This is a genomic window from Caballeronia grimmiae (assembly GCF_022879615.1).
Classification (GTDB): Bacteria; Pseudomonadota; Gammaproteobacteria; order Burkholderiales; family Burkholderiaceae; genus Caballeronia; species Caballeronia grimmiae.
The window spans coordinates 1-57,458 of sequence record NZ_CP084272.1 but is presented as its reverse complement, the minus strand read 5'-3'; the positions used below and the strand labels follow the sequence as shown (position 1 = coordinate 57,458).

General features: G+C 62.9%; 49 protein-coding genes, 2 pseudogenes and 3 CRISPR repeat arrays (1 of these 54 running past the window's edge). Of the genes and pseudogenes, 11 read left to right on the top strand and 40 right to left on the bottom strand.

Annotated elements, in window-relative coordinates; translation table 11 throughout:
• From LDZ21_RS14010 to LDZ21_RS13965, 10 genes are all read right to left on the bottom strand, one after another.
• A protein-coding gene (locus LDZ21_RS14010) for a glycine betaine ABC transporter substrate-binding protein (protein ID WP_244795456.1) crosses the window boundary here: on the bottom strand, nt 1-639 show its 5' portion. The gene continues 216 nt to the left of window position 1, outside the view; 639 of the gene's 855 nt are visible here — the first part of the coding sequence; the start codon lies at nt 637-639; its stop codon lies off the left edge, out of view.
• A gap of 107 nt (nt 640-746) precedes the next feature.
• Nucleotides 747-1,925 (bottom strand): FAD-binding oxidoreductase, encoded by a 1,179-nt coding sequence (locus LDZ21_RS14005; RefSeq protein WP_244795853.1) that lies wholly within the window; start codon nt 1,923-1,925, stop codon nt 747-749.
• Between the two features lie 23 nt (nt 1,926-1,948).
• Nucleotides 1,949-3,244 carry an aromatic ring-hydroxylating oxygenase subunit alpha gene (locus LDZ21_RS14000; RefSeq protein ID WP_244795455.1) on the bottom strand — a complete coding sequence of 432 codons (1,296 nt, stop codon included), beginning with the start codon at nt 3,242-3,244 and terminating at the stop codon, nt 1,949-1,951.
• A 69-nt stretch (nt 3,245-3,313) separates the two neighbouring features.
• Nucleotides 3,314-4,072, bottom strand: a complete 759-nt coding sequence (locus LDZ21_RS13995) for an electron transfer flavoprotein subunit beta/FixA family protein (RefSeq protein ID WP_244795454.1) — start codon at nt 4,070-4,072, stop codon at nt 3,314-3,316.
• Nucleotides 4,069-5,232: an electron transfer flavoprotein subunit alpha/FixB family protein gene (locus tag LDZ21_RS13990; RefSeq protein WP_244795453.1), complete on the bottom strand. Its 1,164-nt coding sequence runs from the start codon at nt 5,230-5,232 to the stop codon at nt 4,069-4,071. The genes LDZ21_RS13995 and LDZ21_RS13990 overlap by 4 nt, the downstream gene beginning before the upstream one ends.
• 3 nt (nt 5,233-5,235) lie before the next feature.
• Entirely contained in the window at nt 5,236-7,149 is a 1,914-nt protein-coding gene (locus tag LDZ21_RS13985) for a (Fe-S)-binding protein (protein ID WP_244795452.1), read from the bottom strand.
• Nucleotides 7,150-7,161: 12 nt separating this feature from the next.
• Nucleotides 7,162-9,225, bottom strand: coding sequence for an NADH:flavin oxidoreductase (locus LDZ21_RS13980; RefSeq protein WP_244795451.1), 2,064 nt, complete (start codon nt 9,223-9,225; stop codon nt 7,162-7,164).
• Between the two features lie 45 nt (nt 9,226-9,270).
• Nucleotides 9,271-9,813: a DUF5943 domain-containing protein gene (locus LDZ21_RS13975; protein ID WP_244795450.1), complete on the bottom strand. Its 543-nt coding sequence runs from the start codon at nt 9,811-9,813 to the stop codon at nt 9,271-9,273.
• Between the two features lie 22 nt (nt 9,814-9,835).
• On the bottom strand, nt 9,836-10,807 hold the full coding sequence (locus LDZ21_RS13970) for a dipeptidase (protein ID WP_244795449.1): 972 nt from the start codon (nt 10,805-10,807) through the stop codon (nt 9,836-9,838).
• A 19-nt stretch (nt 10,808-10,826) separates the two neighbouring features.
• The gene (locus LDZ21_RS13965) at nt 10,827-12,101 is read right to left on the bottom strand and encodes a serine hydroxymethyltransferase (protein ID WP_244795448.1); all 1,275 of its coding nucleotides are present in this window, start codon (nt 12,099-12,101) and stop codon (nt 10,827-10,829) included.
• Nucleotides 12,102-12,513: 412 nt separating this feature from the next.
• Between LDZ21_RS13965 and LDZ21_RS13960 the strand changes: the two genes are divergently transcribed.
• Entirely contained in the window at nt 12,514-13,509 is a 996-nt protein-coding gene (locus tag LDZ21_RS13960) for a GlxA family transcriptional regulator (RefSeq protein WP_035962800.1), read from the top strand.
• A gap of 54 nt (nt 13,510-13,563) precedes the next feature.
• On the opposite strand, the gene fdhA is transcribed toward LDZ21_RS13960, so the two are convergent.
• From fdhA to LDZ21_RS13880, 16 genes are all read right to left on the bottom strand, one after another.
• Nucleotides 13,564-14,760 carry a formaldehyde dehydrogenase, glutathione-independent gene (fdhA, locus tag LDZ21_RS13955; RefSeq protein ID WP_244795447.1) on the bottom strand — a complete coding sequence of 399 codons (1,197 nt, stop codon included), beginning with the start codon at nt 14,758-14,760 and terminating at the stop codon, nt 13,564-13,566.
• Nucleotides 14,761-15,566: 806 nt separating this feature from the next.
• A complete protein-coding gene (cas2e, locus tag LDZ21_RS13950) occupies nt 15,567-15,866 on the bottom strand; it encodes a type I-E CRISPR-associated endoribonuclease Cas2e (protein ID WP_244795446.1) in 300 nt (99 codons plus the stop codon).
• The gene (locus LDZ21_RS13945) at nt 15,838-16,284 is read right to left on the bottom strand and encodes a CRISPR-associated endonuclease Cas1 (protein ID WP_244795445.1); all 447 of its coding nucleotides are present in this window, start codon (nt 16,282-16,284) and stop codon (nt 15,838-15,840) included. Before LDZ21_RS13945 ends, cas2e begins: the two co-directional genes overlap by 29 nt.
• 110 nt (nt 16,285-16,394) lie before the next feature.
• Nucleotides 16,395-16,658 carry a CRISPR-associated endonuclease Cas1 gene (locus LDZ21_RS13940; protein ID WP_244795444.1) on the bottom strand — a complete coding sequence of 88 codons (264 nt, stop codon included), beginning with the start codon at nt 16,656-16,658 and terminating at the stop codon, nt 16,395-16,397.
• Nucleotides 16,659-16,737: 79 nt separating this feature from the next.
• Nucleotides 16,738-17,526 (bottom strand): type I-E CRISPR-associated protein Cas6/Cse3/CasE, encoded by a 789-nt coding sequence (cas6e, locus tag LDZ21_RS13935; RefSeq protein ID WP_244795443.1) that lies wholly within the window; start codon nt 17,524-17,526, stop codon nt 16,738-16,740.
• Nucleotides 17,513-18,274 (bottom strand): type I-E CRISPR-associated protein Cas5/CasD, encoded by a 762-nt coding sequence (cas5e, locus tag LDZ21_RS13930; RefSeq protein WP_244795442.1) that lies wholly within the window; start codon nt 18,272-18,274, stop codon nt 17,513-17,515. Before cas5e ends, cas6e begins: the two co-directional genes overlap by 14 nt.
• A 1-nt stretch (nt 18,275) precedes the next feature.
• Nucleotides 18,276-19,451, bottom strand: a complete 1,176-nt coding sequence (cas7e, locus tag LDZ21_RS13925) for a type I-E CRISPR-associated protein Cas7/Cse4/CasC (RefSeq protein WP_244795441.1) — start codon at nt 19,449-19,451, stop codon at nt 18,276-18,278.
• A gap of 51 nt (nt 19,452-19,502) precedes the next feature.
• Entirely contained in the window at nt 19,503-20,087 is a 585-nt protein-coding gene (gene casB, locus LDZ21_RS13920) for a type I-E CRISPR-associated protein Cse2/CasB (RefSeq protein WP_244795440.1), read from the bottom strand.
• Nucleotides 20,088-21,305, bottom strand: a complete 1,218-nt coding sequence (locus LDZ21_RS13915) for a type I-E CRISPR-associated protein Cse1/CasA (protein WP_244795439.1) — start codon at nt 21,303-21,305, stop codon at nt 20,088-20,090. It lies immediately after the preceding gene.
• 374 nt (nt 21,306-21,679) lie between these two features.
• On the bottom strand, nt 21,680-24,277 hold the full coding sequence (gene cas3 / locus LDZ21_RS13910) for a CRISPR-associated helicase Cas3' (protein WP_244795438.1): 2,598 nt from the start codon (nt 24,275-24,277) through the stop codon (nt 21,680-21,682).
• 393 nt (nt 24,278-24,670) lie between these two features.
• Nucleotides 24,671-25,674: direct repeats of the CRISPR family, unit length 28 nt; unit sequence GGTTCCTCCGCATGCGCGGAGATAGACC.
• 92 nt (nt 25,675-25,766) lie between these two features.
• A CRISPR array of direct repeats spans nt 25,767-26,344; the repeat unit is 28 nt; unit sequence GGTTCCTCCGCATGCGCGGAGATAGACC.
• Nucleotides 26,345-26,428: 84 nt separating this feature from the next.
• Nucleotides 26,429-27,065: direct repeats of the CRISPR family, unit length 28 nt; unit sequence GGTTCCTCCGCATGCGCGGAGATAGACC.
• Nucleotides 27,066-27,097: 32 nt separating this feature from the next.
• Nucleotides 27,098-27,532: a dihydroneopterin aldolase gene (locus LDZ21_RS13905; protein ID WP_244795437.1), complete on the bottom strand. Its 435-nt coding sequence runs from the start codon at nt 27,530-27,532 to the stop codon at nt 27,098-27,100.
• Nucleotides 27,529-28,182: a sarcosine oxidase subunit gamma gene (locus LDZ21_RS13900; protein WP_035962810.1), complete on the bottom strand. Its 654-nt coding sequence runs from the start codon at nt 28,180-28,182 to the stop codon at nt 27,529-27,531. Before LDZ21_RS13900 ends, LDZ21_RS13905 begins: the two co-directional genes overlap by 4 nt.
• Entirely contained in the window at nt 28,172-31,174 is a 3,003-nt protein-coding gene (locus LDZ21_RS13895; protein WP_244795436.1) for a sarcosine oxidase subunit alpha family protein, read from the bottom strand. Before LDZ21_RS13895 ends, LDZ21_RS13900 begins: the two co-directional genes overlap by 11 nt.
• Nucleotides 31,171-31,470, bottom strand: a complete 300-nt coding sequence (locus LDZ21_RS13890) for a sarcosine oxidase subunit delta (protein ID WP_035962813.1) — start codon at nt 31,468-31,470, stop codon at nt 31,171-31,173. Before LDZ21_RS13890 ends, LDZ21_RS13895 begins: the two co-directional genes overlap by 4 nt.
• 14 nt (nt 31,471-31,484) lie before the next feature.
• Nucleotides 31,485-32,729, bottom strand: a complete 1,245-nt coding sequence (locus LDZ21_RS13885; protein ID WP_035962815.1) for a sarcosine oxidase subunit beta family protein — start codon at nt 32,727-32,729, stop codon at nt 31,485-31,487.
• Nucleotides 32,730-32,757: 28 nt separating this feature from the next.
• Nucleotides 32,758-34,152, bottom strand: a complete 1,395-nt coding sequence (locus LDZ21_RS13880; RefSeq protein ID WP_244795435.1) for an L-serine ammonia-lyase — start codon at nt 34,150-34,152, stop codon at nt 32,758-32,760.
• A 385-nt stretch (nt 34,153-34,537) separates the two neighbouring features.
• On the opposite strand from LDZ21_RS13880, the gene LDZ21_RS13875 reads away from it, so the two are divergent.
• The 3 genes from LDZ21_RS13875 (at nt 34,538) to LDZ21_RS13865 (ending at nt 36,870) form a co-directional block, all read left to right on the top strand.
• Nucleotides 34,538-34,852, top strand: coding sequence for a hypothetical protein (locus LDZ21_RS13875; RefSeq protein WP_244795434.1), 315 nt, complete (start codon nt 34,538-34,540; stop codon nt 34,850-34,852).
• Between the two features lie 117 nt (nt 34,853-34,969).
• Nucleotides 34,970-36,061, top strand: coding sequence for a GlxA family transcriptional regulator (locus LDZ21_RS13870; protein ID WP_244795433.1), 1,092 nt, complete (start codon nt 34,970-34,972; stop codon nt 36,059-36,061).
• A gap of 47 nt (nt 36,062-36,108) precedes the next feature.
• The gene (locus LDZ21_RS13865; RefSeq protein ID WP_244795432.1) at nt 36,109-36,870 is read left to right on the top strand and encodes a class II aldolase/adducin family protein; all 762 of its coding nucleotides are present in this window, start codon (nt 36,109-36,111) and stop codon (nt 36,868-36,870) included.
• A 13-nt stretch (nt 36,871-36,883) separates the two neighbouring features.
• Here the strand turns inward: LDZ21_RS13865 and LDZ21_RS13860 are convergent, their stop codons facing one another.
• From LDZ21_RS13860 to LDZ21_RS13830, 7 genes are all read right to left on the bottom strand, one after another.
• A complete protein-coding gene (locus LDZ21_RS13860) occupies nt 36,884-37,876 on the bottom strand; it encodes a GlxA family transcriptional regulator (RefSeq protein ID WP_244795431.1) in 993 nt (330 codons plus the stop codon).
• 7 nt (nt 37,877-37,883) lie between these two features.
• On the bottom strand, nt 37,884-38,786 hold the full coding sequence (gene choW / locus LDZ21_RS13855) for a choline ABC transporter permease subunit (protein ID WP_244795430.1): 903 nt from the start codon (nt 38,784-38,786) through the stop codon (nt 37,884-37,886).
• Nucleotides 38,779-39,957 carry a quaternary amine ABC transporter ATP-binding protein gene (locus LDZ21_RS13850; RefSeq protein ID WP_244795429.1) on the bottom strand — a complete coding sequence of 393 codons (1,179 nt, stop codon included), beginning with the start codon at nt 39,955-39,957 and terminating at the stop codon, nt 38,779-38,781. Before LDZ21_RS13850 ends, choW begins: the two co-directional genes overlap by 8 nt.
• A 241-nt stretch (nt 39,958-40,198) precedes the next feature.
• A complete protein-coding gene (locus LDZ21_RS13845; protein WP_244795428.1) occupies nt 40,199-40,816 on the bottom strand; it encodes a flavin reductase family protein in 618 nt (205 codons plus the stop codon).
• Nucleotides 40,817-41,069: 253 nt separating this feature from the next.
• A complete protein-coding gene (locus tag LDZ21_RS13840; RefSeq protein WP_167569254.1) occupies nt 41,070-41,222 on the bottom strand; it encodes a hypothetical protein in 153 nt (50 codons plus the stop codon).
• Nucleotides 41,223-41,385: 163 nt separating this feature from the next.
• Entirely contained in the window at nt 41,386-42,081 is a 696-nt protein-coding gene (locus LDZ21_RS13835) for a hypothetical protein (RefSeq protein WP_244795427.1), read from the bottom strand.
• A gap of 134 nt (nt 42,082-42,215) precedes the next feature.
• The gene (locus LDZ21_RS13830) at nt 42,216-42,899 is read right to left on the bottom strand and encodes an MgtC/SapB family protein (RefSeq protein WP_244795426.1); all 684 of its coding nucleotides are present in this window, start codon (nt 42,897-42,899) and stop codon (nt 42,216-42,218) included.
• 103 nt (nt 42,900-43,002) lie between these two features.
• Here LDZ21_RS13830 and LDZ21_RS13825 point away from each other — a divergent pair, with 103 nt between their 5' ends.
• Nucleotides 43,003-44,124: an AGE family epimerase/isomerase gene (locus LDZ21_RS13825; RefSeq protein ID WP_244795424.1), complete on the top strand. Its 1,122-nt coding sequence runs from the start codon at nt 43,003-43,005 to the stop codon at nt 44,122-44,124.
• On the opposite strand, the gene LDZ21_RS13820 is transcribed toward LDZ21_RS13825, so the two are convergent.
• Nucleotides 44,112-45,653, bottom strand: a complete 1,542-nt coding sequence (locus LDZ21_RS13820) for a methyl-accepting chemotaxis protein (protein WP_244795422.1) — start codon at nt 45,651-45,653, stop codon at nt 44,112-44,114. The genes LDZ21_RS13825 and LDZ21_RS13820 overlap by 13 nt on opposite strands.
• Nucleotides 45,654-45,880: 227 nt before the next feature.
• On the opposite strand from LDZ21_RS13820, the gene LDZ21_RS13815 reads away from it, so the two are divergent.
• Complete coding sequence (locus LDZ21_RS13815) at nt 45,881-46,318, top strand: PaaI family thioesterase (protein WP_035962834.1); 438 nt, start codon at nt 45,881-45,883, stop codon at nt 46,316-46,318.
• 69 nt (nt 46,319-46,387) lie between these two features.
• Here LDZ21_RS13815 and LDZ21_RS13810 read toward each other — a convergent pair whose 3' ends face one another.
• The 4 genes from LDZ21_RS13810 to LDZ21_RS13795 are packed head-to-tail and all read right to left on the bottom strand — an operon-like array spanning nt 46,388 to nt 49,982.
• Nucleotides 46,388-47,236: an ureidoglycolate lyase gene (locus tag LDZ21_RS13810; RefSeq protein WP_244795420.1), complete on the bottom strand. Its 849-nt coding sequence runs from the start codon at nt 47,234-47,236 to the stop codon at nt 46,388-46,390.
• Nucleotides 47,237-47,292: 56 nt separating this feature from the next.
• The gene (locus LDZ21_RS13805; protein ID WP_035962836.1) at nt 47,293-48,036 is read right to left on the bottom strand and encodes an SDR family oxidoreductase; all 744 of its coding nucleotides are present in this window, start codon (nt 48,034-48,036) and stop codon (nt 47,293-47,295) included.
• A gap of 51 nt (nt 48,037-48,087) precedes the next feature.
• Nucleotides 48,088-48,936: an amidohydrolase family protein gene (locus LDZ21_RS13800; protein ID WP_244795418.1), complete on the bottom strand. Its 849-nt coding sequence runs from the start codon at nt 48,934-48,936 to the stop codon at nt 48,088-48,090.
• On the bottom strand, nt 48,933-49,982 hold the full coding sequence (locus LDZ21_RS13795; protein WP_244795416.1) for an aldo/keto reductase: 1,050 nt from the start codon (nt 49,980-49,982) through the stop codon (nt 48,933-48,935). The genes LDZ21_RS13800 and LDZ21_RS13795 overlap by 4 nt, the downstream gene beginning before the upstream one ends.
• A gap of 213 nt (nt 49,983-50,195) precedes the next feature.
• Here LDZ21_RS13795 and LDZ21_RS13790 point away from each other — a divergent pair, with 213 nt between their 5' ends.
• Nucleotides 50,196-50,996, top strand: coding sequence for an IclR family transcriptional regulator (locus tag LDZ21_RS13790; RefSeq protein ID WP_244795414.1), 801 nt, complete (start codon nt 50,196-50,198; stop codon nt 50,994-50,996).
• Between the two features lie 101 nt (nt 50,997-51,097).
• Nucleotides 51,098-51,643 carry a hypothetical protein gene (locus LDZ21_RS13785; RefSeq protein ID WP_244795412.1) on the top strand — a complete coding sequence of 182 codons (546 nt, stop codon included), beginning with the start codon at nt 51,098-51,100 and terminating at the stop codon, nt 51,641-51,643.
• Here LDZ21_RS13785 and LDZ21_RS13780 read toward each other — a convergent pair.
• Nucleotides 51,640-54,069 (bottom strand): bifunctional acetate--CoA ligase family protein/GNAT family N-acetyltransferase, encoded by a 2,430-nt coding sequence (locus tag LDZ21_RS13780; RefSeq protein WP_244795410.1) that lies wholly within the window; start codon nt 54,067-54,069, stop codon nt 51,640-51,642. The genes LDZ21_RS13785 and LDZ21_RS13780 overlap by 4 nt on opposite strands.
• A gap of 246 nt (nt 54,070-54,315) precedes the next feature.
• Between LDZ21_RS13780 and parA the strand changes: the two genes are divergently transcribed.
• The 3 genes and pseudogenes from parA to LDZ21_RS13770 form a co-directional block, all read left to right on the top strand.
• Nucleotides 54,316-54,975 carry a ParA family partition ATPase gene (gene parA / locus LDZ21_RS13775; RefSeq protein WP_244795408.1) on the top strand — a complete coding sequence of 220 codons (660 nt, stop codon included), beginning with the start codon at nt 54,316-54,318 and terminating at the stop codon, nt 54,973-54,975.
• 27 nt (nt 54,976-55,002) lie between these two features.
• A pseudogene (locus LDZ21_RS31405) lies at nt 55,003-55,108 on the top strand (ParB/RepB/Spo0J family partition protein); the annotation flags it as partial.
• Between the two features lie 77 nt (nt 55,109-55,185).
• Nucleotides 55,186-56,067 (top strand): annotated as a pseudogene (locus tag LDZ21_RS13770) (ParB/RepB/Spo0J family partition protein); the annotation flags it as partial.
• Nucleotides 56,068-56,093: 26 nt separating this feature from the next.
• Here LDZ21_RS13770 and LDZ21_RS13765 read toward each other — a convergent pair.
• Nucleotides 56,094-57,458, bottom strand: coding sequence for a replication initiation protein (locus LDZ21_RS13765; protein ID WP_244795404.1), 1,365 nt, complete (start codon nt 57,456-57,458; stop codon nt 56,094-56,096).

Below are 57,458 nucleotides of genomic sequence, written 5' to 3'. Positions count from 1 at the left end.
CTTCGGGTCTTCGAGGAACTTGAGCTTGTACTTGGCGAACATCCAGTGGGGCTTCCAGCCCGTCACGATGATCGGCTTCTTCGCTGCTTCCGAGCGCGCCAGTTCCGCCGTCATCGCGCTGCCCGAACTCGGCATCAGCTTGTAATCGAGGTTATAGGCCTTGATCGCCTCGCTCGTCTTTTGCATGACGCCCGCACCCGCGTCGATGCCGACGATGCGCGAATCGAACTCCGCCTTCTTCGCTTCGAGATCGGTCAGGCTTGATACATCGACGTTCTCAGGCACGATCAGCCCGATCTTCGCGTCGTTGAAGTTCGGACCGAGATTCACGACCTTCGACTTGAAGTTGTTCCAGTACGCGCCATGCGTGACCGGCAGCCATGCGGACAGCGTCGCATCCAGATCGCCGCGCGCCACGCCTTGCCACATGACACCCGCCGCGACCGGCACGAGCTGCACCTGATAGCCAAGCCGCTTCTCGATGATGCGCGCCGCCACGTTCGACGTCGCCACACTGTCGTCCCAGCCTTCGACGTAGCCGATCTTGATGGTCGGCTTCGTATCGGCGCTTGCCCCCATGCTCGCTGCAAGGGCCGCACTCATCGCGCCCAGCACGAACAGTCTTCTCATCGCTTTCATATGGTTTCCCCTTTGCGGCCCCACGCCGTGCACTCAGAATCGCCAGCCAGAATAGTGCTGTAACGCGCTTTTGCGACATCCAGTTGTCAAGAAACGACGCCCGGTTTCTACTTGTCGACGACGAGATCGCTCAGTGGCTTGCTGCAACACAGCAGCACCATGCCCTGATCGATCTCGCGCTGACGAATGCCGCCCGCATGCTTCATCGCGACTTCGCCGGATACGAGCTTCACCTTGCACGTGCCGCACATGCCCTGCGTACACGACGACGGCAATCGCACGCCCGCTTTCTTCGCGGCGTCGAGCACGTGTTCGCCACTGCCGCATTCGATCTCGCGCCGGCTCTTGGCGAACGCGACCTTGTATGTCGTGTCGGCGGGCGCGGGCGCGAAGTCGCTGGTTTCGACGAATTCGCTATCGGTGGCGATGGCATCGGCGACATGAGCGGTCGTCAGTTGCGATGCGACTTCAGCGATCGTTTCGAACGAGAAACTCTCTTCGTGATAGTGCTTGCGATCGAAGCCGCCTTCATCGAGCAGATTGCGCACCGCTTGCATATAAGGTGCGGGACCGCACGTGAACACTTCGCGATCGAGATAATCCGGTGCAATCAGCTTGAGCAGCGGCAAGCTCAAAAACCCCGTGATTCCGGGCCAATTCGTGCGCGCACCGACGCGCTCGCAAACGAACGCGGTGCGGAAGTTCGCGTGATTCGATGCGATGAGATCGAGCTCGCGCGCGAAGATGATGTCGTCCGGCGTGCGTGCGCTGTGCACGAACACGATGTCGGCATCGTCTCCCAGTTCATGATGCGCGCGGCTCATCGACATGAGCGGCGTAATGCCCGATCCCGCCGACAGAAACAGAAACTTGCGCGCCGGATGCCGCGCACACGTGAACTCGCCCGACGGCCCGAGCACACGCACGCGCGCCCCTGCAACCACATTGTCATGCAGCCAGTTCGACACCTTTCCGCCCGGCACGCGCTTCACGGTGATGGAGATGGTATGCGGGCGCGTCGGCGCGGACGAGATCGTGTAGCAGCGGTTGACTGGCTCGCCGTCGATATCCAGTTCGAGTGTGATGAACTGCCCCGGCTCGAACACGAACGCGCGTTCATCGGGCGCCTTGAAGAAAAAGCTCTTCACGTCATGCGTTTCCTGCCGCACATGACAGCAGACGAGCGTGTCGTCGACGTCGCTATTCCAGCGCGCGGGCAGCGCGCCCCAGAACTTCGGCTGGGTCACGCGGCTCTTCGTCGGCTCGAACGTGGCCTGATCGCGCATCATGATGTGCCTCTCTAACGCGCTTAGCGCATGAAGGAAACGATTTTCTCGCCATGCGATGCGAGTTGCTCGTCGGGCGTGTTCGCGTAGCTGTCCAGCCGCCCGATGTACCACTCGCAGAACTTCTCGACGAGTCCTTCCGTAAAGGGCGAATACGGGCCCGGCTGATACGCGCTGCTGGCCGCGCCGAGCTGCGAGTACTCGACGAGCGTGCGATCCTGCTCGTTGGTCGCGCGCCATACGGCCGTGAGATTGTCGACGTCGTAATCGATGCCTTCGCGTGCATCCTTGTGCACGAGCCACTTCGTGCGCACGAGCGTTTCGCCGGCGGACAGGGGGATTACGCTGAACGTGACGATGTGATCGCTCATGAAGTGATGCCACGAATTCGGCTGCGTCCAGAACGAAAGTCCGCCCAGATCCGCGCGTTCGAAGCCGCCCAGCAGCTTCCTGCAGGCGACCTTCGCGTCGAGCGTTTGCGATTCGCCATCGCGATCGAGCGGCAGGCGTTGCGTGCGGAAGCCGCTGACGAGATCGGACAGGCGCTCGATTTCAGCGGACGGCAGGTTCATCGCGTCCCATTGCTTCGCGCGTTCGACGACGGTGCGCTCGAACGCGGCCATGCCTTCTTCGTTCGCGGGCGAGCGTTGATAGCCGAAGCCGTATTCATAGAGCGAAATGGTCAGTTCGGGATGGTTCGCGACGCAGTGATAGCACTCGCGATTGTTCTCCATCGTGAGCTTCCAGTTGCCCTTTTCAACGAGATCGACGCTCGCCGCGATCTTGCAATCCTTCAGGCCGTGCGGCAGTAGATACGGCTCCATCGCTTCGCGCAGGACGGCGAAATCGGCGGGCGGTTCATCGGCGAGACAGATGAAGATGAGGCCCGCTAGATTCTCCACATAAACTTTCTTCAGGCTGTGCTTGCAGCGGTCGAACTGGTCGCCCATGTGCTCGGCGAACATGAGATCGCCGTTCAGGCCATACGTCCAGCTGTGATACGGACACACGATATTGCCGAGCGAACCTTTCTCCTGGTTGCACAGGCGCGCGCCGCGATGACGGCACACATTATGGAACGCGCGGATCTGCATGTCGTCGTCGCGCACGATCAGGATCGAATCGTTGCCGATATCGATCGTCGTGTAATCGCCGGGCTCGGGCACGTCCGGTTCCACCGCAACCTGAATCCAGTGCTGCCCGAAAATTGCCTTCATATCGAGCGCGTGAATCTCTTCGCTCGTATAGAACGGCGCTTCGAGCGTATAGCCCTTCTTGCGGCGTTCGATCATTGCGCGAACGTCTGCCGAAACTTTCATCGTGTGCTCCTGCATCGCTTTTTGGCCCGCTGTTGTGCCCGTTTGTCTGCCCGCCTGCTGCCGTCGAAATCAATAGTCGACGAGTTGATGCTCGCGCAAATACGCCAGAATCACTTGTGCTTTTTCGACGGAACTCCCTTCAATTACGACGCTGCCGCCACGGCTTTCCGTCGTCGTCGCGGAGAGCATGCGTGCGTGGCCCGTGCGCTTCTCCGGCGCGGCGAGGCGCTTCGGCTTCGCGGTGACAGGGCCGAGCGTCCACGCACTCTGTTCCTTGTCCAGCGGTGCGTTGGCCGCGACAGGCGCCACGCGCCCTTCCTTCATGCGCGCATACGCATAACGCGGTGCGGCGTTCGCCAGCGGATGGACCGCGACGAGCGCGGGCAGTTGCACCCGCACGCGGCGGCGCAAGCCCTTGGGCATGAACTGCCGCACTTCGACGCCTTCGTTCGTCACGCTGACATCCACTGCGGACCCGACGAGCGCAACGTTCAGCGCATCCGCGAGCTTGTAGGGCAGCGTGCCGCTATCGAATGCGCCTTCCGCACGCGTGCCCGTCATCACGAGGTCATAGCCTGAGAGACGTTGCGCGAGGGCGGCGCAGGCATCGCCCGATGTGTTGAGCACTTCGACGCGCGGCGCGCCCAGTGCGAGATATTCAGCAAGCGCGGGACTGCCCGGATCGCCGGCATGCAGCACGTCGAGTTGAGCGCCGTGCTGCTTCGCGATATCGAGGGCGATGGCGAGCGCCGCTGCATCGTTGCGGCTGTAGCGCGCCGTGCCGCTCACGGGATGACGTCCCACGGATACGAGTACGGCGATCTTCATGCGAACGCTCCTTCCGCCAGCGATGTTTCGACGATCGACGCCCCGTTTGCACGCGATGCACGCGCGGCAGCGGCTGCATCGGTGAGCGCCTTGATGGTCTCTTGCGTATCCGCGACGATCGTGAGATTCGCGCGCTTGGCAATGGGCGCGCTCGCATCCAGATTCACGGCGATCACGTGACGGCAATCCTTGATGCCCTGCAAGTGCTGCACCGCGCCCGAGATGCCGAACGCGATATAAACGCTTGCTTCGACGGTCTTGCCGGTCGCGCCGATCTGCTTGTCGCGCGTGAATTTGCCGTCATCGACGGCGACACGGCTCGCACCGATCGCCGCGCCGAGCGTCGAGGCCAACGCTTCGAACGCGGGGATATCGGTCACGCCATTGCCCGCCGAGATGATGAAGTCCGCTTCTTCGAGCGCGACTTGCGCGGCATCCATTTCTTCGATGCCGAGATCGACGTAGGCGCTCTCGACGGCAGCGGGCACGATGCCTTCGCTCTGCACGCGCTCGCCGGCGCCGACGAAAGGCAACTTCGCATCTACGGCGTTCGGCGCGAGCAGAACGACATCGGGCAATGCGCGCGAGGCGACTGCACGGCCCGCCAACGCATATGAAGCAACATGCGACGCATCCAGCTCCACGACATGCGTGGCGATGCTGGCGTCCGCGTGCGCGGCGTAACGGCGGCCGAGGTCGCCATCGCCGGTTGCGTTGTCCGGCATGAAGACATGCGCGGGCGCAAACGCCGCGACGCATGCCGCAAGCGCACGCAGTTCATCATCGGGCGCATAGCGGCGGCGATCGAACGCTTCGAGTTCGATATAGCGGTCCGCACCGAGCGATGCAGCATCTTCGCTGAACGCGCCGAACGCGATCAGCACGACTTCGGTTTCATCGTCCGCAAGCAAGGCGGCAGCGGCGAGCGCCTGGCGCGCGTGATCGTCGAGCGCGCCGCGGTCGGTGTGCGCCGCGATGAGCAAGGCACGGCGCGCGAGCTTCGTCGTGCGGCGCGGCTTGACCGCATCGTGATGCGCGGCATGCGTCGAAGCAAAGTCGAGCATCGCGCCGGTGCCGATCTCGCCGAGCGTGATGCGCCTGAGTCCTGCCGTCGTGACGACGAAAGGCCGGCGCGGATCGATTCTTTTGATCGTGTTCATGCGTTACTCCAGCGCTGCGGCGACCAGCTCCGCCACGTCGAGCACTTCGGGACGAGGACCGACCACGCCTTCGAGCATCGCGGTGCATTGCGGACAACCGACGGCGACCACTTCCGCGCCCGTTGCCTTCGCATCGCCGATGCGGATGTCCGGAATGCGCTGCTTGCCGGGGATATCCGTCAACGGCGCACCGCCGCCACCGCCGCAGCATCGCGCACGCATGCCGTGACGCTCCATCTCCACCACCTTGATGCCGATGGTCTTCAGCAGCTTGCGCGGCGCTTCGGTTTCGCCGTTATAGCGGCCGAGGTAGCACGGATCGTGATACGTGATCTTCTTGTCGGCGAGCACCGCAGCGGCCTTCGGCGTGAGCTTGCCGCTCGCCACCAGTTCCGCCATGAACGCCGTGTGATGCTGCACTTCGTAGAAGCCGCCGAGCGCGCGGTATTCGTTGCGCAGGCTATGCAGCACGTGCGGGTCCGCCGTCACGATGCGCCTGAACGAATAGCGCGAGAGCGTGTCCATGAGCTTCGCGGCGCATTGCTGGAAGGTGGCTTCGTCGCCGAGACGGCGAGCCGTGTCGCCCGTATCGGTTTCCGCGCTGCCGAGCACCGCGTAATCGACGCCCGCCTTGTTCAGCACCTTTGCGAAGGCACGCAGCGTGCGTTGATAGCGCATGTCGAACGCGCCTTCGCCTGCTATCAGCAACACGTCCACCATGCGGCCCGGCTGGGCGACCTGCACCTGCAAATCAACGGACCAGTCATAGCGCGCGCCGATGTCATAGCCGTTCGCGCTGCCCGTCTCGCGCAGATTCGCGAGCGTGATCGGGCCTTTGCCCGGCACGTTGCCTTCGACGAGCGTCTGGTTGCGGCGCATGTCGACGATCGCATCGACATGCTCGATCAGCATCGGGCACTCCTGCACGCAAGCGCGGCACGTCGTGCAGGACCAGATGGTGTCGGCTTCGATCATGCTCGAGATGAGCGGCTTGCCCGGCGCGCCCGCATGCTTGCCGACCGGGATGCCCGGCGTGGGACTGCCTGCATACGCGGCATCCGTGCCGCCGACCATGCCCGTCACCAGGTCCTGAATCAGCTTCTTCGGGTTGAGCGGCTGACCCGATGCAAACGCGGGGCATGCGGCTTCGCATTTTCCGCACTGCACGCATGCATCGAAACTCAGCAGTTGGTTCCAGCGAAATTCGATCGGCTTGCCGACGCCATACTCCTTCGCATCGAGCACGGGCATCTTCAGTGCCGTGGGCGGCACCACGTCCTGATCGTGCTTCGCCTTGAAGCGCTCCTGCCGCGGATGAAACGCGAGATGGAGGAGACCTGCCATCGCGTGCTTCATCGGTCCGCCGCGCGCCGCGCCGAAGGTCATCGTGTAGGCGCCCGCGCCGATCAGCAATGCGACGATGATCGCGAGCGCACCGGACATCCACGTTGCAGGCAACAGCATGAACAGCGCGAGGCCGAGCGCGAACGAGCCGAGCAGAAGCGGCAGGCTGTCCCACGGTCCACGCGACAGACGCGCGGGCACCGCCTTCGCGCCGTGCCTGCGCCGGTAGACGAACACCGCGCCAACGAACATGATGAGCGCCGCGACAAAGATCGCCTTGTCGAGCCACGGCGAATAGATGGCGAGGCCGTAGTTGAGGAACACGAGCGCCATCGCGAGGATCGCGCCGCCCGCTGTCGCGACGTGCGTTCTTGCGATATACGGATCGCGCGCAACGACATGATGCAGGTCCACGAAATAGCGCTTGGGGATGGTCAGCAGATTGCCCCATCCATAAGCGCCCGCCACGGTCGCGCGCCCTTCGCGCCAGTACGCCGCGCGCCTCATGATGGCGAAGGCGAGGCCCGCGACCGAGGCCCACAGCAAGACGGTGATGACAAACACGGGATTCATCGCGCAATGCCCTCAAAAGTCCTTGCAAAGACGCAGCGCGTCGTAAATCGCGCCGTGGATGTTGTGCATCGAGATGCAGTCGCCGACGCGGAACAGCAGGAATCGCCCGTTGCCGAGCTCTTCGGACAGGCACGGCTGCGCCTCCGATGCGAAGAGCTTGTGCACATCCACTTGTCCGCGATTGAGCGACTCGGACTTGAGCTTCCAGTACAGCGCATCGTTGGGCGTGCTGCCGTTTTCGATCACGACCTGATCCACCGCGCGCTCTTCCTGCTCTTCCGTGTACTCGTTGCGCAGCACGGCGATCTTCTTGCCGTCTTCCTCGTACACCTTGTCGAGCCAGTAATTCGGCGTGTGGATGACGCCTTGCGCATAGAGGCGTCGATAGAAGATGGGGAACGTGGTGCCGCCGACGTCGTCCGCGACTTTCACATCGGGCGTCACGATCTCGACATTCGATCCGCGCGACGAGATGAAATCCGCGACGCCCGCGCCCGCATGCGTGCTCACGCCGTCATAGACGAGCACGTTCTTGCCCGGCTCGACCTTGCCCGAAAGAATGTCCCACGAACTCACAGCGAGTCCCCGATCGACGCCCCATGCGGGCACCTGATCCGTGAACGATGAACCGCCCGTTGCAAGCACGATGATGTCCGGCTTCTCGGCCATGATCGCCTTGTCGTCCGCTGCGACACCGAGACGGCGGTCCACGCCAAGGCGCTTCGTTTCCATGTCGAACCAGCGCACGATGCCCGCCATCTGCTCGCGCTGCGGCGCTTTCGCGGCGAGCATGATCTGCCCGCCGACGTAATCGTTCTTCTCGAACAGCACGACGTCGTGCCCACGCGACCTCGCCACGCGCGCTGCTTCAAGTCCGGCCGGGCCAGCCCCGACGACGACGACCTTGCGCTTCGGCCCGCGCGACTTCTCGATGACATGCGGCATCGTCGCTTCACGCGAGGTCGCGGCGTTCTGCACGCACAGCACATCGAGCCCGTTGTACTGGCGGTCGATGCAGTAGTTCGCGCCGACGCATTGCTTGATCTCGTCCTCGCGGCCATCGCGAATCTTGATGACCATATGCGGGTCGGCAATCTGCGCGCGCGTCATGCCGACGAGATCGACCATGCCGTTCGCGAGCAGGCGCTCGGCCTGGCCCGCATCGCGGATGCTTTGCGCGTGCATGATCGGCAGCTTCACCACCGACTTGATGCCCGCCGCAAGATGCACGAACGGCTCGGGCGGCAGCGCCATCGGCGGCATGCAGTTGGCGAGCGTGTTGTGCGTATCCGCGCCCGAACCGATCACGCCGATGTAATCGATAAGGCCGGTTTCGGCCATCGCTTGTGCGATTTCCTTCAGTTGCTCGTGATCGAGCCCGTCTTCGTGGAACTCGTCGCCGCACATGCGCAGGCCCACGCAGAAGTCCGCGCCGACCGCTTCGCGCACGGCCTTCAGCACTTCGACACCGAAACGCAGGCGGTTTTGCAGCGAGCCGCCCCATTCATCGGTACGAAAGTTGGTGCGCGGGCTCCAGAACTGGTCGATCAAATGCTGGTGCGCCGCCGATATCTCGATGCCGTCCATGCCCGCATCCTTCACGCGCTTTGCAGCCGCCGCGAAGTCTTCGATGATGCGGCGAATCTCTTCGATTTCGATGATCTTCGCGTTGCCGCGATGCACCGGCTCGCGCACACCCGATGGCGACATCAGATGCGGCCAGCTCTCGCCGTGCCATGCCGAGCGGCGGCCCATGTGCGTCGCCTGGATCATGATCTTCGCGCCATGACGATGCATCGCTTCAGCGAGGCGCGCGAGCGGGTCGATGATCTTGTCCGTCGACAGGTTCACCGACTTCCACCACCCTTGCGGGCTGTCGATGGACACCGGGCTCGATCCGCCGCAGACGGCGAGTCCCACGCCGCCCTTCGCCTTTTCCTCGTAATAGCGGATGTAGCGGTCGCCGGGCAAGCCGCCCGGTTCTGCATACACCTCCGCGTGCGCGGTGCTGACGATGCGGTTACGCAGGGTCAGCTTGTTCAGCGTGAGTGGCTTGAAAAGGTTCGGGTAACGCATGACGGGAGACCTCGAATTGATATGCGTTAATGCTTGCTGTGCGTGCTATGCGTGAAGCTGGATCGGCGACACTTCGAACACGCAATGGTCGTGGCCTTCCGCCGCGCATTGCGTTTCGATGGAACGCGAGCGCGGACCCTTCTTCGTGCTGTCGGGTACGGTGTCGTTCACCCAGTCCATCGCGCCCGCGAACCATCCGGCGAACATGTAGCAGAGCTTGCCCTGCTTGCCCGGCTGCGCGAGCACGAAAGACGAATGACGCAAATGGACGCGCGCCATTGCGCTTTGCGGGTCCGATTCGACGATATCGAAGAGACCCCAGCCGCGTTGCGAAAGACGCTTCAGGTAGTGCTCGAACACCGCCATGCCGGCGATACCGTGCTTCGCGGCTTCCTTGTCGCACCAGTGATACGCGGACTTGTAACCCGCCTTAGAGAGAATCTCGGCGTACGTCTCGCGTCCGAGCGCTTCTTCGACGGCCACGTGGTTGTTCGTGAAGAAATGGCGCGGCACGTACAGCATCGGCAGCGCGTCGGTGGTCCAGACGCCGGTTTGCGCGTCGACGTCGATAGGCAGTTGCGGTTGCATCGCGGGTTTCCTTATTGATTGTTTAGACGTGCCACACTTCGCCGAATACGCGCAGCCAGTTCTCGCCCATCACCTTCTTGATGCGCGCTTCGCTCCAGCCCGCGCGCTGCATCGCGGCGGTCAGATTCGGAAACTCGCCGATCGTGCGAATGCCTTCCGGATTCACGACCTTGCCGAAGTTCGTCAGCCGGCGATAACGGCCCTTATCGTGCGTGATCCAGTCGAAGAACTCGGTGCTGTAGCCTTGCGTGAAGTCCGTGCCGATGCCGACCTTGTCTTCGCCGATCACATCGATCACGTATTCGATCGCTTCGAGATAGTCGTCGACATTTGCCTCCGCGCCGCGCTTCAGGAACGGTGCGAACATCGTCACACCGACGAAGCCGTTGGCGTCGGCAATTTCCTTGAGCTGCTCGTCGGTCTTGTTGCGCGGATGTTCCTTCAGCCCCGACGGGCAGCAATGCGAATACGTCACGGGCTTTTTCGAACACGCGATTGCATCCGATGACGTCTTCGCGCCGACATGCGAAAGATCCACCAGGATGCCCACGCGGTTCATCTCCTGGATCACTTCGCGGCCATAGCCCGAGAGACCACCATCGGCCTCATAACAGCCGGTGCCGACGAGATTCTGCGTGTTGTAGCAAAGCTGAACGACGTTCACGCCCAGTTCCTTGAATACCTCGATATAGCCGAGGTTGTCCTCGAACGCATACGAGTTCTGGAAGCCGAAGATGATCCCGGTCTTGTTCTCCTTCTTCGCGCGCAGGATGTCGTCGGTCGTGCGCACCAGCGTGAGAATCTCGCTGTATTCGCGGATCTGCTGCTTCATTTCCGCGATGTTGTCGATCGTCTTCTGAAAGTCTTCCCATACCGAGACCGTGCAGTTGACGGCCGTCACGCCGCCCTTGCGCATGTCCTCGAACACGGAGCGCTCGAACTTCGAGATGTTGAGACCGTCGATGATGATGCTGTCGTCGTGCAAAGTGCTCATCGCTTGTTGCTCCGTGTTCTCAGTAGATGGGGAAGCGCTCGCACAGCGCAAAGATCTGGCGGCGCACGCGTTGTTCGGTTTGCGGATCGCCTTCCGGATGCTCACGCAGCGAGTCGAATACTTCGAGAATGAGGCGGCCGGTTTCGCGGAATTCGTTCACGCCGAAGCCGCGCGTCGTGCCGGCGGGCGTGCCCAGGCGAATGCCCGATGTGACCGTGGGCTTTTCCGTGTCGAACGGAATGCCGTTCTTGTTGCACGTGATGCCCGCGCGTTCCAGCGCCTGTTCCACCTGATTGCCCTTGAGGCCCTTCGGACGCAAATCGACGAGCAACAAGTGGTTGTCGGTGCCGCCCGTAACGAGATCGACGCCGCCTGCCTTCAGCACTTCGCCGAGCGCCTGTGCATTGGCGAGCACGTCGTCGATATAAGTCTTGAATGAAGGCTGCAACGCTTCGCCGAACGCGACGGCCTTGCCCGCGATCACGTGCATCAGCGGGCCGCCTTGCAGCCCCGGAAACACGGCTGAATTGATCTTCTTGGCGATGTCCTCGTCGTTCGTCAGGACAAAGCCGCCGCGCGGGCCGCGCAGCGTCTTGTGCGTCGTGGAAGTCACTACGTGTGCATGGTCGACCGGGTTCTCGTGGCGGCCCGCTGCGATGATGCCTGCGATATGCGCCATATCGACCATGAGCTTCGCGCCCGCCGCGTCGGCGATGGCGCGCAGGCGCTTGAAGTCCAGCTTGCGCGGATACGCCGAGAAGCCCGCGATCAGGAGCGACGGCTTGTGCTGCTGCGCGAGCTCTTCGATCTGCTCGTAGTCGATCAGCATGGTGTCGCGATTCACGCCGTACTGCACCGCGTTGAACCACTTGCCCGAGAGCGCCGGCTTCGCGCCGTGCGTCAGGTGGCCGCCTGCATCAAGCGACATGCCGAGCACGGTATCGCCCGGCTTCGCGAGCGCGAGCATCACCGCGCCATTGGCCTGCGCGCCCGAATGCGGCTGCACATTGGCGAACTTCGCGTTGAACAGTTGCTTGATGCGGTCGATCGCGAGCGTTTCCACTTCATCGACGAATTCGCAGCCGCCGTAATAGCGCTTGCCCGGATACCCTTCCGCGTACTTGTTCGTGAGCACGGAACCTTGCGCTTCCAGCACGGCGCGCGACACTATGTTTTCCGACGCGATCAGCTCGACTTGCGATTGCTGTCGTTCCAGCTCGCGCAGGATCGCACCGCGCACCGAGGCGTCCCGCGTGGCGAGCGGCGCGTCGAAGAAGGGATTCGAGTTAGACATTGAGAGGTCCGGGGTCAGTAGAAGGACGGTCGGTGGATGAAGCTCGCGCTTTCATCGTTGCGTCTATTCTTGACCTTCGTCTTCCCGGTCAATTTATGAATTTAGACGCGTTCTTTACCTTTTCCGACATGCGCGTCTGTTTTCGACAAGTGCCGAACCGGCTTTGGGTGTAGTGGCGTTTTTAGTACGCTCGCGCTGCACGCTGGCGGAACGATCGTGCGCCGGGTCAGTGCTTGTGCACGACCGTGCGCGCCGCCCTAGTGCGTCGGTTTCAACGAAACGAAGGCGCCGCCCCGCCTATTCAGGGTTTAGCCCGATGGCATGCAAGTTGCACTCGTTATCACAATGCAGGAGTGGCACAAGGCCGCAGCCACGGCGTTAAACAAATAGATTCCAAGGAATCAATTTCCCCATGTCTTCCGATCGCACGGCGGCACTGACGCACTTCGCGTTCATGCCGCTGCCCAACTTCACGATGATGGCGTTCACCAACGCGATCGAAGTGCTTCGCATGGCGAACTATCTGACGGGGCAGCCGTTGTATCGGTGGTCCATCGTCAGTCCCGAAGGCGGGCCGGTGACGGCCAGCAACGGGCTATCCGTCGATACGGGGCCGGTGGAATGCGTGGGACAGCCGGATATCGTGTTCGTGGTCGGCGGCATCGACGTGCAGCGTGCGACGACGCCCGCGCATCTGTCCGCATTGCGACGCTTTGCGCGCACGGGCAGCATGCTCGGCAGCCTTTGCACCGGAACGTATGCGCTCGCCCGCGCCGGCTTGCTGGCGGGCTATGCTTGCGCGATTCATTGGGAGAACATGTCCGCGCTCAAGGAAGAGTTTCCGGATACGCGTTTCCTGAAGGAACTGTTCGTCATCGACCGTGATCGCGTGACGTGCACGGGCGGCGTTGCACCGCTCGATATGATGCTGAACCTGATCGCGGCGCGCGTCGGCACGGCGCGCGTGACGCAGATTGCAGAGCAGTTCATCGTCGAACACGTGCGGGATACGAGCGCGCAGCAACGCATGCCGCTCGTCGCGCGGCTCGGATCAGCGAACAAGTCCTTGTTCGAAGTCATTTCGCTGATGGAGAACAACATCGAAGAGCCGCTGTCGCGCGAAGAACTCGCGCGGCTGGCCGGCATGTCGCAAAGGCAATTGCAGCGGCTTTTCCGCGAGCATCTCGGCATGACGCCGACGCATTACTATCTGACGCTGCGCCTGCGCCGCGCGCGCGAGTTGCTGCTGCAGACGGATATGTCCATCATGCACATTACGATGGCTTGCGGGTTTCAGTCAGCTTGCCATTTCTCGAAGAGTTATCGCGATGCGTTCGGCACTGCGCCGACGCGCGAGCGAAGGAAGCAGGCGCCGTCCCTGAGCGCGGTGCCGGTTATGGCGGCCTGACGACTTGCTCTGCTGCAAAAAAAAGCGCCTCTTTTCAGAGGCGCTTTTGCTTTCTCAGGCCGCCTTGAGCAAGCCGTGCGGATCGAGCACGAACTTGCGCGGCGCGCCGCCATCGAACTTGCGATAACCATCCGGCGCTTCATCGAGCGAAATCACCGACACGTTCACGATATCCGCGATTGGCAGACGGTCCCACAGAATCGCCTGCATCAGGTTGCGGTTGTACTTCATCACCGGCGTCTGGCCGGTATGAAACGAATGCGACTTCGCCCAGCCGAGGCCGAAGCGGATGCTCAGGCTGCCTCGTTTGGCGGCGGCATCGGCGGCGCCGGGATCGTCGGTCACGTAGAGACCCGGAATGCCGATCGCGCCTGCCGGCTTGGTGATTTCCATCAGCGAATTGAGGACCGTGGCCGGCGCTTCCTCGTTGTGTTCGTTGCCATGGCCATGTGCTTCGAAGCCGACGCAATCGACGGCGCAATCGACTTCGGGCTTGCCGAGAATCTGCTCGATCTGTTCGGCAAGCGTCGCGTCCTTCGACAAATCGATCGTCTCGAAGCCCATCTTGCGCGCGTGCGCGAGGCGCTCCTCGTTCATGTCGCCGACGATCGTGCATGCCGCGCCCAGCAAACGCGCCGATGCCGCCGCCGCCATCCCGACAGGCCCCGCGCCCGCGATATAAACCGTTGCGCCCGGTTTCACGCCTGCCATGACCGCGCCGTGGTAGCCGGTAGGGAGGATGTCCGAGAGGCAGGTGAGGTCGCGAATCTTCGACATCGCCTGAGCCTTGTCGGGGAACTTGAGCAGGTTGAAGTCGGCGTACGGGACCATGACGTACTCGGCCTGTCCGCCGATCCAGCCGCCCATGTCGACATAGCCATACGCACCGCCTGCGCGCGACGGGTTCACATTGAGGCACACGCCCGTGTGTTGCGCCTTGCACGTGGGGCAGCGTCCGCATGCGACGTTGAAGGGCACGGAGACGAGATCGCCGATGGACAGCGTCTCCACGTCGCGCCCGATTTCGATGACTTCGCCGGTGATCTCGTGTCCGAGCACGAGGCCGACTTCGGCGGTCGTGCGGCCGCGGACCATGTGTTGATCGGACCCGCAGATGTTGGTGCTGACGACTTTGAGAATGACGCCGTGGCCGATGTCCCGGCCACGCGGATCGACCATCCTCGGATAGTCGATGGACTGGACCTCGACCTTGCCCTGACCGAGATATACGACGCCGCGATTGGTGCTCATTGATACGTCTCCTTGGATTCGTGAACGGCAGGCGCGGGCTTTCTCTCTGCGTGCGATGCTCGCGGCCCTGAAGGGAGAGTAGGGGGTTTTAGCGGCGTTCGATGGGGGGAATGCGACGCGGGGTTGGTTGAGAGCGACTTTTTGAGGGCGTGGATTGGTCGCTTTTGCTTGCGGTTGTGGTGAGGTTGGGGCTGTTGCGGTGCGGTTGGGGGAATCGGGATCAGCGATGGAGCGAATCAGATGTAGCCAGCAGGATTTGACTCGACAGACAACGTCCGATGACTTCTTGTTCAGTCTCGGTCGCCCCCCTTTCTTGCAAGCTGCTTTTAGCCGGCCAGGGAAGCCCATGAGACTTCAAGAAGTGATGCCACGAGGGACGAAACAGACGGCGATGCATCGGTCACTGTCTGTCCGGTCCAGTATCGGCTGATACAAATCAGACGACGAAGGGGCTGGCTTCGGGCATGTGGAGGAAGCCGGCTTGACCGTCTCCTTGACGGCTTCCACTTGGGTGAATCTCCGCGCACGCGGAGGAACCGTCATGTCTCGTGAAGCCGCCGCACTTCTTCAGGGTCTATCTCCGCGCACGTGGAGGAACCGCAGCATTGAGCGCCGGGCAGCGATAGCCGCTGGGTCTATCTCCGCGCACGCGGAGGAACCGAGGAGGAAGGCACCGCGTTCAGCTTCACGATGGGTCTATCTCCGCGCACGCGGAGGAACCTCTCCCACATAACCCCATGAAACCAACCCCGAAACCCGCCACCCGATCCACCAAGAATCGCTAATTTCTAAAGAACGCCAACCGCCTACCTCAACCCGCGTCTAACCAGATACATCCCGTCCACATCCACCAGTTCCCTCACCGGCGCGCCCAATTGCGCGATACCAACGCCACCGACGGCGTCCAGTTCCCGCCACACCATCACGATGCTGCCCCTCGGTTCGTGTCCATGCCAGTCAGCCAGCACCGACCACGTCCGCTCGCGCACGCCCTTGTTCATCCGTGGCGCGACGTACACGCCCGTCGACACCTCCAGCATCACCGACGCCAAGTACCCGCGAAACCTGTCGGCCACGTCACGCGTCACCACCACGACCAGCGCCATCCGTCTCCTCCAGCTTTTCCTCGAGCCGCAACACCTGCTTGATGCGATCGATCATCGCGGGAATGATCTGCTGCTTGCGAAACACGCGCGCCGCCTCGCGTCGAACGAGCCGGTCGATCGTCTTGTCGCTGCGCTGCGCCTCCTTGACTGCGGCGAAGGCGATCGAAAGCGTCACGTCATCGCGGAAAAGATCGGCAATATCGAGCACGAAAGCCTGGCCGGAATCCTCGTGAATAAAGCCGAGCTGAGGCACAGCCGCAAGCGCGTGAACGGCGATCGCCGCCGCCTGCACAGCCGTCGCCGCATGATTGATGGCTTGATTCGCCATGTCGGCGGCGTCGGGGTTCGCGGGATCGTAACGCCGCCCCTGCCAGTCGATGCCGAATTGCTGCGCGCGCAGCCGATAAATCGCCTTCACGCGCGCCCCTTCTATGCCCCGCAGCGTGTCCAAATCGCGATGCGGAAGCACTTCCCGAGGCGCAGTGCATACATGTGCCGCGCGACAGCCACGCGGCGTCGCGCACTGCCTCACAGCTCCGCTTGCCGCCGCGCGTCATCGGAACGATCCGGCATCAGCGGCGGCGCCGTGTAACTGCGCACACCGCTCGCGCCGACCGCCGCGAGCAACGTGCCATGACGCGCGAGCAGACGCAGCGCATCATGGGTCACGCTGCCGCCGGGGCCGAGCAGCATCATCGATACCGACTGGTGCGGAATCTGATCGACGTACTGCCCACTCGTGAAATGCAGGCATCCGTCAATGACGCCGAGTTCGCCTCGCTCCAGCCACACCAATCCATGACGATCCGCATGAGGCACGCGGGATGTGTCGAGCCCTAGCCGCCCCTTGAGCACGCGCGGGCCTCGACGATCAGTCGTCCACGGACGCTGGCTTCAGCAAAAGCATGCCAAACCCGAACGCCCGATGCCGCCCAATTCCGTGCCTGAGCAAATTCGCGAACGCATCGGAATCTTCAACGCGCAAATGGCCGCTGAGAACCGCGTCCGGGCCATTGATGACGCGCGGCTGTCTCGGCTTGCCGTTGCCATTGCCATTGCCGCTACCGTCGCCCGAACCAGCTTGCGTGCGGCGAATCACGGGCGTGAGTCGAAACCGCGTCATGCGCGCTTCGACCAGACTCGCCGCTCCGCTCGATTGCAGCCGTTCGCCGAGCCATTCGACATAAGCCGCTTCGCGACGCAGCACGTGCTCATCGGCTTCTTCGTCGATCGGAATTCTGAAGGCATCCCGTTCCCGTCCATGCTTGCATTGCGCGTCCTTGCTGCGCCGGACCGGTCGCACGCGCACGTCGAAACCCAACACGCGCCCAGCCTGCCATTGCGCCGGAAACGAGCGAATGTTGAGACCGGGGCTATGCGGGCCTGCGTCGAGTCCGAGCGCATCCGCGAGGTCCGGCGCGGCGCATAGCCCGCTCGCCTCGCGCAGCGCATCGCCGGAATGGGCCGTGTATGCGAGCAGTCCGGCTCGCTCGTCCCGATAGTAAAAAGGCTTCGGCGCAAGCGAGCCGAACACCGCGCTCAACGCCGCGTGAAAGGCGTAGCCCAGGTCGCCGCCGGGCGGTAGCAAGCCATGCCGCGACGCCCACATCACGAACTTCTTCGGATCGGGCTGGCAATGAATCAGATTAAGGGCGGTCATACGGAAATTCCGGCGAAGTCGATGGATGCGCGAACGATGCCCGCTTCGCGCTTGCCTCCAGAACCGGACGCGATCCGCCGTGCACGTTGGTCCTCCAGTCGCGCTCGTCGCAGATGCCGCGAGCCTGTGCGCGCCCGTCCGGCATCGCGCCTTCGTTCGTTGGCCACTGCATGTGGAATGTGGCATTGTCGAAGCCTGCGGGCAGCGGCGCGTGCCGCAATGCCTCGAGCACATTGGCCGCATCGATGAAGCCCGCGAACACCCGCGCCGACGGCAGGCACGGCTTGCGTCCGATGAACAGCGGACGCATGGGCCGATCCAGTGCGCGCGCAATGTCGTCGAGCGTCGGCGTTTCGTTCGCCGGGTCGAGCCGCAGCGTCACGAGCGCGTCGAGGCCGGCGTGATAGTCGCGGTAGCGCAGGTGCGGGCTCTTGTAGGTCTCCGCGCTGCCTTCGCGGGACTCGGGATAGCCGAGCGTCGTCCAGCCGCTATCGTTCGCGCCGAGCTGAGCCGTCTGAAAGTCCCGCAGGCGCTCGCCGGAATGATCGAGCCGCGCGCCCATCACCATGCGCGCCTGCAGACGGTTGTGACGCTCGCTATCGCCGCGATCCCAGCCGAGCGCGTTCGCGATGAGTCCCGTGATCATCGACATGGCCGGGAAATCGCGGATCACGCCATAGTTGTCGACTACCTCGCCGCCGAACGCGATAAGCGGCGCACGCAAGCGCATCAGCAAGTGACGCCGCATGTCACGCACCCTTCACGATGCGCGTTTGCACCCACTTGGCGAGCCTGTCGAGTGACATGTGCTCCGCGTTGGGAATATCCGCATCGTCCAGCGCGAGGTAGGCGCGATCCAGCTTGCCGTAGGCGGCGTCGTGCTTCTTCACTTCCTGCGCGAGGCGCTCGATGGCGTCGGTGCGGATCTCTTTGTCCGCCAGCCGCAACGCAGTCTCGAATGCGCCGCTCAGGCTGCGCGGCTGCCAGTCACCTGTCTCCACCAGCATGAGACTCGCGTGGCCGAACGGCGCAGTGGAACCGCGCTTGGCGCCGGGGCTGACTGTCGCGATCAGATGCAACAAGTGATGAACCACCTCAGCCGCAAGCTCACGCCGCTCGGACGGCGCTTCGAAGCACTCGCCCGCCGCGATGCCTGCGAGATTCGCCACCAGTTGCGGCACGTCGACCACGACGTACCCGTAGTAAAGACCCGAAGCGAGTTCGGTGTCGAAGATGCCGGCCGAACCTAGCTCGCCCGCTTCACGCCGCAAGTCATCGACGACAGTGAAGTAATCGTTCTCCACCTGCGCCTCGTGCACCGTGAACGCATGCGCGACGTAGACGGCGGCATCGCGCTGCGCAAGCACATCCGACGTCACCATGCGCCCGAAGAGCGCCGATTCGAGGCCGCTTCCATGCTTGAGCGCCTTGATGTTGTCCGACTCTTCCTTGAGGAACGCCGCGACTGCCGCCTTCAGTCCGTCTTCATCCTTATGATCGCGGGCAAGCGCCACGCAGTGCTTCACGAGGTAGTCGATTTCCGCTTTGCCGAGCAGCACCGCCTGGCCCGTTTCGGTCGCATCCTTGCCCTTGCGATCCTTCCCCGCCTTGTCGAGCAGCCCGCCAAAGCGCAAGGCTTCGACGGCTGCTTGCGCAAGCTCCTCGGAAACGCCATGCCCGACGATGTCATCGCGCATACGCGTCAACGTGATGCGAGAGCGGACCGCCATCGGCACGCCGAGCGTGGACAGCGCGTGATGATCCTCCGCGACGCGCCAGTGTCGCTTGAGACACTGCGACGAGATGCGCGTGCGCATGGCATTGCCCATGGGCAAGCGTTTTGCCAGGCCCGAGTCGTCGCGATTGAGCAGCGCCGCCGAGTAGCTGTGCAGCGTATGAATCTGGATGAAACGCGGATGCGCCATGTTTTGCCTTCCTGATTATTGTCCTGCTTTCTTCTTTCACCGATGTACGGTTCACTCTGTCCGCGGTGCGCTCTCGCCCGCAGAGAAGAATCCATACGCAATGTCCAGCCGCATCTTCTCCGCGATGCGCTGGCGCCTCGCATCGCGCGCCCCTTCGTTCAACACGAGTCTGCCAAGCTGCGCCCAGTTCGGCGCAACGTTTTGACTGTTCATTAAGCGAAGCACGCGTCGCAGTATCTGGAAGAACGCAGCGCCCCGTGCGTCGAGCAGCCTGTTCAGGCGCGCCTCCTTTACCCCGGCGCTGAACAGTTGCCGCCCAAGGCTGCTGCGAGCGCCGTTCCCGCGATCGTGTCCGGCAAGCGCAATGCCATAAGCGATGAATGCCCAGCGCCGCCATTCATCGTAGGTCCAGTTCGCGCAGTTCAGCTTTGCGCGCGCTGCGACGTGCATGATTGCGGCGACCTGCGCGGCGGTGAGTGTCTGCGCGTCCGGATTGAGCCGCTTCAGCGCGACGTAATCTTGCTTCGAAGCCTTGACTCCCTCGCGCGCGTCTTTCAGGAAAGCAGCGATTGCCTGCATCCGGTAGCCGAAGCCGGAACTTCCGGGCGACGGTGGAGTATCGGTCGTTGAGTCCATTCAAACCTCATTGAGTACTCTGTTCCAAAAGTGGCCGTGTCCCTTCTCCTTGAGCACGCGCGCCAGGGTCTGAAGAGGGTTCTTACCCGCGTGCAGTCCACCGAAAAACCGCGCCAATGCCGCGCTCTGCGCGCGGTACCGCCGCAGACTGGCGCGCGGACCGGCGACAAACGCACGAGTCAATACGTGCTCCGCGCGCTCGGCGAGGCCGGCAAGCGATTGCTCGTGCGCGAGTTGCCGTGCTTCGGTCGTGGGGGCATCGATTTCCACGATCAGGTCTTCGAAGAAGCGCCGGTCTTCCTCCTGCTCGAACGGACTCGCGAACCGGTCAGCCTTATCTTTTATGTGATCCGAGGCGGCGCTCTCGCCGTTGCCGAACAAGCCGCAGAGCGCACTCCACAGAACCTTGCGTACTGCCCCGATGATCGCAATGCGCCGTTCGGCAGCCTGAGCAAGCGGATCAGTCTCGCCGCTCAGATACGCCTGGCGCATGGCTTGCGAGACCGGTATGCGTCTTTCGTGATAGCCCTCGGTCTTGCCCTGCCCGCGGGCGATGGCTTGCGCAAGGAGCACGATGCCCTCTTTGCCATCGTCGTCGCTAATCTCGCGCGTGATGGTCGGAGCGAACTCGCCGGTGAACGCCAGTTTTGTCAGCAGCTTGTAATCAAAACCTCTCGCCCCGATGGACAGTGCTTTGCCCTCGACCACGGCGACTGGCGTCCACGCGTCGCCGGTTGCGCCCAAACGTTCCTTGGCCGCGATACGTGTCGTCTTGCTCGTGGTGGTGAGCGCACGCAGTGTTCCATTGACCGCGTTCAGCCGGACTCGCCGGCAGATTTCGATGTAGAACGGGTCGAGTTCGCTGAACGAGAGACTGCCTGCGCCATCCCAGGCGCGCAGCCAGACGAGCGCAACGCCGTTCTCTTCCTTGAACCCCTTGTCGTCGACGATTTCCTGACGATGATCGAGCAGCCGCCGCGCATCTCTTTGCCACCGCTTGCCCAAGCCGCCCTGCGGGACCGCGCCGAACGCCGGCCGGCTGGCGAAGCCGCCGTTCATGCGGGAAATGCCGTAGTTCCCCGCGCCGAGAAAACCTTCTTGCGTCTGCAAGCTGACGAGTGCGTAGAGCCAGTCTTCCGGCCGCGCGTGAATCATCCGTGCGGCCTTCACGTCATGGTTTCTGGATGTCACCAGCATATCCAGCGCATCGGGCGCCAAACGCGGCCTTTTCTTCCATGTGCGCGGCTCGCCTGGTTTGCAAGGCGCTTGCAATAAGGCCGGACGATCGTCGGGCGCGACGAGCGAGAACGCGGCGCCGTCGGGATCATTCGGTGTCAGCGCGAGAAGCGCCGCGCGCCATTGTTTTGCGGTGCCGAACGGCGCAGTCTGACCGGCGCCATGCAGGGTTATCGCCGCGAGTTGCGTCAGGAACGCATGCCACGGATGCCGCTGATGCGGTCTCAGCGCGGGGAAGTCGCGCACGGCGTCATCGGTCAGAGCGACGAAAAGCTCGGGCAAGGTGACATCGTGTGGCTGTCCTGAGGGATCGCGATAGCGCAGTACCGGATCGTCCAGCAAGCGGTGTTGAAGACTCATATCAGCCCTCTTCCTTGCGCGAGACGTTTCGGATTCTCGACGCCATATCGGCCATAGCGCAGCTGGATAGCATCGAGCGAAAATGCAAAACCGTCCGCATCGTGCGTAATGGCCGATGGTTGCGCGTCTGCACTCACGTCGCCGCGCAGAAGGTATTGAGGTATCACGATCTCCTCTACATCGACGCCGAAAGGGCCGGGTACGGGTGGATCAAACTTGATGAGGCGGTCGTCCGTACCGAGCCGCGTCGCGATACGACGTTCGTCATCCGGGAACGGAACGTCGGGGAAAGGCTTGCTGTAGTCCAGTGCTTGTGTGCGTGCGAGGGACCGCTCCGCGCCCTGCCCGCCTTCGAGCTCTTGACCATGTTTCTTCCACTTTGGTCCGAGTTCGTTCTCGATGGTCAGCAGGCAGTCGGGATGCGTCGCCCGTTCGACCAGCAGGCGGTTATCGCGGGGAATCACGCGGTATGGCGCTTCGTCGATGAGTCGGCGAGTCGCTTCGATCATGCGCAGATCGGTGTAGACGCCGCTGCCATTTTCGCGTCGCCCGAGCCCGTTGCGCGGCTTTTCGATGTATTCCTCGAGCGACTTGCCGACGGGCGTGAGCACCCATGCGTGCGCCTTCCGGAAACCTTCGGGCCGTTCACTCGCCTCGCGCTTATGCCGATGCAGACGCCCGATGCGTTGCAAGAGCACGTCCATCGGGCATAGGTCGGTAATCAGCAAATCAGCGTCGATATCCAGGCTCTGCTCGAGCGTCTGCGTGCCGACGACAATGCATCCCTCCCGCGACTCACGAGTCTTGCCGAGACGCGCCTCAACGGCGGCGTCGAGCAGCGGTCGATCCTGGCGGCTGAAGCGACCGTGATGCAGCGTTGCGACGTCACCGACCCTGAAGAGAAGCGCGTGATCGTCGAATTCGTCGATAAGACGCTCGATGGCCTTTTGCGTCTCGACTGCGGTCGGCACGGTGTTGCGAACGATGAGCACGCGTGCGCCCTGCTTCGCGGCATCGATCGCAAGACGTGCGATGCGCTCGAAATTGTGAGCCGAATCTGTGATTGCATCGAGCGTCGACCAATGGACGATTCTGGGCGCGCCATTGTCAGGCAATGCATGAATGACAGCGCCGTCAGTCAGTGCGGGATAAGGCGACGCGCAAGCCTGATCGACCGGGAGCGACGCGATGAGCGTCGAGGAATTCGGCGCGAGTCGCTGAAAGCGCGCTCGCTGCCGCGAGCCGAGCGTTGCAGACAGCAGCAGCGCGTGGCCGCCCGTGTTGAGGTGCGCGCTCAACACCTGCTCCAGCAATTGCGACATGTAAATATCGGACGCGTGCACTTCATCCACGACGAGCAACGAACGGCTCAGCAATGCGTGGCGCATATGTGCATGGCGCCGCATGAGTCCGGCGAGCAACACTTGATCGATCGTGCCTACCGCGATGGTTGCCGCCAGAAACCGCTTCGGCGATTCGGCCGCCCAGCGCGTGGCGGCTTTGGCGTCGTCGGGATTGTCGGACCACTGCGCCTCGAAATCGAGCATCGAGATGATGTGATTGCCATCGGCACTTTGATAGCCCGGAAGCGCACGAACGACGACCGGTGCATCCGACGGCCAAAGGCGGTCGACGCACCTTCGCACGCGCTCATAGACCTGTGTGGCAGCGGCACGCGTGGGCAACGCGAAGTAGAGCGAATCTACCTTGCGCTCGCTGAATAGGTGCAGGAAGCGCCATAGCGCGGCTTCGGTCTTGCCGCTGCCGGTTTCGGACTCGAGGATCAGCAAGGGTCCGAGTTCCTTGTCGCCCAGCATGCTTTGCATGGGATGCGGCGCTTTGACATTGAATGCGGCTTCGAAGGAGAACGGGCGTTGCGCGAGTTTCGTGCGCGCGATGCACGCATCGAGGTCGATGCTCGCTATGGCGTCTGCCGCGAGTTCAGCCGCCCGCGTGCGGGTTCGAGATGTGCCAGAGTCACTGTACGGGAAGAATAGACGGGTCGATCCCAGCCAGTCCGCGAACTGGACGACGCCCGCAAACAGATGAACAAACGCAGGTTTCGACGGCAGCCGCTCACCGGAAGATTCGAACGCGAGCGGAAAAGCCTGCTTCAACTGTTCGCCGATTTTCGCTATTGCATCTTCGGGGCTGTATAGTGCGGCGCCCTCACGGTCGCGCACCGGCTTCCAGATGATGGCGTCTTGCCCCAATGGTTTCGAGACCGGACGGCCATGATGCGCGAAACTTGCCAGCAGCAGAGAAAAGACGTCAGCGCCCCAGGTTTTGATGGATTCGAGCGGCAAGCGGAATTTGATGTCTTCGTCGCCAAGCAGCATGATGGCTTCCGCGCCGTGGCCCGCACGATGCGGCCAACCAGCCGGGGCGGAACCTTTCCAGCGTTTTGCCTGAAAGCCGCTGTTTGCCTTGCCGATGTCATGCAGATAGACGATGACCGCGAGACGCTCGATGTCTTGCTCGTTCAATGCTCGACCGGCAACGGTCTGGAAGGCATGGCGCAAGCGCGTGCGTTCTTTGACGGCTTCGATGAAACAGGCGGCGACGTCCAGCATGTGGTCGCCGAGGGGATGCATGGTCTCGCGGCCACAGTCGCTGGTACGCAGCTTTCCCCAAGCCTGTAGTTGATGCGCTGCCGTTTCCATTGTTGCGTCGTGTGGTCTGGATGCCGAGTTTTTTGCCTAAATCATTTACTTCGCTATGCTTAGGTTATCACTAGGATCGATCGTTTGACGGCGGTTCGAGTGTCAAAGTTGATCAATGATAAAGAGCAGGATTGTGAGGCGGTGGTTATTTGAATCGAGATTGCGATAGTTGCTTGTAGGCCGGGGTTGCGGCCACCTGCGCTCGCGCCGCTCGACGGCAGAGCTTGACGACGAATCTTCGCGTCACCATACTCGCGACTTGCTTCACATCCTGAACATCGAAATCGATGTTTGTTCTTTTACAACATGATGTTAGGTGGTAGAGGTTCCTCCGCATGCGCGGAGATAGACCTTCAGCAAGCGACGAATCCTCGATCGAACTCTGGGTTCCTCCGCATGCGCGGAGATAGACCCGCAGCGCATGCTCGATGAAGCAGGGCGGTCGTGGTTCCTCCGCATGCGCGGAGATAGACCGTACTGCGGGCTGCGAAGCTCCCGCCGGTATCGGGTTCCTCCGCATGCGCGGAGATAGACCCTTGAACGATCCAGCCCTCGCAGCGTCGATCCCGGTTCCTCCGCATGCGCGGAGATAGACCCGCATGTTGCGAGACGCCCGCAGGGCGTTCAAAGGTTCCTCCGCATGCGCGGAGATAGACCCGTCACGACGACAGTGCCGCCGTCTTTCAAGTCGGTTCCTCCGCATGCGCGGAGATAGACCCGAGTACAACAACTCAGCCATTTTTATCGATGGGGTTCCTCCGCATGCGCGGAGATAGACCCGAGTCATTGACGCGATAGGCGGCAAGCATGAGGGTTCCTCCGCATGCGCGGAGATAGACCCACTTGAAGACCAAAGCCCGGTCCAGGCGGGGGGGTTCCTCCGCATGCGCGGAGATAGACCCGAACCCGACGTTCAGGCCACAAATGAATGACCGGTTCCTCCGCATGCGCGGAGATAGACCCGCTCATTACGCAGTTGGCGACGCTCTGGTGCAGGTTCCTCCGCATGCGCGGAGATAGACCCTCACTTGGCAAAGCAGCTCAGCGTCTGCTCGCGGTTCCTCCGCATGCGCGGAGATAGACCCCAAACAGCTACTCTGATTTCGGCGCGGATTTGGGTTCCTCCGCATGCGCGGAGATAGACCCGCGCTCAATGGGTTCTTGTCAAACTCGTACAAGGTTCCTCCGCATGCGCGGAGATAGACCGCGCAGCAGCGGCGATCCCCAGCCGACGAAGCTGGTTCCTCCGCATGCGCGGAGATAGACGCGCGGCGAATCCGATCGTGCAGGGTTGGGCGGTGGTTCCTCCGCATGCGCGGAGATAGACCCTTCTACGATTCTGTCATTGGGCGGTACGTCAAGGTTCCTCCGCATGCGCGGAATAGACCCCAGCCCGTCGGCATGCGCGCTTTGATGCGCGCGGTTCCTCCGCATGCGCGGAGATAGACCCGCCCGGCACCGCGCCCGCGCTATCGTCGTTCAGGTTCCTCCGCATGCGCGGAGATAGACCGTACCTAGACGGGCAACCGGGCGCGGACCCTACGGTTCCTCCGCATGCGCGGAGATAGACCCCGCGATGCCGCTGCTGTCCTCCGTCTTCGTCGGGTTCCTCCGCATGCGCGGAGATAGACCCGTTCCGTCCGGGTCGCGTGTTAGGTAGTCGCCGGTTCCTCCGCATGCGCGGAGATAGACCTCCTCGTGCAATAACAGCCTGTCCAATCAGAACGGTTCCTCCGCATGCGCGGAGATAGACCCCTTGCTGAAGGAACCGCAGTTCAATGCGTTTCGGTTCCTCCGCATGCGCGGAGATAGACCGTTAAGCGTAGTGCCGCCCGAGCTAGCGCCGCCGGTTCCTCCGCACGCGCGGAGATAGACCCGGTACTAAATATGCAATCTAGTCAGACACCGAGGTTCCTCCGCATGCGCGGAGATAGACCCCAAACGGCACCATCCCGCGCGGTCCATTCGTCGGTTCCTCCGCATGCGCGGAGATAGACCCAAACGGGGGCGCCTCATCGTTTGGCGCGATCGGGTTGCGCGGAGATAGACCCTTGGCGGCGCTCACGGTCATCGACTGGCACGCGGTTCCTCCGCATGCGCGGAGATAGACCCGCGAAGCCGCTCATAGACACCGGCCAATACCGGGTTCCTCCGCATGCGCGGAGATAGACCCTTAGATTCGAACAAGAACGAGGACAGCATGAAGGTTCCTCCGCATGCGCGGAGATAGACCCGTATTAGCCCGCTGATTCGCGTCACGCCCGCAGGTTCCTCCGCATGCGCGGAGATAGACCCTCGCCAATGCAGGCGAGAGCATCACGCTCGAGGGTTCCTCCGCATGCGCGGAGATAGACCAGCGTCTCGGCCGCTTTGACCAGATCTGCATCGGTTCCTCCGCATGCGCGGAGATAGGCTCGGGTCGGAAATCTGGATCGCTGGTCTCGACGGGTTCCTCCGCATGCGCGGGGATAGACCCAGAGGTGAATGCAGATGAACGCGGTTGAATCAGCTTCCTCCGCATACGCGGAGATAGACCCATTTCCTGAATGGCGGGCGGAATGATGAGCGCGGTTCCTCCGCATGCGCAGAGATAGACCCCACCCGCGCACGCCCGTACTGCGTGCCTCACGGGTTCCTCCGCATGCGCGGAGATTCACCCTGGTTTCGGCCGGTCAGTGCGCCCGGTCTGACGGTTCCTCCGCATGCGCGAAGATAGACCCCACATGCACATCCCGCGCCCCCCCACCGCCCTCACCCCCTCACCGCATCCACCGCCCGCCGCGCAACCCACGCATCAAAATCCCCCCGCCGCCAATCGAGCTCCAGCGCAAGCCGCCGCGTGCCCTCGCGAATCTTCGGCTTATGCAGCGTCAGCGTGAGCGCATCGAGCGCGGGCCATGCGTCGAACGACAACGCCGCAATCTCCACCGCCAGCGTCTCGAGCAATCGCGTATGCGGCTTCTCATGCAGATACGCGGTGACCCGATTGCACCACGCTTCGTAATCGATGAGACCATCGCACGCTTCATGCGGCGCGCCGCGATACCGCAGGCTCGCATCGATCGACACAGCCTGCGGCGCGCGATGCTCATGCTCGTGCAGGCCAATGCGCGTCATCACGACGAGTTCATCGACGACGACGCGCCAGCCCTGCCCGCCGGCATTCAAAGGCTCGAAGGGCTTCACGACAACAGCGGCTCGGCGGCATCGAGCATGATCTTCACGAAGTAATCCGCAAAGCTGCGGCGCACGATGAGTTCGAAGCGATCGCCACCGAGCGGCACCAGCGTCAGCGACGCCTTGAAGTAATGGCTCTGCGCACACTGGCCAGCGCCGAATATCTTCGGATGCAGATCGAGCGGACAGCCGCGCGAAAGGACCTCGCGCGTGCGCGGTCCGTCGATGTCGAGCACCGTGTAGCCGCTGCCGATATCCACCGCCGCTGCGAACGCACCCGCGAATGCTTCACGCAAGCGCGCTTCCAGCGGCGCGGCACGCGATGCGTCGTGCGCGGCTTCGGAAACCACGAGCCACTCGTCCGGGCCGAGCCACAGCACGTCATAGCCGTTGCCCTTCGCGACCGTGTTCGGCTTCTCCGGCGGTGCACATCCAATCACGGCCTCCACGGCGCGCAGGAAGGCTGCATCGCGCGTATCGCCGCGCACGTTCACGAGCTGAAGGAACGGCCGCTCCGTCAAACGAAACGCCTTCGACGCTCCCGCCTGATGCGCCTTCAACAACGCATCCGCACCCACGAGCGGCGACTCCTGCCACACGCCCTGCCCGACCGTCACCCGATCGACGACAGTCGAGGAACCTTTGATCTCATTCAACATGCTGACGTGCTCCTTCGCTGTCGTAGAACACAGAACTGGTGATCTTCGCATTGACCTGCTTGCCGTTCGCAAGCGGGATCGTGACCGCTTCGCCAATCTTGTCGAGACCGCCCTTCACGACGGCCAACGCAATCGAACGCTTCAAAACAGGGCTGAAATAGCTCGACGTGACATGACCGAGCATCGGCGCGGTATCGCCCTGGAACGGACCCGCGACGATCTGCGCGCCTTCCGGCAGCACGACCGACGGATCATCCGTCAGCAGCCCGACGAACTGCTTGCGCCCGGCCTTCGCCGTATCCGAGCGCGTGAGCGAACGCTTGCCGATGAAGTCCTTCGACTTCGCGACGAGCCCGCCCATGCCGAGGTCGTAGGGCGTCATCGAGCCGTCGGTATCCTGGCCGACGATGATGTAGCCCTTCTCCGCACGCAGCACGTGCATCGTCTCCGTGCCGTACGGCGTGATGTCGAACTCAGCGCCCGCTTCCATCAATGCTTCCCACACCGCGCGGCCCACGTTGGCCGGCACGTTCACTTCGTAGGCAAGCTCGCCCGAGAAGCTGATGCGCATCACACGCGCCGATGCGCCCGCCACCGTGCCATCGCGATAGCTCATGAACGGGAACGCGGCATTCGCGAAGTCGATGTCCTGACACACCTTCTGCAGCACCTTGCGGCTGTTCGGGCCGACGACGGCGAACGTCGCCCAGTGATCCGTCACGGATGCGAGCCGCACGCGCATGTCCGGCCACTCCGTTTGCAGCCAGCGTTCGAGCCACGTCAGCACGCGCGCCGCGCCGCCGGTGGTCGTCGTCATCATGTAGTGATGTTCGGCGAGGCGCACGGTCACGCCATCGTCGAAAATCATGCCGTTTTCATCGAGCATCAGACCGTAACGGCACTTGCCCACTTCGAGCTTGCTCCACGGATTCGTGTACATCCAGTTGAGCAGCTTCGCGCTATCCGGACCCTGAATGTCGATCTTGCCGAGCGTCGATGCATCGAGAATGCCGACGCTCTGCCGCACCGCCAGCGATTCGCGCGCGACCGCCGCGTGCATGTCCTCGTTGCCGCGCGGGTAATACCACGGGCGCTTCCAGTTACCGACATCCTCGAACATCGCGCCGTTCTGCACGTGCCATTCGTGGATCGCGGTCTTGCGCACCGGATCGAGGAACTCGCCGAGCTCGCGGCCCGCGAACGTGCCGAAGGTCACAGGCGTGTAGTTCGGTCGGAAGGTCGTCGTGCCCGTCTCGGGAATGGTCTTGCCGAGCGCCTGCGCGAGAATCGCCATCCCGTTGATGTTGCCGAGCTTGCCCTGATCCGTGCCGAAGCCCATCGCCGTATAGCGCTTGACGTGCTCCACCGATTCGAAGCCTTCACGCGCCGCGAGGAAGATGTCGGCGGCGGAGACATCGTTCTGGAAGTCGACGAACTGCTTCGGACCGCGCGTCGCAAGTTCGCGGCCGCCGACGAGCCACAGCGGCAAGAGCGGCGCTTCCGCGATTTCCGCGACCTTCACCGGCGCAGGCCGCGCAACGATATGACCCGCCGCACGCGCCGCTTCCGCGCCGGCATCGAGACCGAAGCGAATGCCGCGCGCCAGCGTGAATTCGCCCGCGCATGCGCCGACGCTGCTTTCGGCCTGCATCGCCTTGCCGGGAACGAAGCACGCTTTCTCGTCGTGCCAGTGCGCCTTGCCGCCCGATTGCGCGAACAGATGCAGCACCGGGCTCCAGCCGCCGGACATCGCGACCAGATCGCATTGCAGGTCCGTTTGCTTCGCGCCGACCTGTCCCTTCGCAAACGAAGCGACTTCCACCGACGACACCCGCAGCTTGCCATGCGCCGCCGTGATCACCGCGTCGTTCAGCACGCGCACACCATAGCGTCGCGCGGCGGCGGGCAATGCGCCCTTCGATTCCATCGGACGCGGATCGACGACTGTCACGTTCGCGCCCGCGGCCTTCAGATCGAGTGCGCACTGGTAGGCGTCGTCGTTATTCGTGAAGACCACCGCGTTGCGTCCCGGCAGCACCGCATACCGATGCAGATACGTCGATACCGCCGACGCCAGCATCACGCCCGGCAGATCGTTGTTGCCGAACACGATGGGGCGCTCGTGCGCGCCGGTTGCGAGCACCACGCGTTTCGCGCGCACTTTCCACATCAGTTCGCGCGTGCCCTTGCGGGTCGACACGGGCAGATGCTCGGTCAGGCGCTGCGTCACGGTGACGAGGTTGTGATCCTGATAGCCGAACGCCGTGCTGCGCGAAAGAATCTTCACGTCGGGCATCTTGCGCAGTTCGCCTTCAATTTTCTGCACCCATTGCAGCGCCGGCTTGCCGTCGATTTCCGCGCGGCACGACAGCAGCGAGCCGCCGAGTTCCGGCTGATCGTCGACGAGGATCACGCGTGCGCCGGACATCCCCGCCGCATACGCTGCGGCCAGACCCGATGGCCCGCCGCCGACCACCATCACGTCGCAATGCGCGAAGCACTTGTCGTAGCGGTCGGCATCGCGCTCTTCGGGCGCTTTGCCGAGACCGGCTGCATCGCGAATCACTTCTTCGTACTTCGGCCACAGCTTGCGCGGCCACATGAACGTCTTGTAGTAGAAGCCTGCGGGAATGAAGCGCGCGATCTTCTGATTGACCGCCATGCGATCGTTCTCGATGTTCGGCTTCGCATTCACGCTCGATGCGACGAGGCCCTGATACAGCTCGACTTCCGTGGCGCGCGCGTTCGGCACCGTATAAGCGCCGGTTTCGAGCTGCACGACTGCATTCGGTTCTTCGACGCCCGCCGTCACGATGCCGCGCGGCCGGTGATACTTCCAGCTACGCGCGACGAAGTGCTGTCCGTTCGCGAGCAACGCGGAGGCGAGCGTGTCGCCCTGATAGCCCTGATACGTCTTGCCATTGAACGTGAAGGTCAGCGCAATCGCGCGATTGATGCGCCCACCCGTGGCGAGTCGGTCTTTCTGGCTCATTTCGACGCTCCCTCCTTGTTGTCCATCGCAGCCAGCGGACGGTCGAACGTCTCGTAGCCCTGAATCTCGTATGACACCGTGTCGCGCTGAGCCTTGAACCAGCGGCGGCAGCCCTGCGCATGCATCCATTGCTCGCGATGCACGCCGCGCGGATTGCGGCGCATGAAGAGGTAGTCGCCCCACTCTTTGTCAGTGAGCTTCTCGGTATCCAGCGGACGCGCAATGTCGGCTTCGCCGCCGCAGGAGAACTCGGTTTCGGCGCGCGGCCCGCACCAGGGGCATTCGATCAGCAACATGTTTGCAACTCCCTTTAGTGCGCGACGGCGGCAGCGCCGTGTTCGTCGATCAGATGACCCGTATAGAAACGATCCAGCGAGAACGGCGCATTGAGCGCATGCGGCTCGTCCTTCGCGATGGTGTGCGCGTACGCCCAGCCCGAACCGGGCGTCGCCTTGAAGCCGCCCGTGCCCCAGCCGCAGTTGAAGTACAGGCCCTTGACGTCGGTCTTGCTGATGATCGGGCATGCATCCGGCGACACGTCGACGATGCCGCCCCACTGCCGGTTCATCCGCACGCGCGAGAACACGGGGAACATCTCGACGATGGCTTCCAGCGTGCCTTCGATAATGTGGAAACTGCCGCGCTGGCCGAAGCCCGTGTATTGATCGACGCCCGCGCCGATCACGAGATCGCCCTTGTCGGACTGGCTGATGTACGCGTGCACCGCATTCGACATCACGACGGTATTGACCACGGGCTTGATCGGCTCCGATACAAGCGCCTGCAACGGATGGCTTTCGATCGGCAGACGCACGCCCGCCATGTCGGCGATCGTCGTCGTGTTGCCCGCTGCGACGACCGCGACCTTCTTCGCCTTGATATGGCCTTTGGTCGTATCGACGCCGGTTACGCGATTGCCTTCGCGCCGAATGCCCACGACCTGGCAGTTCTGAATGATGTCGACGCCCGCCTGGTCCGCGCCGCGCGCATAGCCCCACGCGACCGCATCGTGACGCGCGACGCCGCCGCGACGCTGAATCGACGCACCCAGCACCGGATAACGGCTATTGAGGTTGATGGTCGGCTCGATCTCCTTGATCTGCGCCGGCGTAAGGAATTCGGCATCGACGCCATTGAGACGGTTCGCGTTCACGCGGCGCTCGGTGTCGCGCACGTCCTGCAGCGTATGCGCGAGATTCATCACGCCGCGCTGGCTGAACATGACGTTGTAGTTGAGGTCTTGCGACAGCCCTTCCCACAGCTTCATCGCCTTCTCGTACAGCGCAGCGGACTCGTCCCACAGATAGTTCGAACGCACGATGGTCGTGTTGCGCGCCGTATTGCCGCCGCCGATCCACCCCTTCTCGAGGATTGCGACATTGGTGATGCCGTGCTCCTTCGCGAGGTAATAAGCAGTCGCGAGGCCGTGCCCGCCGCCACCGACGATCACCACGTCGTATTCGCGCTTCGGCTCGGGACTGCGCCACTGGCGCTCCCAGTTCTCGTGATACGACATGCCGTTGCGCAGCAGGCTGAATATCGAATAGCGGCTCATGGTGTTTCCCTTGTTTCGTAGCGGTGTTTCAGCACTCGATGACGTTCACGGCCAGCCCGCCGCGCGACGTCTCCTTGTATTTCGTCTTCATGTCGGCGCCGGTTTCGCGCATCGTCTTGATGACCGAATCGAGCGACACGTAATGCGTGCCGTCGCCCTTCATCGCCATGCGCGCGGCGTTGATCGCCTTGATCGCGCCCATCGCGTTGCGCTCGATGCATGGAATCTGCACGAGGCCGCCGACCGGATCGCAGGTCATGCCGAGGTTGTGTTCCATGCCGATTTCAGCGGCGTTCTCGACTTGCGCGGGCGTGCCGCCCATCACGGCTGCGAGCGCGGCGGCGGCCATCGAGCACGCGACGCCCACTTCGCCCTGGCAGCCCACTTCCGCGCCGGAGATGGACGCCGTCTCCTTGTAGATGATGCCGATGGCCGCCGCCGTCAGAAGGAAGCGCACGATGCCTTCGTCGTTCGAGCCGTGCATGAACTTGACGTAGTAGTGCAGCACGGCGGGAATCACGCCAGCCGCGCCATTGGTCGGCGCGGTCACGACCCGCCCGCCCGATGCGTTCTCTTCGTTGACGGCCATCGCATAGAGATTGACCCAGTCGAGCATCGAAAGCGGATCGCGCAGCGATTCCTCGGAGCGCGAACGCAGTTGCGCGCTCAGATCGGCGGCGCGGCGCTTCACGTGCATGGGGCCGGGCAATTCGCCGCGTTCCTTGCAGCCGCGCTCGACGCACGCGGCCATCACGCGCCACACGGCGAGCATGCCTTCGCGCACCTCTGTTTCGCTGCGATTCGCGCATTCGTTATGCATCGCGATATCGGCGATAGACAGACCTGTCTCCCGGCAGACGCGCATCAGGTCGTCGCCGGTGCGAAACGGATACGGCACGTTGCCGCCGGCGCGCACGCCGTTCACGCGATCGCCCTCGCGATTCACCACGAAGCCGCCGCCGATCGAGTAATACTCCTTCTCCACGAGCAACTGGCCGTGTTCGTCGAAAGCCTGAAAGCGCATGCCATTCGGATGCACGATGCTCGATCCCGCCGCACCCGGCATCAGCTTCCGATAGAAGCCGATGTGCTCGCGCTCCTCGAATGCAACGGCGTGCTTGCCGAGCAGCATCAGGCGCCGCGTTTCGCGGATCTCCTTGAGACGCGGCGCGATCATGTCGGGATCGATCAGATCGGGCAGATTCCCTTCGAGGCCGAGCAGCACGGCCTTGTCCGTGCCGTGGCCCTTGCCGGTCGCGCCGAGCGAGCCGAACAGTTCCGCCCGCACGCGCGTGACGAAACCCAGCAGATTCGCGTCTTCGATATGCGATGCAAAGCGGCATGCCGCGATCATCGGGCCGACCGTGTGCGAGCTGGAAGGACCGATGCCGATCTTGAACAGATCGAAAACGCTGACATTCATGGCGTGCCCTCAGGGTTGGCGGTTCGTTTGCGTGACCGGGCGAAGACCCGATCACGACATGGGCACATTGCACCAAACCGCAATTCCGGCTGATAGAACAAAAACGGCATCGAAATGGGATGGCGGCGTCAGCCATTTTCTGGAAGCGCCGCGCGTGACGGATTTCCGACGATTCCCGACGCGCCGTCGAAGGCCAGCGCGTAACAGAGCGATTCGATCGCGGCGCGTTCTTGCGCCGTTCCGTTGCAAAACCGGATGTTTTTGAGACTGGTCCGAGAGGCTGAAAAGGCGCGTCTCGGTATATTCCCTAGGTCCGCGAGAGGCCGCCGAGCCAAGACCCGCACGCCTCTCTTTCTCGATCTTCCCCGTTCACCGGTTCACAGCAATGGATAGTCACGCTCTTCCCGATCAGTTCTTCAAGTCCTGGGTTCTCGCGTTCGTGATTGGCGCGAGTGTTGTCGGCGCGCTTCAGGCGGTCGGCCTGCTCTCCCCGGATCACATCCTCACGCGATACGCCCCGCTCTGGGGCGCGCTGGTCGTCGCGTGCTCCATCGATCCCGCCCTGCGCTACTTCGGCGTATTGAAGGCTGAAATCGAGCAACGCTGGGGCGATTACACCATCGCCAGTCTGCTCGGCCGTTCGACGGGCGCGCTTCTCGGCGGCGTCTTCGCCTGGGCCTTCGCCGTTCTCGGCGGCTGAATCCTCCTCTACGCCACGGCACGCAGCGTGGCGCTCTCCCATTTCTGATCATGCGTGCATGGCGCGCGCCCGGTGTTATGCTCGCTGCATAACGTCCAGCCGCCGCACGTCACACGCATGAACCCCGCCGATTCCCTTCCGCCGCTCTCCATCGACGGCCAGTCGAAATCACGTATTCGCTTCGGCATCGTGCTGTTGCCGAACTTCACGCTGACCGCGTTTTCCGGTTTCGTCGATCTGCTGCGTCTGTCCGCCGACGAAGGCGATTTCAGCCGTCCGGTACGCTGTTCATGGAGCGTGATCGGCGAAACGCTTGCGCCCGTGCGCGCGAGTTGCGGCATTCAAATCACGCCGTGGGAAACCTTCGAAAAGGCGGAGCCGTACGACTACGTGGTCGTCGTCGGCGGCTTGCTGCACTCGGGACCGTCCGCGAGCGAAGTCACGCTGAAGTTCATCCGCCGCGCCGCCGCAGCCAACGCGACGATCGTCGGCATGTGCACGGGCGTGTTCACGCTGATGCGCGCGGGCGTGCTCGACGGCCATCGCGTGTGCGTGAGCTGGTTCCACTACTGGGACTTCGTAGAGCGCTTCCCGCACGCGGACGAACAGATGCTCGTCGCGGACCGGCTCTTCGTTATCGACAGAAGGCGCATTACGTGTTCGGGCGGGCGCGCGTCCATCGACGTGGCCGCCGCCATTCTGCTGCGCCACTTCGAGACCGCGACGGTGCAGAAGGCGCTGCGCATCCTGCTCGTCGACGACATGCAGAAGGGCAACGCGCCGCAGCCGCATCCGCCGGGTCTCGCGCCGGCTACCCATCCGAAGGTCAAGCGCGCAATTCTGCTGATGGAACAGCACGTCGGCCGCACGCTGACGCTCGACGAACTCGCGCACAAGCTCGACATGTCCACGCGGCAGTTGGAACGCCTCTTCAAGGCCGAGACCGGCAAAGCGCCGCAGGCGTACGCGAAGCAGGTGCGGCTGCGCACGGCCGCGTGGCTGCTGACGAGCTCGGATAAAACCGTGGCCGATATCGCGTCGAGTTGCGGCTTCTCGGATGCATCGCATCTTGGCCGCGAGTTCCGCAAGCAATTCGGCCTTCCGCCGATGATGTATCGTGAGCAGCGCGGCGCACAGGACGCCGAAGAGACAGCGCATCACGCAATGGATTACGACGAGACTTTCCCCGGCCGCGCGCAAGCGATCTAGCGCACCTGTCCCACGTTGCCCGCGGCCTCACCTACAGGAGAAGCGGCATGGAGACTCAAGGTTATTCGCAGGAAGAATGGGCATTGCGTTGCGATCTGGCGGCGCTGTATCGCGTCATCGCGCATTTCCGCTGGACCGACATGATCTTCACGCACATCAGCGCGCGCGTGCCGGGACCGGAGCATCACTTCCTTATCAACCGATACGGCGTGCTCTTCGATGAAATGCGCGCGTCGGACCTCGTGCGTATCGACAGCGAAGGCCGCCCCGTGAATGCGGACGCCGCGCATCCGGAGCGGTACCTCGTCAATCCGGCCGGCTTCACGATTCACTCCGCGATTCACATGGCACGGCCCGATGTGGTGTGCGTCGTGCACACGCATACGCCCGCCGGCGCGGCGGTATCGGCGCAGAAGCAGGGCCTCCTGCCGATCAGCCAGCACGCGCTGAAGTACTACGGGCATCTCGCGTATCACGACTATGAAGGCATCGCGCTCGATCTCGCCGAGCGCGACCGTCTCGTCAACGATCTCGGCCCGCACAACGCGATGATCCTGCGCAATCACGGCCTGCTCGCGTGCGGCAACTCGGTTCCGACTGCGTTTCAGGAGATGTACTTTCTGGAGCGCGCATGCGAGATCCAGTTGCGGGCGCTCGCGGGCGGCGTGGAACTGAATATCCCGTCCGCCAGAGTGTGCGAAATCACTGCCGCGCAGTATCGGAGCGACGAGATCGAAGGCGTGACCGCGCTGCAATGGCAGGCCGCGTTGCGGATGATCGAGGGCGGCAAGACGGACTATCGAACCTAGCGTTCGACGGGCGTCACGCGGAAAGACGCCGCTCCATGCTCGGCGCATGACCGTATTGCGCGCGGTACGCCTTGCTGAAATGGCAAGGCGAATGGAATCCGCAGATGCTCGTCACGCGCGCAATCGATGCATCGGTGTTGCGCAACAGATCACGGGCGCGTCGCAGGCGCAGCGTCAGGTAGTAATGCGTCGGCGACACGTTGAGGAACATCTTGAACATGCGCTGCAAGTGTCGTTGGGACAGATGCACGAGCCGCGCAAGCTCATCGAGCGATAGCGGCTCTTCGATGTTGGCCTCCATCAGCCGGACGACTTCGACAAGCTCCGCACGCGAGAAGCCGACGCGCGCATCGACGGGTATGTGCTGATAGTCGCTCGAACCGCGTATGCGCTCGACGATGAATTGTTCGGACACCTGAGAGGCTACCGGTTGCCCGAGCCTCAGGCCGACGAGGTTGAGCATCAGATCGAGCGGTGCGGTGCCGCCCGTGCACGTCACGCGATCGCGGTCGATTACGAAGAGTTCGTCGGCGAAACGCACATGCGGGAAGCGCTTGTTCAACGGCGACATGTCTTCCCAATGCACCGTGCAGCGATAGCCATCGAGCAGCTTGGCCGCGAGCAACGCATAAGGACCGGTGCAGATGCCGCCGAGCGGAATGCCCGCGTCGTGCGCACGCTGCAACAAAGCGATGACGGTGTCGTCGACATAATCGGCGACGTGCCAGCCCGCGCAGACGATCAGCACATCGGGCATGCCGGCCTCGTCGAGCGTCGTCGTCGGCTTCACGGTGATGCCGTTGCTCGCTCGCGCCGGCTCGCCGTCCGGCGTGATCACCGACCACGTGTAGTGCTGCGCGCGGCCCACGTAGTTGGCCATGCGCAGCACTTCGACCGCGCTCGTGAATGCGATCATCGAGAAGTTCGGCAGCGTCAGGAAGCCGAAGTCCGCGAGATTCGCAAGAGGCGATTCCGCTGCCGCCGGGACAATCGCATCACGCTTCATGGGCGCATCAACCCTGTTGCGCAGCCGGCGCGCGGCGCACGCGCATCACGTTGCGCAGACCCGAAAACAGCGGAGCGCGCGCCATGCCCGGCGAACGGCCGAAGCTCTCCGTGATGCGATCGAGGATGATCGCGAGCAGCACGACCGACAAGCCGCTTTCGAAGCCGAGGCCGATATCGAGCCGCTGAATGCTTGCGAGCACATCGTTGCCGAGACCGCCCGCACCGACCATCGACGCGATGATGACCATCGACAGCGCCATCATGATCGTCTGGTTCACGCCGGTCATGATCGACGGCAGCGCGTTCGGAATCTGCACCTTGTAGAGCAACTGCCACGACGTGCAGCCAAACGCCTGACCCGCTTCCACGATCTCGCGATTCACGTGCTTGATGCCGAGCGACGTGAGGCGCACCGCGGGCGGCATCGCGAAGATCACGGTCGAAAGAATGCCGGGCACGCGGCCAAGACCGAAGAGCATCGCGGCTGGGATGAGGTAGACGAAGGCGGGCATCGTCTGCATCAGGTCGAGCACGGGACGCACGGTCATCTCGACGTACTTGCTCTTCGCGGTCCAGATGCCGAGCGGGATGCCCATCAGCAGGCTGATTAACGTCGAGGACAACGTAAGACCCAGCGTGATGACCATCTGGTCGTAGAAGCCGGTCGCGTAGATCAGCAGAAGCGACAGCAGCGTGAACGCCGCGAAGCGCCAGCCGACCCGCCACAAGCCGATGCCGACGAACAGCGCCATGAGCGCCCACATCGGAATGGCCTGCAAGCCATGTTCGATGACCGCAGCAAAACTCTCGATGACCTTGCCGATGGCATCGAAGGTTTTCGCGTCGTGGTCGAGCAGATAGTGGACGCCCTGATCGACCCAGCTACCGAGCGGAATAATTTCAGACATGGGAACCTCGATGGCGCGTTAGAACCTGCAGCACGTTCGTCTTGTTGACCGAACCGCAATATGAACCGTCCGCATCGACGACAGGCAGCGGCGCCCGGCTCGCGACAACACGGTTCACGACGTCGTCGAGCGTCATGCTGCGCTCGATGCATTCGATGTGATTGATCTGGGGCACGACGTTGCCGTTCGCATCGCGGCCGACGAAGCCGCGAATGCGGCGCTGCGCGTCGAGCACGAACGCATAGTCGGCGCTGCCGTTGAGCGTCGCGGCGACGCTCGATGCGTCGATTTGCGGCGAGTGCTTCATCAGCGGGACGGCGTCGGTCTGCATCAGATCGCCGGCCGTGAGATAGCGGCTCGTGTCGATGCCGTCGAAGAACGCCTGCACGTAGTCGTCGGCGGGATTCGTGATGATTTCCTGCGGCGTGCCGATCTGCACGACCCGGCCGCCCTCCATGATCGCGATGCGCGTGCCGATGCGCATCGCTTCTTCCAGATCGTGCGACACGAAAAGAATCGTGCGGCGCTGCTCGCGTTGCAGGTCGAGCAGGACGTTCTGCATTTCCTTGCGCTTGAGCGGATCGAGCGCGGAGAACGCTTCGTCCATGATCATCAGCGACGGATTGACGGCAAGCGCCCGCGCCAGCCCGACGCGCTGCTGCATGCCGCCCGAGAGTTGCGCCGGCAGCTTCTGCGCGAACGGCGCGAGGCCCACCTGTTCGAGCACGGTCATGGCGCGCTTTTCGCGTTCCTTGCGCCCGACGCCCGCCACTTCGAGCCCGAACGCGGCGTTGGACAGCACGGTGCGTTGCGGCATCAGCGCGAACGACTGGAACACCATGCTCATGTCCTTGCGGCGCAGCGCGGTCAGTTCCGAGCGCGGCACGGCGGCGACATCGCGTCCGTCGATCAGCACCTTGCCGGCGGTCGGATCGACGAGCCGGTTGATGAGCCGGATCAGCGTCGACTTGCCCGAGCCGGACAGGCCCATCAGCACGAAGATCTCGCCTTCCTGCACATCGAAGGAGACATTGTGAACGCCGACGATCTGCCCGGTGCGCGCGAAGACTTCTTCCTTCGTCGCGCCGCCGGCCAGCATGTCGATCGCCTGTTTGGGGCTATTGCCGAACACCTTGCACAGCCCTTCGACTACCACCTTGGGGGAATTCATTGAGTTCTCCATGATGCGTGGCGGACGCCGTCCGCGCTGTGCATACATAGTTGCCAGAAAAAAGTGCTCTGAGCCGACTATTTGCGACAGCTACATGAAGAAATACGACAAGGGAAAAAGGCGGATCGGCTGGCGTGACGCCGCGACCCTTGTCCGACAAGGGTTTGCGCGAAGGCGAAGAGAAAAGCGGGCAGTGTGCGGCGTGTCGCGTGGGAGCAAGTCCCGGCGCGTTTTTCGATGCTCAGGCGCTCGGGCGCAGCATCTGGAACATTTCGCCGATTTCGGCATAGTCGGCGCGATAGCCCGCGCGCATGACCGGACGGGCGGCGGCGGTATCGAAGAGACCGTCTTTCAGATATTCGCTGCGGATATGCACGCCGACGACCTGCCCGAGCGCGAGCCAGTTGTTCATCGGCTGGCCGTCCAGGTCGTGCAGGCGGACGACTTGCAGCAGCCGGCATTCGAGCGCCGCAGGGGATTCGGCCACGTGCGGCACGCCGACATTGCGCCCCGGCGCTTTGGTCAGGCCCGCAAGCTCGAACTCGTCGATGCCGCGCGCCACCGGTGCCGACGTCCGGTTCATGCGCTCGGCGAGTGGACGCGTCGACATGTTCCAGACGAATTCGCCGGTTGCCTCGATGTTGCTGATGCTGTCTTTGCGGCCTTCACTCGAAAAGCCGATCACGTAAGGGAAAGTCGCGAACGCGCCGAAAAAGCTGTACGGCGCGAGATTCACGCTGCCGTCCGCGTCGCGGCTCGATATCCAGCCGATGACGCGCGGCGCGACGATCGCCTTGAACGGGTCATGAGGCAGGCCGTGGCCTTCGTTGGGGTCGTAAAAATGGACATCGCCGGTCATAGGGGCGCTCGATGCGTCAAAGTGGGAGAGACGAAAGAATACCGCGTCGGCCGATCGGGCAACGGACGGTGGACAGGCGAGGAGAATGGATGTGTCGCACGCTGCAGGGCGTGGAGCGGGATTCGTCGTACAACGACGAAGGAGAACTGCTAGAAAAACTACAGAAACGGTGGAAGCTGGCGGGCGGGGTAATCGACGTCTTGCCGTCGGATATTGCTGACTTGGTATGACCCGCGCCGCCCTCAGCGACGCATTACAGACGGATGCCGAATGCGGTGCTGCGTGCCTTGCGCTGGCGCTCTGCTTCGCGGAAACGCGCTTGATACGAGTAATCCGAGTCCATCGGCAGGTGCGGCGATTCGAAGATCGAAGCAAATTTTTGCAGCAGGGCGAAGAGGTAGCTCATGTCTGACTCCGGTTAGTAATTGAGGGTTTTCCCTTAGCAATCATTATAGGGATACCCCACCCGGATTTCTAGTGCAATGCAACATTTTTGGGTCAGAAACGTTGTAGTTTTTCTACATCACCGGTCGAAATGACGTGTCCGCCAGCAACGGCGGGGCAATCGCTTAGTGCGTCGAGGTAGGGTCGGTGTCGGACTGGAAGGCGAGCGTCGCCTGGTGGCCGGCTTGCAGCAACGCGATCGTCTGCGCGATGCCAGCCGCCAGCGTCGTGAGCATCGTGCAGAGCGTGACGGTCAGCAGCGACCTGGTGCGACGGGCATGGGCCGCGGCTGTTGCGCTTCGTTGGTCGATCGCCGCGCGGACGGTATGGGCCAACGCGTTCGTTGGACCGACCTCGCCGTTGATGCGGAAACCGGGCGCGGCGATCCAGGCCACGCTCGCCTGTTGGGCGATCGCGGCTTTGCTCGACGTCGACGACGGAACCGTGAGCTGATCCGCGATCAGATCGCCCTGCTCCGGCGCGTCCGCCGGCTCGCGCGGGGCCGCATCGGTTCGCGCCGCGCGCCGCCTAGCCGACGACTCCACCGCAGCCAGAAACACTTCCGGCAACTCGAAACCCTCGAACGTGCCCTGACGGATATCCGTGTTCAGCGCCTGAAGCGTGGCGCGTTCGGCGTCCTCGGCGAAGAGATCGAGCGTCTCGCCGTAGCGCGGGCCATCGCCCGGTTCCGCTGCGCGTTGCGCCGGCCGCGCGGCGCGCGCGAGCTTCTTTTGCGCGTCGGCGTCGGCCTCGGCGCGTTGCCTGGACTTCGCCGACGACGCGTCGGCATCCGGATTTCGGGGTACAGCGGGATCTGGCATAGGTCGAAAGGCTGCGGCGAGACGGCCGGCGCGCAGCAGTCATGCGGTCTGGCGATAATTTTCGAGAGGTCGCATTGTCGCACGGCTGCGCGCCTTATCCAGCGGGCATTTGCAAGGAATCCGCGTGCCGCCGCTCAATTGGTGTCCTCCTCGCGAAACTCCCGCACGACCGGCAGTTGCCGCAGACGTTCGCAGATCGCCCGGTATTCCTGCGACGACACGCGCGAAAGCTCGACTTGCACTTCATCCAGCTCGGGCGTGTCCTCGCTTTGCTGCACGACGAACTGCTTCACGCGCACGCTGCCCGGCCCGAGCGCCTCATGCAGGCCGTGAAACGAAAGCGAGCCGCGATCGACGAGCATCGTCAGTTGACGGCGCTGTCTCACGGTGATGAAGCGGCGTTCCAGCGGCTTGAGGCCCGCGAGAATGACGAGAATGATCGCCGTCGCCGCAATCGACGCCGTGTACAGCCCGCCGCCGACCGCCAGCCCGATCGCCGCGACGGACCACAGGCTCGCGGCCGTCGTCAGTCCCCGGACGATTTCGCCACGCATCAGGATCGATCCCGCGCCCAGAAAGCCGATGCCCGACACGACCTGCGCCGCCACCCGGGACGGATCGAGCACGACGTGATCGCCTTTCAGCGCGTCCGCGAAACCGAACGCCGACACCATCATGATCAGCGCCGATCCGACACACACGAGCATGTGCGTGCGCAGGCCCGCCGCCCATGAAAGGCGCTCGCGCTCGAAGCCGATCACGCTGCCCAACGCCGCGGCCATGATGAGCCGCGAAACGAGTTCGACGTTGCTTAACATCTTCTTCCCTCCTGTCGTTGAGAGTCCCTGGTGCGCGGGGCGGGGTTTGCTATGCTTCAGCGGCTACTGGTAGCTTTCCAGAACATTCTCACAGAGTAGTCGTATGCAAGATCGACCCACGCATGGCGCACCGGCGACGCCATCGACGAATCCGGATTCCGGCGCCGCGTTGCGCGCGCATTTTGCGAACGTCGTCCTGCCGATATGGCGCGGCCCCGGCTTCAACGCGGCCCTGCGCCTGCCCTTCGAAGCCGTCGCGCCCGCCGGCCATGCGCCGTTGCCGCCTAAGCGTTATCGCGCGATGGCGTGCGCGCGTCAGCTTTTCGTTTTTGCCGATGCGGGCGAACTCGACCACGCGAAGACGCTGTTCGAATCGTTGCGGCACTACTTTCGGGACACGCGCAACGGCGGTTGGTTCTATAGCGTCGATGCAAACGGCGCGCCGCTCGAGCGCCAGAAGGATTTATACACGCACGCGTTCGTGATCTTCGCGTGCGCGCATTACGCGCGGACAAGCGGCTCGGCGGATGCGCTGGCGTTGCTGGAAGAAACGTCGAAGCTGGTCGAAACGCGCTTCGCAATGGAAGGCACGATCCTGAATGCCGCGTTATCCGAGGACTTCGCGACGACGCTCGAAGGACCGCTGCAGAATCCGCTGATGCACCTTGCCGAAGCATGGCTCGCGGCGCGCGAAGCCACCGGCGACGCCGCCTACGACGCACGGCTCGCGACGCTCGCCGAATCGGTGGCTCGCACCTTCGTGCACGAGCCGACCGGCTGCATCGCCGAATTGCCGATCGGCGCGGCGGACAACCGGCTGGAGCCGGGGCATCAGTTCGAATGGTACTTTTTGGCGATCGGCAGCGGGCACGCGGCGTTCGCATCGGCGGGGCTGAACGAACGGCTCGAGCGCGCGTTCGTGTTCGCGCAGAAGCACGGCATCGACGAGAAGACGGGCGGTGTGTGCGCCGCGCTGGACGAAAGCGGCGCCGTAATCGACGGCACGGAGCGCATCTGGGCTCAGACCGAATATCTGCGCGCGCTGGCGACGCGCGGCGATGCGCCCGACGCGCAAATCGCGCGCTTCCGCACGCGGTTCCTTAACGAGCGCGGCTGGGTCGAATGCCGCTCGGCCGACGGTGAAATCAGCCGCGCGGACATGCCTTCGACCACGCCGTATCATCTCGCCACGGCGTACGCCTCCCTGCCGCTTCAGGCGATCTGAAACACGGACACGGCCGCCTTCAGTTGCCGCGTCTGCTCGTGCAATGACGACGCGGCAGCCGCGGCCTCTTCGACGAGCGCCGCGTTCTGCTGCGTCATCTCGTCCATCTGCGTGACGGCCTGATTGACCTGTTCGATGCCGACGCTCTGCTCGAGCGACGATGCGCTGATCTCCGCCATCATCTGCGTCACGCGCGAAATCGACGACGACACATCGCGCATGGCTGCGCCGGCCCGCTCGACGAGCACGGAGCCGTCGCTGACCTGCGCGACCGATTCCCCGATCAGTTCCTTGATCTCCTTCGCCGATTGCGCCGAGCGTTGCGCAAGCCCGCGCACTTCACCCGCGACCACGGCAAAGCCGCGCCCCTGTTCGCCCGCCCGAGCCGCTTCGACAGCCGCGTTCAGCGCGAGAATGTTGGTCTGGAACGCGATGCCGTCGATCACCGAAATGATCTCGGCGATCTTGTCCGAGCTTTGCGCGATCCCGCGCATCTTCTCGACCACGTCATCGACGACGCTGGAGCCGCGCGACGTGGCTTCGAGCGCGTCGCCGGCGAGCGTGTTGGCTTCGCGGGCGTGATCGGCGTTCTGTCGCACGGTCGCCGTCAGCTCTTCCATGCTCGATGCGGTTTCTTCCAGCGACGCAGCCTGATTCTCGGTGCGCGCGGACAAATCGGCGTTGCCGCTCGCGATTTCATCCGCGCCGAAGTTGATCGACTCCGACGTTTCGCGCACGGTCTTCACGGTGCTGGCGACGCTCGCCTGCATTGCCGCAAGGCCCGCGAACAGACGGCCGATTTCGTTCGTTCCGCGATCCGCGATGCGCTCGTCAAGACGTCCCTGCGCGATGCGTTCGAAGTGGCGGCCCGCTTCCTCGAGCGGCGCGATCACGCCACGGCGCAGCGCGACGTGCACGAGCGCGACGCCCGCGATGAGTGCCAGGGCGATTGCGAAACCCACTGCGCGGAACAATCCGTAGCGCGTATCGATCGATTCGAGATACGCATTGCTCGACGCATTGCCGAAATCGACGAACTTCTGCTGCTCGGCCAGATAGCGGTCCTGGAAGCCTTGCGTCGGCTGGTCCAGAAACGCCTGCAGGTTATTGGAGTCGAGATATTGCACGAGTTCCGACAGCGCCTTCGCGTATTCGGCGTACTTCGCCTTCAGCGCGGTCGTGCGCTCGACGTTCTCGTTGCCGGTCTTCGGCGCGTCGAGAAACGCGGCGAACGACTTGTCGGCGAGTGCGATCTCTTCACGCGCATGCTGCACGATCTCGACCGGCTCGGCGCCGCCGCGCACCATGCGCGTTCCTGCGCGCGACAGGTTGATGCGCGCGTCCATCAAGTGCTGCGTGGTCTTGTTGACCGCGTTGACCTGCTTCAGCGCGATGTTGGACAGGTTGCCGACATCGTCGTGCGTGCGCGAGAGCGACCAGAACCCGAGCCCTTCGGTCACGAGCTGGAACACGCAGAACACCACCAATACAGCGAGCAAACCCGATGAAACCTTGATCTTTCCTAACATCACTTTCACCCGACTGACTAATTGAGCCGCTTCAACTCACGGCGATAGTGCGGGTTTACGGCAGCGGCAACCCGAAGCTTGAATGGTTCGGCGGAAAGTCTGTCTATGGCGCTTCGCTGCACCGAAATGCACCATTGCACGAATTCCGCCGAACGTGCTTGCGCACCGCGCATTCGCTACCTATTGTCTTTGCAGGACTGCGCCGAACTCACCGAAGGAGTGTCTGAATGGCCGAAATCGTCGATATCGCACGCGGTGCGCTGAATGCGCAACCGTTCAGCGCCTTGCTCGGCACCAAGCTGATGCAGGTCGATTCAGCGAGTCTCACGCTGTGTCTGCCGATCCGCGACGAGCTGAGGCAGCAGCACGGCTTCGTACACGGCGGCGTGGTGAGTTATCTGGTCGACAATGCGCTGACTTTCGCGGGCGCGCTGCGGCTCGGCCCGAAGGTGGTCACGGGAGAATACAAGATCAATCATCTGCGTCCGGCGGTGACGGGCACGCTGATGGCGCGGGCGCGCGTCGTTCATGCCGGGATGACGCAGGCGACGTGTCAATGCGATGTCTTCGTCACCGATGGCAACACGGAGCGGCTGGTCGCCGTCGCGCAGGGAACCGTTGCGCGCATCGGCGACAGCGCGATCGAGGCGTTCTATCACGCCTGATGCGTTTTGCGGTTGCATCGCCCATGAAAAAGCCTCGCCGCAGCGGCGAGGCTTTTCGTTCGTCTGCGCTTATTGCGCGGCGACGGTCTTCTGCTGCTGCTCGCCCAGGCCCTGAATGCCGAGGCGCATCGTCTGGCCCGCGTTCAGGTAGACCGCGTTCGGCTTCACGCCCATGCCGACGCCCGGCGGCGTGCCGGTCGAGATGATGTCGCCCGGCTGCAGGCTCATCACTTTGGACAGGTAAGCAACCAGTTGTGCGACGGTGAAAACCATGGTCTTCGTGTTGCCGTTCTGGTAGCGATGGCCGTCCACTTCGAGCCACAAATCGAGCTTTTGCGGATCGGCGATTTCGTCCTTCGTGACGAGCCACGGACCGATCGGTCCAAACGTGTCGAAGCCCTTGCCCTTGTCCCACTGCGTGCCGTGCTCGAGCTGCCACTCGCGCTCGGAGACATCGTTGATGACGCAATAGCCCGCGACGTAATCGAGCGCGTTGGCTTCATCGACGTACTTCGCTTCCCGGCCGATCACCACGCCCAGTTCGACTTCCCAGTCGGTTTTCTTCGAATTGCGCGGAATCTCGACGTCGTCGTTCGGGCCGCAAATCGCGCTCGTCCACTTGCCGAAGATGACCGGCTCGGTCGGCACCGGCAGATTCGATTCCGCGGCGTGATCCGCATAGTTCAGGCCGATGCACACGAACTTGCCCACGCGCCCGACGCACGGCCCGATGCGCGGATTGCCCTCGACCACCGGCAGCGATGCCGGATCGGCGGCGCGCACTTTCGCGAGGCCTGCTTCGGTCAGCGTCGCGCCCGCGATGTCGTCCACGACTGCCGACAGGTCACGAATTCGCCCATCCGCGTCGAGAAGACCCGGCTTTTCCTGACCCTTCGGGCCGTAACGAAGCAGCTTCATCTGGTTTGATCCTCGTATTTCTGCAGCAAGTTGAAAAGCGATGCGCGGCGAGTGCGTTAATTTGACCAGCCGCCATCGATGATGTGAATCTGACCCGTCGTGAACGACGACTCATCGGAGCCGAGATACAGCGCGAGCGCCGCGATTTCCTCAGCGCGGCCAACGCGCCCCATCGGCTGACGCGCGACGAACGCGGCCTGCACCTGATCGACGCTCGCGCCCTGCGCTTGCGCCTGTTCCGCGATGCGCTCTTTCAGCGACGGCGATTCGACCGTGCCCGGACAAATCGCATTGCAGCGGATACCGCGCGTGACGAAATCCGCCGCGACCGACTTCGTGAGTCCGATCACCGCCGCCTTCGACGCACCGTATACGAAGCGGTTCGCCACGCCCTTCACGCTCGACGCCGCCGACGACATGTTGATGATCGAGCCGCCGCCCTTCTCCAGCATCGCCGGCAGGAACGCGCGGATGGTCCGGTACATCGCCTTCGCGTTGATGTCGAATGCGAAGTCCCAGTCCGCTTCGCTCGCTTCGAGAATCGACCCGGCGTGGACGTAGCCCGCGCAGTTGAACAGCACGTCGACCGGGCCAAGTTCCTTCGCGAGAGCGTCGATGGCCTGGGCATCGCGCACATCCAGTTTGCGCACTTCGAACGGCTTGCCGTCGAGCGCTTCGACGCGGATGTCCGTCGCAATCACGCGCGCGCCTTGCGCCGCGAACATCTCCGCCGTCGCAAGGCCGATGCCCTGCCCCGCCGCCGTGATCAGCGCGGTCTTGCCTGCCAGTCTTTGTACCATCCACTGCTCCAGTCGAAGTTGTTTTTGAGACATGCCCGGTATAGGAGGACGTCAAAGGCGGTAGAACGCACGGGCGTTCGCGCCGAAGATCGCCTGCTGCCCGGCTTTATCGAGATGCGCGGTGAGACGCGTCGCGGCGGCGTGCCAGTCAGTGTAGCCGCCGTTGAGATTCAGTACCGGCCAATCGCTGCCCCACATCAGCCGTTCAGGGCCGAAATGCGCGATGAGATGCGCGACATACGGTTGAAGCGTCGCGTCGGTCCAGCCTTTCGCTGCTTCGGTGGCGAGGCCCGAGAGCTTGCAGAAGGGCTTTTGCGGCAACGTAGCGAGCTGCGCAATGCCGTCGGCCCACGGTTGCCACGCTGCATCGACGCCATCGCGGATGGGCGGCTTCGCGCCGTGGTCGATGACGATTCGCAGTTTCGGGTAACGACGCGCGAACTCGACCAGCGACGGGACATGCCGCGCGAAGATCAGCGCATCGAAGGCCAGATCGCGTTCGATCAGACGCTCGATTGCCTCGGGGCGCGGGGCGTGAGCGAGCCAGGTGTTGTCGGGCAAGTCCTGCAACATCGGGCGCACGCCTTTGAACTTCGAGTCGCGCGAAAACTCTTCGATGAGATCGACGGCGTCGACGGAATCGAGCGGAACCCAGCCGACGACGCCCGCGATGGAACCGTGGTCCTGCGCCAGCTTTAGCAGATAGCGCGTTTCATCGACGGTCGGCGCAGCCTGAACGACGACGGTGCGCGCGATGCCCGTCGCGTGACGCAACGGGGCAAGATCATTCGGGCCGAACACGCGGTAAAGAGGCTCGAGATCCGGCGAGAGCCAGCCGTAATCGCCGCGCGCCGGGTCCCAGTAGTGCTGATGTGCGTCGATTCTTTCGTCCACGTTCATTGCGGCACCGGCGCGTTCTCGTGAAGCAGGCCCTCCGAACGCAACGCCTCCCAGAGCGCAGACGGAATCGGCGTCGCGAACGATGCAGCGTTCTGTTGCACCTCGCCCGCATTGCGCGCGCCCATCAGCACCGTAGCCACGACTTTATGCGCATAAGGAAACTGGAGCGCGGCGCTCGATAGCGCGACGCCGTGTTCCCGACACACGCGTTCGAGTTTTCCGACGCGCTCGATGACTTCCTTCGGCGCGTCGCCATAGTTGAACTTGAGATCGCCATGCGCGTGATTGTCGAGACCACGCGCCAGAATGCCCGAGTTGAATGCGCCGCCCAGCAGAATGCTCACGCCGCGCTTTTCGCATTCAGGCAACAGATCGTCGAGGGGATTCTGTTCGAGCAGCGTGTAGCGACCGGCGAGCAGCGCACAGTCGACGTCGTATTCGGCCATCGCTTCCATGACTGCCGCGCTTTCGTTCACGCCGAGTCCGACCGCTTTTACGCCGCGCGATTGCTTCAACTCATCGAGTGCGCGAAAGCCGCCATCGTTCGTCAGTTGCCGCCAGTAATGGGCGTTCTTTTCGCCGTGCGTGTATCGGCCGATATCGTGAATCAACACGATATCGACATCGATGATGCCCAGGCGCTGCTGGCTGTCCTCGAAGGAGCGCAGGATGCCGTCGTAGGTGTAATCGTAGATCGCCTGAAAAGGCAGCGGATCCGCCCAACCTTCGCTGCCGTCATCCGGCGTCGTGCGCGGGACGAAGCGCCGGCCCACTTTCGTCGACAACACGAAATCGCTTCGGGGGTACCGCCGCAGCGCATCGCCCAGACGATGCTCGGCCTTCGTATGCCCATAGTGCGGCGCAGTGTCGAAGAAGCGGATGCCTGCCTGCCACGCGGCGTCGACGGTGGCGCGCGCTTCCTCTTCCGTCAACTCATGGTAGAGACCGCCGAGCGGCGCGGTGCCGAGCGATAGCGCCGTGACTTCGAGCGGCGTGCGGCCGATCGTGCGTCGGCGTAGGACGACATCCTGCATTGCTGCGCTCATCTGCAAACCTCGATCAAGGGATACGGTGGCTGCGGCGGAGCCGCTTTCTGCGGCTGGCGAGTGAGTCTTGCGGGCGAATTCGACGTCACCGAGATGGAAAACCCTCTATGTGACCGTTCATCAATGAACGTATTATTCATATTCGCACAAAGCTAAGTCAAGGTACGCTACGGGCGGCTTTGTCGGTGATTTCCCCTAGCGCATCCCTCTTTCATGAATCGACGCACGCCAATTTCGCCGGAATCCGCAGAAAACGACGCCGACCGTTATCGCGCGCCAGCGCTCGACAAGGGACTCGACATTCTCGAATTGCTATCCGAGCAGAAGTCGGGACTCACGCGCGCTGAAATCACGAAGATGCTTGGGCGCAATGCCAGTGAGATGTATCGCATGCTGGAGCGGCTCGTCGCACGGCAGTACGTTGTGCGCTCCCCCGAGGGCGACCGCTATTCGCTCGGGTTGAAGCTATATGCGCTCGCGCACCGTCATCCGCCGACGCACCGGTTGATCGCGGAGGCGTTGCCCGTGATGCGGCGTTTCGCCGATGCCGCCGAGCAATCCGTTCATCTCGCCGTCTACGATCGGGGCAATCTGCTCGTCATCGCGCAGGTAGACGGCCCCGGCACCTGGGGCATTTCAGTGCGACTCGGATCTCGCGTCGGCCTGATCGACACGGGGTCGGGCCGCGTGATGCTCGCGTTCCAGACGGACGAACAGCGCGCGCACATGCTGGCCGAGCACACCAAAGTGAAAGGCGAGCTTGCAGTCGATGATGCGGTGCTCGATGCGGAACATCGACGCATTCGCGATCTTGGCTACTGGAAGAAGGACAGTCAGCAGACCTTCGGCGTCATAGACGTGGCGTTTCCGCTGCTCGGGCCGTCGGGGCAGGCCATCGCCGCGCTGACCTGTCCCTATATGCGGCGCATCGACGAGTACGTGGCGCCGTCCGTCGACGATGTCACTACGCTGCTGAAGGATGCCGCCGCCTCACTTTCGATGACGCGCGACTGAGCGGCGAAAGCATCGCGCGTTAGAATAGCGGCCCTCTCAAAAAGACGGCCATCGTATTGGTGAGCCGCCGACCTCATCTGACGCATTACTACGCATCACTCATGGCGAAACTTCTTTCCGATTCCGAATTCCAGCGTTTTTCCGAACTTCAGCAGAAGCAGGCAAGCTTCACAATTTCCACCGATGAAGCGGACGAACTCCGCGATATCGTCGCGCGCGCACAGAAGAAGCGCGATGACCGCGCCGCAGCGATGCAAGCCATCGAAGCGCATATCGCCCAATTCGACATCAGCCCAGACGAACTTTTCTCGCCCGAGCAGATCGGCGAAGCGGCGCGCACGTACGGGCTCATTCCCGCTGCGAAGAAGGAGCGCACCCTTCCGCCACAACTGACGTACAACGGCAAGCCGTATCAGTGGACGTCGCGCGCGCTGCCCGATGAGATCCGCGAGCCGCTTTTCGAAGCATTCACGTCGGGGCAGTCCGTAAAGACGTTCATCGCGACGCCGAAAGACGCCGCGCGCTGCGCGCTGACCATCGCCCGGCTGGAACGCGAAACGGGAACTTCGTATGCCGAAGCATTGCTGAGTGAATTAGCGCTCTCGCGTGCGCAAGTCGACGACGCGCTCGCCAAACTCGCGGCTTAATCCCGCGAGGTTTGCGATGGAGGTGCCGGCGCATCGCAGAGGCGCATCCTGAAACCGACGACGCCGGGATCCTCCGTTTTGATCAACTCGAATCCAGCCTTTCGCGCGAGCGCGATCATGCCTGTGTTCTCCCGCAGCGCTTCGCCGATCATCCATCGGGTGCCGCGCTTTCGCTCGTAATCGATGATTCGCGAGAGCAGCAGCCAGCCCAAACCCTGCCCTTTCATGTCCGAACGCGCGGCCAGCGCGAATTCGGCGGTCTCGTTGTCCGGATCGGCGATTGCGCGCGCCACGCCCAGCGTCTCGTACGTGTCATCCTCTTTTGCACGCGTGATGACGAGCGCCATCTCACGGTCGTAATCGATCTGTGTCATCCGCGCGAGTTGCGAATGGTCGAAGCTGCGCACGGCGCCGAAGAATCGCAAGCGCAAATCTTCGGCGGTGTTTGCGGCGACGAAGGCGCGATGCGCGTCTTCGTCTTCCGGACGAATCGGCCGCACCGTGATGCGCATGCCACGCCAGTCGAGCGTCTCCTCCATCGCACGCGGATACGGCACGATCGCGAGCGGCTTTCGATGCGCGCCGAGTGTGAGTTTCGGTTCGTAGACGACGACAGAATCGCGCGTCACACGAAACGTCAGCTTCAACGCGACGATTTCCTCGATGTAGCAAACCAGTTGCGATAGCGCGGTCAGTGCGTTGAGCAGCAGCTCGGCGGGTAATTCGCGCGCGCGCGGCGATGTCGTGATGAGGTCGCGGGCGAGCACCGGATTGAGCGGCGGCAGCGCAAATTCGTGAAGCGAATCAGCAAGCCCGAGCGCGCCCGCAGCCCTGAATTCGAATGCCGGGCCGAAGACGCGGTGACTGATCAGCCGCGTGTCGATATCGATGGCATCGCCCGAAGTCGGGTCCGGCGCGCCGGGCTTCACCACGAGGCCGAAGCGAGCGCATATCTGGGCGGCTCGCTCGCCATCCAGCTCCGTGATGCCACGGTCCAACGCGGTGCGAATTTCGCGCTGCGCGTCTTCGATGTCTTTGGGGACATCGGCGGGAAGACCGTCCGGAGTCTGCATGAGCAACTCGCGTCCTTGCCGAAAATCGACAAGACGCGCGAAGCCGCGCGCGAGGCGATGCGGCGTCGTGTGCACGGGAATGCCGTTGGCGTGCAGTTCGTCGCGGGTCGCCGCATCCGCACAACCGAAGAAGCACGCAAGCAGACCACGATAAGCGTGTCGTCGCTCGGCGATCAACCCGCGGGCGACGTCGGCGACCGGCGCGCTGTGCGTCGGCGCGTGCACGACGAACACGGTTCCGGTTTCGCGATGCGGCGCGAGCGCCTGGAGCACGACGCCGAAGTCGGCAGGGGACGCGTCGTCGCCAAGCAGCAGCGGATTTCCTGATTGGGCGCGAGGCAACGCGGCGGCGACGGCGTCGCGTGCAGCGACGGGCCACGGAGCAAGACCATCGCCGGCGGCGGCAAACGCGTCCACCGCCAGGGCGGCGACGCCGCGGTCGCTCGTGACCACAGTGGCCACATCGCTCGTGGCGACACGGCCGATCCCAAGCGTTTCTATCTCATCGAGAAGGTCGTCGAGAGAATCGACGCGGACCAGTCCGGCGCGGCGGAAAGCGGCGGCGTAGAGCCGATCGAACGGATCGTCGCGACCCGTGCGCAACACCAGGACGGGCTTGTTCCGAGCAGCGGCGCGAGCAGCGGACATGAACTTGCGCGCTGAGCTGACGTGTTCGATTGCAAGCAGGATCGCTCGCGTCGATGCGTCGCTCGCCAGGAAGTCGAGCATGTCGCCGGAATCGACGTCGGCTTCATCGCCAAGCGCGACGATTCGCGAGAAACCGAGGCCCCGCGCGAGTGCCCAGCCAAGCACGCCGTTCGTCAGTGCGTTGGAGCCGGACACCCAGGCCACGCCGCCGGGCTTGACGGTGCACGCGGGAGCACCGAGACAGGCGCCAATCGATGGCGTCACCACGCCAAGACTTGCGGGTCCGACGATGCGAATCAAGAACGGCCGCGCGGCGGCCAGCGTCCGAGCGGTCCAATCAGCCGCGTCGTCAGAAGCGGAGGCCTCATTGCGATGATCGCTGCCCGTATGCGACCGTGCCTCGCCAACGATTACGACGGCCCTCGTTCCTCGGTGGCCCAATTGTTCGACAAGTGACGGCCACGTCTGGGGGCGCGTGCAGATGACGGCGACAGACGGCGCGTCCGGCAAGTCGTCGACATCCTTGTACACCCGCGCGCCGTTCAGCGACTCGTGCCGAGGATTGACCGGCCAGACGGGGCCTTTGTAGCCGGCGCATCGTGCACGCTCCCAGACCATTGCGCCGATACTCCCGGCGCGCGGCGATGCACCGATCACAGCGACCGACTTGGGGGAAAACAGAATGTCGAGGTTGCGAACAGTCATGGGCGACTCTTGGACATTGCAGGTCACCGATAAGCATAGGCGATGTATGGGCATCGGTCGGTCGTCGCGGCGTCGCGCAGCGCTTTATGCGCATAAAGTCCGGCGCGGTCCGACGAAGGCAGCCGGCTACTTTATGCGCATAAAGCCTCGTCCGAATGGCTAACGTACGCAACATTTGACCAATACAACTGGAAATTAATCACGCGCAATGTAGAATTCAAAACGCAATCAATTTCGGAGCTAACTGTGGCGGCGGAAATCATAGCGATCACGCAGCAGAAAGGCGGAGTGGGCAAAAGCACAATCGCGATGCACCTTGGCGCCGCCTTCCACGAAAAGAAGAAGCGCGTGCTCGTGGTCGACGCAGACGGCCAAAATACGCTTATCCATTGGTCAAGCGCTGCATCCGACGACAACAGCGGCATCCCGTTTCCGGTCGTCAATCTGTCTGAGGCGGGCGGGCAAATACACCGCGAGATCAAGAAGTTCGTCAACGATTACGACATCATCGTGGTCGATTGCCCGCCGTCGATTACGGAGAAGGTGTCAGGCGTCGTCTTGTTGGCCGCGAGTGTCGCGGTCATTCCGACTTCGTCATCGCCTGCCGATTATTGGTCGAGTGTTGGACTGGTGAAGCTCGTGCAGCAGGCGCAGGTCATGAATGAAGACTTGCGTGCTGTGTTCCTGCTGAACAAGACCGAAGAGAAGCGCATGCTGACGCGCGAGCTCAAAGTTGCGCTCGAGGAACTAGGCTTCCCGTTGCTCAGGACGCAAATTCCGACACGCGAGTGCTACAAGCAGGCGATGGCTCTCGGCCAGACCGTTTTGCAAATGAGCGATCGGGGAGCACGGCTGGCTGCGGCAGAGATTCGCAGCTGCGCCGATGAAATCCTTGCCATGCTCTGACGACTTTATGCGCATAAAGGACACTGAATGAAACCGTCGCAATTTGCCAAGGGCTTCAAGGCTCGCCCGGACACGACCAGCAGCGAAAAACGGACTGCGCTCGATCGGCTCAACGCGATCGACGGTATCGTCGACATACAGCACGTTTCCCAAAACGCCGCGAACGGTCGATCCAGCGCTTTCGTCGCGGAAGACCAAGTGGACGCGATTGCTGGCCCGGAATCGGATGAATATCGCGCCTGGCGCCGGGCGAATCGTTATACGGCAGGGCAGGTCATTGACTTGCCCCTGAAGGCCATCAAACCTAGTCCGTTCAATCCCCGCCACTTCTATCTGAAGGCGTCGATTGCCGAACTGGCCGTCAACCTTGCAAAACAAGGACAGCAGCAGGCGATTCACGTGATTCCGGATTACGAGAACCCGGGCACTTTCTTCGTCAGCGATGGCGGCCGTCGCGTACGCGCGCTGAAAGAAGCGAACAAGGAAACCGTCAAGGCTGTGGTGGTCGACCTGCCGGTTGGCATCGAGAGCTACAAGCTGGGTTACGACCTGAACGTTCAACGCGATTCGCAGACCGTGTTCGACAACGCTGTCGTCTGGCGGCGCTTCCTCGACGAACAGCATTTCCAAAGCCAACGCGAATTAGCCGACCATCTCGGCCTCGACGAATCGACGATCGCCGTTGCTTTGTCGATCGCCAAGCTGCCCGAAAACGTTATGCAGGAGATGGTCGCCCGACCGGATCGATTCGGCTCGAATATGGCCTATCAGATTTCGCGGTATCACACCGCGCGTGGAAGTGACGCGACGCTGCGGCTCATCAACAAGATCACTTCCGACGATCTCAGCACGCGTCAGGTCGCGGATATCGTCAAAGGACGTGCGACCCCTCAGGAAACGCCGAAGCCCGCCGGTCGCCAGCGGTACGCGCAGCGCCTCGAAATAAAACTCGATGGCGTCTCTGTCGGCGACTTGAAGTCATACGGCGAAGACCGGCTCGAACTGCGGCTGCGCGGACTGTCTCGGGAGCGACGGGATGAATTGCTGCATCAGATCGAGACGATCCTTCAGTCGGAGCAAGCCAAAGATTGAGCGCGCTGCCGGTCGCGCTGCCAAAGCTAGGCGGCGCGCGACTGGCTCAATGTGAAAGCCAGCAAATCACCATCGGTAGGCTCGCCCCACGTTTTTCGGGCGAGCCAGTCGAAGAAGGACGTCTCCGCCAACTTCGAATCCAGACCACGCTTGCGCCAGTCGTCGCGCATGTGCGAACCCAACTCCGGCAGGACGTTTTCCTCGAAGGTCTGCCGTGCGAGTTCCCGCTCTTCCTCACCCTGCTCGTCGTACAACGCCCGCGCTTCCTTGCGTCGATAGGCCGAGAACTCACTCAACAAGCGAGCCTTCAGATCGTCCGCCGCGGACGCGCTCGTTGCGCCAACACGCGCCGGCGCTCCGTTTGCGGCAGTCGGCAATGCCTCGACCGGCGGCGCGTAACCCTTCTTGAGCGCGTCCTTGAAGAGGGCGGCGGCAGAGCGCACCGGCGGCAGCGTCGTGCTGCGCATACGCTGCTCGGTCATCTGCAGCGCGGCACGAATTCGGTTTTCCTCGCTATCGGCGTACAGCGTCTGCGCCTCCTTGAGGGGGATGCCGATTTTCACCATGCGATCGACCAGCGTGCTATCGAAGACGTTCGGATGCTCGTCGAGCGCGAGCATCGGCTGCTTGCGCTCCGTCACCCGGAACTGGATTTCGGCAACACGACGTCCCTCACGGTGCTCCACCAGTTCCACGAAGATGTTTGTCACCGCGTTGACTTCGGCAATCGCGGGACGCAGATAGTCGCGCTTGAAATACTTGTACTCGCGTTTGGCCTCGTCGCCGGCTTCAGTATCGGGCGTCCCGGATAGAATCGGCCGCCACCACTCCCATGTTTCGCGCATCGTCAGATGGCTTGGGTTGGTCAGATAACGCACGCAGATTTCATACAGCGCGAGGCCGGCGCTGCTGCGCAACTGACTCTGGAACTGAAGGCTAAGGCGCGCATACTGTACCGGGTCGAGAAGCTTTTTCTTGATCTTCGGCGCGAACGAGAATTCGACCCAGACTCGGCGCGTCGTCGGGTCTTCGAGAATTTCGGCGTCGGCGATCAGCGTCGAGATGCCCCACTTACGTCCCGGTTTCTGGCTCGACGTGCCCGTGCTCCACTCGACTTGCACCGACACCATCCGGCGCAGGTGCTCCTTGACGAGGGCCGTGTCGTTCGAGTCGAACGCCGAATTGGCGACAATGTCCGACAGCAGCGCGCGATAGGTATCGCCCGACTCATCTGCCTGCTGCGCGACCGCAAGCAGTACATTGAAAAGCTTGCGGGTCAGCAGCGTGATCTTCCCGCTCTTGGGCTGAATGGCGATGGCTTCGACAGCTTTGCGCAATTCGGCCGAGCTAGGGCTAACGACGTCGGTTTTCTTGGCGCGCTTGGTAGCCAT

Bases quoted from the DNA above. Each gene is read 5' to 3' on its own strand.
- LDZ21_RS14005 (WP_244795853.1), bottom strand. From the start codon at position 1,925: ATGCGCGATCAGGCCACGTTCGAGCCGACGAAGAGCCGCGTGACCCAG.
- LDZ21_RS14000 (WP_244795455.1), bottom strand. From the start codon at position 3,244: ATGAAAGTTTCGGCAGACGTTCGCGCAATGATCGAACGCCGCAAGAAG.
- LDZ21_RS13995 (WP_244795454.1), bottom strand. From the start codon at position 4,072: ATGAAGATCGCCGTACTCGTATCCGTGGGACGTCATCCCGTGAGCGGC.
- LDZ21_RS13990 (WP_244795453.1), bottom strand. From the start codon at position 5,232: ATGAACACGATCAAAAGAATCGATCCGCGCCGGCCTTTCGTCGTCACG.
- LDZ21_RS13985 (WP_244795452.1), bottom strand. From the start codon at position 7,149: ATGAATCCCGTGTTTGTCATCACCGTCTTGCTGTGGGCCTCGGTCGCG.
- LDZ21_RS13980 (WP_244795451.1), bottom strand. From the start codon at position 9,225: ATGCGTTACCCGAACCTTTTCAAGCCACTCACGCTGAACAAGCTGACC.
- LDZ21_RS13975 (WP_244795450.1), bottom strand. From the start codon at position 9,813: ATGCAACCGCAACTGCCTATCGACGTCGACGCGCAAACCGGCGTCTGG.
- LDZ21_RS13970 (WP_244795449.1), bottom strand. From the start codon at position 10,807: ATGAGCACTTTGCACGACGACAGCATCATCATCGACGGTCTCAACATC.
- LDZ21_RS13965 (WP_244795448.1), bottom strand. From the start codon at position 12,101: ATGTCTAACTCGAATCCCTTCTTCGACGCGCCGCTCGCCACGCGGGAC.
- LDZ21_RS13960 (WP_035962800.1), top strand. From the start codon at position 12,514: ATGTCTTCCGATCGCACGGCGGCACTGACGCACTTCGCGTTCATGCCG.
- fdhA (WP_244795447.1), bottom strand. From the start codon at position 14,760: ATGAGCACCAATCGCGGCGTCGTATATCTCGGTCAGGGCAAGGTCGAG.
- cas2e (WP_244795446.1), bottom strand. From the start codon at position 15,866: ATGGCGCTGGTCGTGGTGGTGACGCGTGACGTGGCCGACAGGTTTCGC.
- cas6e (WP_244795443.1), bottom strand. From the start codon at position 17,526: ATGACCGCCCTTAATCTGATTCATTGCCAGCCCGATCCGAAGAAGTTC.
- cas5e (WP_244795442.1), bottom strand. From the start codon at position 18,274: ATGCGGCGTCACTTGCTGATGCGCTTGCGTGCGCCGCTTATCGCGTTC.
- cas7e (WP_244795441.1), bottom strand. From the start codon at position 19,451: ATGGCGCATCCGCGTTTCATCCAGATTCATACGCTGCACAGCTACTCG.
- casB (WP_244795440.1), bottom strand. From the start codon at position 20,087: ATGGACTCAACGACCGATACTCCACCGTCGCCCGGAAGTTCCGGCTTC.
- cas3 (WP_244795438.1), bottom strand. From the start codon at position 24,277: ATGCATCCCCTCGGCGACCACATGCTGGACGTCGCCGCCTGTTTCATC.
- LDZ21_RS13900 (WP_035962810.1), bottom strand. From the start codon at position 28,182: ATGTTGAATGAGATCAAAGGTTCCTCGACTGTCGTCGATCGGGTGACG.
- LDZ21_RS13895 (WP_244795436.1), bottom strand. From the start codon at position 31,174: ATGAGCCAGAAAGACCGACTCGCCACGGGTGGGCGCATCAATCGCGCG.
- LDZ21_RS13890 (WP_035962813.1), bottom strand. From the start codon at position 31,470: ATGTTGCTGATCGAATGCCCCTGGTGCGGGCCGCGCGCCGAAACCGAG.
- LDZ21_RS13885 (WP_035962815.1), bottom strand. From the start codon at position 32,729: ATGAGCCGCTATTCGATATTCAGCCTGCTGCGCAACGGCATGTCGTAT.
- LDZ21_RS13880 (WP_244795435.1), bottom strand. From the start codon at position 34,152: ATGAATGTCAGCGTTTTCGATCTGTTCAAGATCGGCATCGGTCCTTCC.
- LDZ21_RS13875 (WP_244795434.1), top strand. From the start codon at position 34,538: ATGGATAGTCACGCTCTTCCCGATCAGTTCTTCAAGTCCTGGGTTCTC.
- LDZ21_RS13870 (WP_244795433.1), top strand. From the start codon at position 34,970: ATGAACCCCGCCGATTCCCTTCCGCCGCTCTCCATCGACGGCCAGTCG.
- LDZ21_RS13865 (WP_244795432.1), top strand. From the start codon at position 36,109: ATGGAGACTCAAGGTTATTCGCAGGAAGAATGGGCATTGCGTTGCGAT.
- LDZ21_RS13860 (WP_244795431.1), bottom strand. From the start codon at position 37,876: ATGAAGCGTGATGCGATTGTCCCGGCGGCAGCGGAATCGCCTCTTGCG.
- choW (WP_244795430.1), bottom strand. From the start codon at position 38,786: ATGTCTGAAATTATTCCGCTCGGTAGCTGGGTCGATCAGGGCGTCCAC.
- LDZ21_RS13850 (WP_244795429.1), bottom strand. From the start codon at position 39,957: ATGAATTCCCCCAAGGTGGTAGTCGAAGGGCTGTGCAAGGTGTTCGGC.
- LDZ21_RS13845 (WP_244795428.1), bottom strand. From the start codon at position 40,816: ATGACCGGCGATGTCCATTTTTACGACCCCAACGAAGGCCACGGCCTG.
- LDZ21_RS13840 (WP_167569254.1), bottom strand. From the start codon at position 41,222: ATGAGCTACCTCTTCGCCCTGCTGCAAAAATTTGCTTCGATCTTCGAA.
- LDZ21_RS13835 (WP_244795427.1), bottom strand. From the start codon at position 42,081: ATGCCAGATCCCGCTGTACCCCGAAATCCGGATGCCGACGCGTCGTCG.
- LDZ21_RS13830 (WP_244795426.1), bottom strand. From the start codon at position 42,899: ATGTTAAGCAACGTCGAACTCGTTTCGCGGCTCATCATGGCCGCGGCG.
- LDZ21_RS13825 (WP_244795424.1), top strand. From the start codon at position 43,003: ATGCAAGATCGACCCACGCATGGCGCACCGGCGACGCCATCGACGAAT.
- LDZ21_RS13820 (WP_244795422.1), bottom strand. From the start codon at position 45,653: ATGTTAGGAAAGATCAAGGTTTCATCGGGTTTGCTCGCTGTATTGGTG.
- LDZ21_RS13815 (WP_035962834.1), top strand. From the start codon at position 45,881: ATGGCCGAAATCGTCGATATCGCACGCGGTGCGCTGAATGCGCAACCG.
- LDZ21_RS13810 (WP_244795420.1), bottom strand. From the start codon at position 47,236: ATGAAGCTGCTTCGTTACGGCCCGAAGGGTCAGGAAAAGCCGGGTCTT.
- LDZ21_RS13805 (WP_035962836.1), bottom strand. From the start codon at position 48,036: ATGGTACAAAGACTGGCAGGCAAGACCGCGCTGATCACGGCGGCGGGG.
- LDZ21_RS13800 (WP_244795418.1), bottom strand. From the start codon at position 48,936: ATGAACGTGGACGAAAGAATCGACGCACATCAGCACTACTGGGACCCG.
- LDZ21_RS13795 (WP_244795416.1), bottom strand. From the start codon at position 49,982: ATGAGCGCAGCAATGCAGGATGTCGTCCTACGCCGACGCACGATCGGC.
- LDZ21_RS13790 (WP_244795414.1), top strand. From the start codon at position 50,196: ATGAATCGACGCACGCCAATTTCGCCGGAATCCGCAGAAAACGACGCC.
- LDZ21_RS13785 (WP_244795412.1), top strand. From the start codon at position 51,098: ATGGCGAAACTTCTTTCCGATTCCGAATTCCAGCGTTTTTCCGAACTT.
- LDZ21_RS13780 (WP_244795410.1), bottom strand. From the start codon at position 54,069: ATGACTGTTCGCAACCTCGACATTCTGTTTTCCCCCAAGTCGGTCGCT.
- LDZ21_RS13765 (WP_244795404.1), bottom strand. From the start codon at position 57,458: ATGGCTACCAAGCGCGCCAAGAAAACCGACGTCGTTAGCCCTAGCTCG.